47 protein-coding genes (2 of these 47 cut by a window edge) are annotated in these 57,671 nt (G+C 56.6%); 18 read left to right on the top strand and 29 right to left on the bottom strand.

Annotated features, from left to right (window positions below; all coding sequences use genetic code 11):
* Window positions 1-223 carry the 5' portion of an exodeoxyribonuclease VII large subunit gene (gene xseA / locus ACZRJQ_RS06950; RefSeq protein WP_463977631.1) on the bottom strand. 1,157 nt of this gene lie to the left of the window's left edge, so only the first 223 of its 1,380 coding nucleotides appear in the window; it begins with the start codon at window positions 221-223; its stop codon lies beyond the left edge, outside the window.
* A gap of 80 nt (window positions 224-303) precedes the next feature.
* Between xseA and ACZRJQ_RS06945 the strand changes: the two genes are divergently transcribed.
* The 6 genes from ACZRJQ_RS06945 (at window position 304) to tadA (ending at window position 7,233) form a co-directional block, all read left to right on the top strand.
* Window positions 304-1,071, top strand: coding sequence for a sulfite exporter TauE/SafE family protein (locus tag ACZRJQ_RS06945; RefSeq protein WP_463977630.1), 768 nt, complete (start codon window positions 304-306; stop codon window positions 1,069-1,071).
* A 114-nt stretch (window positions 1,072-1,185) separates the two neighbouring features.
* On the top strand, window positions 1,186-1,734 hold the full coding sequence (locus tag ACZRJQ_RS06940) for a sugar ABC transporter ATPase (protein ID WP_463977629.1): 549 nt from the start codon (window positions 1,186-1,188) through the stop codon (window positions 1,732-1,734).
* A gap of 273 nt (window positions 1,735-2,007) precedes the next feature.
* Window positions 2,008-3,477 (top strand): IMP dehydrogenase, encoded by a 1,470-nt coding sequence (gene guaB, locus ACZRJQ_RS06935; protein ID WP_463977628.1) that lies wholly within the window; start codon window positions 2,008-2,010, stop codon window positions 3,475-3,477.
* 102 nt (window positions 3,478-3,579) lie between these two features.
* Window positions 3,580-5,157, top strand: coding sequence for a glutamine-hydrolyzing GMP synthase (gene guaA / locus ACZRJQ_RS06930; protein ID WP_463977627.1), 1,578 nt, complete (start codon window positions 3,580-3,582; stop codon window positions 5,155-5,157).
* A gap of 208 nt (window positions 5,158-5,365) precedes the next feature.
* Window positions 5,366-6,742, top strand: a complete 1,377-nt coding sequence (locus ACZRJQ_RS06925; protein WP_463977626.1) for a multicopper oxidase family protein — start codon at window positions 5,366-5,368, stop codon at window positions 6,740-6,742.
* Complete coding sequence (tadA, locus tag ACZRJQ_RS06920) at window positions 6,742-7,233, top strand: tRNA adenosine(34) deaminase TadA (protein WP_463977625.1); 492 nt, start codon at window positions 6,742-6,744, stop codon at window positions 7,231-7,233. Before ACZRJQ_RS06925 ends, tadA begins: the two co-directional genes overlap by 1 nt.
* Window positions 7,234-7,313: 80 nt before the next feature.
* Here the strand turns inward: tadA and cmoB are convergent, their stop codons facing one another.
* From cmoB to lon, 6 genes are all read right to left on the bottom strand, one after another.
* Window positions 7,314-8,270: a tRNA 5-methoxyuridine(34)/uridine 5-oxyacetic acid(34) synthase CmoB gene (cmoB, locus tag ACZRJQ_RS06915; RefSeq protein WP_463977624.1), complete on the bottom strand. Its 957-nt coding sequence runs from the start codon at window positions 8,268-8,270 to the stop codon at window positions 7,314-7,316.
* The gene (cmoA, locus tag ACZRJQ_RS06910) at window positions 8,267-9,010 is read right to left on the bottom strand and encodes a carboxy-S-adenosyl-L-methionine synthase CmoA (protein ID WP_463977623.1); all 744 of its coding nucleotides are present in this window, start codon (window positions 9,008-9,010) and stop codon (window positions 8,267-8,269) included. The genes cmoB and cmoA overlap by 4 nt, the downstream gene beginning before the upstream one ends.
* Before the next feature lie 84 nt (window positions 9,011-9,094).
* Window positions 9,095-9,730 (bottom strand): lysoplasmalogenase, encoded by a 636-nt coding sequence (locus ACZRJQ_RS06905; RefSeq protein WP_463977622.1) that lies wholly within the window; start codon window positions 9,728-9,730, stop codon window positions 9,095-9,097.
* Window position 9,731: 1 nt separating this feature from the next.
* On the bottom strand, window positions 9,732-10,124 hold the full coding sequence (locus tag ACZRJQ_RS06900; protein WP_463977621.1) for a protease inhibitor I42 family protein: 393 nt from the start codon (window positions 10,122-10,124) through the stop codon (window positions 9,732-9,734).
* Window positions 10,125-10,212: 88 nt separating this feature from the next.
* Window positions 10,213-10,719 (bottom strand): hypothetical protein, encoded by a 507-nt coding sequence (locus ACZRJQ_RS06895; RefSeq protein WP_463977620.1) that lies wholly within the window; start codon window positions 10,717-10,719, stop codon window positions 10,213-10,215.
* 290 nt (window positions 10,720-11,009) lie between these two features.
* Window positions 11,010-13,439 (bottom strand): endopeptidase La, encoded by a 2,430-nt coding sequence (gene lon / locus ACZRJQ_RS06890; RefSeq protein WP_463977619.1) that lies wholly within the window; start codon window positions 13,437-13,439, stop codon window positions 11,010-11,012.
* A 375-nt stretch (window positions 13,440-13,814) separates the two neighbouring features.
* On the opposite strand from lon, the gene ACZRJQ_RS06885 reads away from it, so the two are divergent.
* From ACZRJQ_RS06885 to ACZRJQ_RS06870, 4 genes are all read left to right on the top strand, one after another.
* Window positions 13,815-16,157 carry a putative bifunctional diguanylate cyclase/phosphodiesterase gene (locus ACZRJQ_RS06885; protein WP_463977618.1) on the top strand — a complete coding sequence of 781 codons (2,343 nt, stop codon included), beginning with the start codon at window positions 13,815-13,817 and terminating at the stop codon, window positions 16,155-16,157.
* Window positions 16,158-16,299: 142 nt separating this feature from the next.
* Window positions 16,300-18,336, top strand: coding sequence for a type VI secretion system Vgr family protein (locus ACZRJQ_RS06880; protein ID WP_463977617.1), 2,037 nt, complete (start codon window positions 16,300-16,302; stop codon window positions 18,334-18,336).
* Window positions 18,333-21,653, top strand: coding sequence for a toxin VasX (locus ACZRJQ_RS06875; protein WP_463977616.1), 3,321 nt, complete (start codon window positions 18,333-18,335; stop codon window positions 21,651-21,653). Before ACZRJQ_RS06880 ends, ACZRJQ_RS06875 begins: the two co-directional genes overlap by 4 nt.
* Window positions 21,650-22,585: a hypothetical protein gene (locus tag ACZRJQ_RS06870; RefSeq protein WP_463977615.1), complete on the top strand. Its 936-nt coding sequence runs from the start codon at window positions 21,650-21,652 to the stop codon at window positions 22,583-22,585. The genes ACZRJQ_RS06875 and ACZRJQ_RS06870 overlap by 4 nt, the downstream gene beginning before the upstream one ends.
* A 65-nt stretch (window positions 22,586-22,650) precedes the next feature.
* On the opposite strand, the gene ACZRJQ_RS06865 is transcribed toward ACZRJQ_RS06870, so the two are convergent.
* The 3 genes from ACZRJQ_RS06865 to ACZRJQ_RS06855 all read right to left on the bottom strand — a co-directional run bounded on the left by ACZRJQ_RS06865 (window position 22,651) and on the right by ACZRJQ_RS06855 (window position 29,032).
* Window positions 22,651-25,068 carry a glucose/quinate/shikimate family membrane-bound PQQ-dependent dehydrogenase gene (locus ACZRJQ_RS06865; RefSeq protein ID WP_463977614.1) on the bottom strand — a complete coding sequence of 806 codons (2,418 nt, stop codon included), beginning with the start codon at window positions 25,066-25,068 and terminating at the stop codon, window positions 22,651-22,653.
* Window positions 25,069-25,187: 119 nt separating this feature from the next.
* The gene (locus ACZRJQ_RS06860) at window positions 25,188-26,525 is read right to left on the bottom strand and encodes a carbohydrate porin (RefSeq protein ID WP_463977682.1); all 1,338 of its coding nucleotides are present in this window, start codon (window positions 26,523-26,525) and stop codon (window positions 25,188-25,190) included.
* A gap of 470 nt (window positions 26,526-26,995) precedes the next feature.
* On the bottom strand, window positions 26,996-29,032 hold the full coding sequence (locus ACZRJQ_RS06855) for a TonB-dependent receptor (RefSeq protein WP_463977613.1): 2,037 nt from the start codon (window positions 29,030-29,032) through the stop codon (window positions 26,996-26,998).
* A gap of 217 nt (window positions 29,033-29,249) precedes the next feature.
* Between ACZRJQ_RS06855 and ACZRJQ_RS06850 the strand changes: the two genes are divergently transcribed.
* A complete protein-coding gene (locus ACZRJQ_RS06850) occupies window positions 29,250-29,480 on the top strand; it encodes a VF530 family protein (protein WP_463977612.1) in 231 nt (76 codons plus the stop codon).
* A gap of 7 nt (window positions 29,481-29,487) precedes the next feature.
* Window positions 29,488-30,138 carry a Pr6Pr family membrane protein gene (locus tag ACZRJQ_RS06845; RefSeq protein ID WP_463977611.1) on the top strand — a complete coding sequence of 217 codons (651 nt, stop codon included), beginning with the start codon at window positions 29,488-29,490 and terminating at the stop codon, window positions 30,136-30,138.
* Between the two features lie 53 nt (window positions 30,139-30,191).
* Here ACZRJQ_RS06845 and ACZRJQ_RS06840 read toward each other — a convergent pair whose 3' ends face one another.
* The 3 genes from ACZRJQ_RS06840 to ACZRJQ_RS06830 all read right to left on the bottom strand — a co-directional run bounded on the left by ACZRJQ_RS06840 (window position 30,192) and on the right by ACZRJQ_RS06830 (window position 34,834).
* The gene (locus ACZRJQ_RS06840) at window positions 30,192-30,977 is read right to left on the bottom strand and encodes a siderophore-interacting protein (RefSeq protein WP_463977610.1); all 786 of its coding nucleotides are present in this window, start codon (window positions 30,975-30,977) and stop codon (window positions 30,192-30,194) included.
* Entirely contained in the window at window positions 30,974-31,549 is a 576-nt protein-coding gene (locus ACZRJQ_RS06835; protein WP_463977609.1) for a PadR family transcriptional regulator, read from the bottom strand. Before ACZRJQ_RS06835 ends, ACZRJQ_RS06840 begins: the two co-directional genes overlap by 4 nt.
* 180 nt (window positions 31,550-31,729) lie before the next feature.
* Window positions 31,730-34,834 carry a transglycosylase domain-containing protein gene (locus tag ACZRJQ_RS06830; protein WP_463977608.1) on the bottom strand — a complete coding sequence of 1,035 codons (3,105 nt, stop codon included), beginning with the start codon at window positions 34,832-34,834 and terminating at the stop codon, window positions 31,730-31,732.
* 367 nt (window positions 34,835-35,201) lie between these two features.
* Between ACZRJQ_RS06830 and ACZRJQ_RS06825 the strand changes: the two genes are divergently transcribed.
* On the top strand, window positions 35,202-36,620 hold the full coding sequence (locus ACZRJQ_RS06825; protein WP_463977607.1) for an amino acid permease: 1,419 nt from the start codon (window positions 35,202-35,204) through the stop codon (window positions 36,618-36,620).
* 65 nt (window positions 36,621-36,685) lie between these two features.
* Here the strand turns inward: ACZRJQ_RS06825 and ACZRJQ_RS06820 are convergent, their stop codons facing one another.
* The 3 genes from ACZRJQ_RS06820 to ACZRJQ_RS06810 all read right to left on the bottom strand — a co-directional run bounded on the left by ACZRJQ_RS06820 (window position 36,686) and on the right by ACZRJQ_RS06810 (window position 39,909).
* Window positions 36,686-37,816 (bottom strand): OpgC family protein, encoded by a 1,131-nt coding sequence (locus ACZRJQ_RS06820; protein WP_463977606.1) that lies wholly within the window; start codon window positions 37,814-37,816, stop codon window positions 36,686-36,688.
* 166 nt (window positions 37,817-37,982) lie between these two features.
* Entirely contained in the window at window positions 37,983-38,267 is a 285-nt protein-coding gene (locus ACZRJQ_RS06815; protein ID WP_463977605.1) for a putative quinol monooxygenase, read from the bottom strand.
* 22 nt (window positions 38,268-38,289) lie between these two features.
* Window positions 38,290-39,909 (bottom strand): FMN-binding glutamate synthase family protein, encoded by a 1,620-nt coding sequence (locus tag ACZRJQ_RS06810; RefSeq protein WP_463977604.1) that lies wholly within the window; start codon window positions 39,907-39,909, stop codon window positions 38,290-38,292.
* Between the two features lie 554 nt (window positions 39,910-40,463).
* Here ACZRJQ_RS06810 and ACZRJQ_RS06805 point away from each other — a divergent pair.
* The 3 genes from ACZRJQ_RS06805 to ACZRJQ_RS06795 are packed head-to-tail and all read left to right on the top strand — an operon-like array spanning window position 40,464 to window position 42,089.
* The gene (locus ACZRJQ_RS06805) at window positions 40,464-40,904 is read left to right on the top strand and encodes an NUDIX hydrolase (protein WP_463977603.1); all 441 of its coding nucleotides are present in this window, start codon (window positions 40,464-40,466) and stop codon (window positions 40,902-40,904) included.
* Window positions 40,905-40,928: 24 nt separating this feature from the next.
* A complete protein-coding gene (locus ACZRJQ_RS06800; RefSeq protein ID WP_463977602.1) occupies window positions 40,929-41,567 on the top strand; it encodes a LysE family translocator in 639 nt (212 codons plus the stop codon).
* Window positions 41,568-41,579: 12 nt separating this feature from the next.
* Window positions 41,580-42,089 (top strand): GNAT family N-acetyltransferase, encoded by a 510-nt coding sequence (locus tag ACZRJQ_RS06795; protein ID WP_463977601.1) that lies wholly within the window; start codon window positions 41,580-41,582, stop codon window positions 42,087-42,089.
* Between the two features lie 87 nt (window positions 42,090-42,176).
* Here ACZRJQ_RS06795 and metR read toward each other — a convergent pair whose 3' ends face one another.
* Window positions 42,177-43,094, bottom strand: a complete 918-nt coding sequence (gene metR, locus ACZRJQ_RS06790; protein WP_463977600.1) for a transcriptional regulator MetR — start codon at window positions 43,092-43,094, stop codon at window positions 42,177-42,179.
* 106 nt (window positions 43,095-43,200) lie between these two features.
* Here metR and metE point away from each other — a divergent pair, with 106 nt between their 5' ends.
* Window positions 43,201-45,513, top strand: a complete 2,313-nt coding sequence (metE, locus tag ACZRJQ_RS06785) for a 5-methyltetrahydropteroyltriglutamate--homocysteine S-methyltransferase (RefSeq protein ID WP_463977599.1) — start codon at window positions 43,201-43,203, stop codon at window positions 45,511-45,513.
* Window positions 45,514-45,792: 279 nt separating this feature from the next.
* Here the strand turns inward: metE and ACZRJQ_RS06780 are convergent, their stop codons facing one another.
* The 6 genes from ACZRJQ_RS06780 to ACZRJQ_RS06755 are packed head-to-tail and all read right to left on the bottom strand — an operon-like array spanning window position 45,793 to window position 53,028.
* Window positions 45,793-47,184 (bottom strand): sigma-54-dependent transcriptional regulator, encoded by a 1,392-nt coding sequence (locus tag ACZRJQ_RS06780; protein ID WP_463977598.1) that lies wholly within the window; start codon window positions 47,182-47,184, stop codon window positions 45,793-45,795.
* Window positions 47,181-48,938, bottom strand: coding sequence for a sensor histidine kinase (locus ACZRJQ_RS06775; RefSeq protein ID WP_463977597.1), 1,758 nt, complete (start codon window positions 48,936-48,938; stop codon window positions 47,181-47,183). The genes ACZRJQ_RS06780 and ACZRJQ_RS06775 overlap by 4 nt, the downstream gene beginning before the upstream one ends.
* Window positions 48,938-50,062, bottom strand: coding sequence for a GNAT family N-acetyltransferase (locus tag ACZRJQ_RS06770; protein WP_463977596.1), 1,125 nt, complete (start codon window positions 50,060-50,062; stop codon window positions 48,938-48,940). The genes ACZRJQ_RS06775 and ACZRJQ_RS06770 overlap by 1 nt, the downstream gene beginning before the upstream one ends.
* Before the next feature lie 20 nt (window positions 50,063-50,082).
* Window positions 50,083-50,949 (bottom strand): alpha/beta hydrolase, encoded by an 867-nt coding sequence (locus ACZRJQ_RS06765; RefSeq protein WP_463977595.1) that lies wholly within the window; start codon window positions 50,947-50,949, stop codon window positions 50,083-50,085.
* A complete protein-coding gene (locus ACZRJQ_RS06760; protein ID WP_463977594.1) occupies window positions 50,946-52,340 on the bottom strand; it encodes an aspartate aminotransferase family protein in 1,395 nt (464 codons plus the stop codon). The genes ACZRJQ_RS06765 and ACZRJQ_RS06760 overlap by 4 nt, the downstream gene beginning before the upstream one ends.
* Complete coding sequence (locus tag ACZRJQ_RS06755) at window positions 52,333-53,028, bottom strand: MtnX-like HAD-IB family phosphatase (RefSeq protein WP_463977593.1); 696 nt, start codon at window positions 53,026-53,028, stop codon at window positions 52,333-52,335. Before ACZRJQ_RS06755 ends, ACZRJQ_RS06760 begins: the two co-directional genes overlap by 8 nt.
* Before the next feature lie 294 nt (window positions 53,029-53,322).
* On the opposite strand from ACZRJQ_RS06755, the gene ACZRJQ_RS06750 reads away from it, so the two are divergent.
* Window positions 53,323-54,018 carry a MipA/OmpV family protein gene (locus tag ACZRJQ_RS06750; RefSeq protein WP_463977681.1) on the top strand — a complete coding sequence of 232 codons (696 nt, stop codon included), beginning with the start codon at window positions 53,323-53,325 and terminating at the stop codon, window positions 54,016-54,018.
* 4 nt (window positions 54,019-54,022) lie between these two features.
* On the opposite strand, the gene ACZRJQ_RS06745 is transcribed toward ACZRJQ_RS06750, so the two are convergent.
* The 6 genes from ACZRJQ_RS06745 to aauS form a co-directional block, all read right to left on the bottom strand.
* Window positions 54,023-54,424 (bottom strand): DMT family transporter, encoded by a 402-nt coding sequence (locus ACZRJQ_RS06745; RefSeq protein ID WP_463977680.1) that lies wholly within the window; start codon window positions 54,422-54,424, stop codon window positions 54,023-54,025.
* Between the two features lie 20 nt (window positions 54,425-54,444).
* Entirely contained in the window at window positions 54,445-54,819 is a 375-nt protein-coding gene (locus ACZRJQ_RS06740) for a DMT family transporter (RefSeq protein WP_463977592.1), read from the bottom strand.
* Entirely contained in the window at window positions 54,816-55,736 is a 921-nt protein-coding gene (locus tag ACZRJQ_RS06735) for an arginase family protein (protein ID WP_463977591.1), read from the bottom strand. The genes ACZRJQ_RS06740 and ACZRJQ_RS06735 overlap by 4 nt, the downstream gene beginning before the upstream one ends.
* Window positions 55,737-55,835: 99 nt before the next feature.
* On the bottom strand, window positions 55,836-56,162 hold the full coding sequence (locus ACZRJQ_RS06730; protein WP_463977679.1) for a GlpM family protein: 327 nt from the start codon (window positions 56,160-56,162) through the stop codon (window positions 55,836-55,838).
* A gap of 20 nt (window positions 56,163-56,182) precedes the next feature.
* Window positions 56,183-57,508 carry a two-component response regulator AauR gene (gene aauR / locus ACZRJQ_RS06725; protein ID WP_463977590.1) on the bottom strand — a complete coding sequence of 442 codons (1,326 nt, stop codon included), beginning with the start codon at window positions 57,506-57,508 and terminating at the stop codon, window positions 56,183-56,185.
* Window positions 57,505-57,671, bottom strand: the final stretch of a protein-coding gene (gene aauS / locus ACZRJQ_RS06720) for a two-component sensor histidine kinase AauS (RefSeq protein ID WP_463977589.1). 1,738 nt of this gene lie beyond the right edge of the window; 167 of the gene's 1,905 nt are visible here — the last part of the coding sequence; its start codon lies off the right edge, out of view; it ends in the stop codon at window positions 57,505-57,507. Before aauS ends, aauR begins: the two co-directional genes overlap by 4 nt.

Genomic DNA, 57,671 nt, shown 5'->3' with positions numbered 1-57,671 from the left:
GTGCTGCGTTGTTGCGAAACAGTGCACAACGTACTTGGGCGCCGCTGTCCTTGAGCGTGAAGTAGATGTGGCCTGACGCCGGGCGCGCGAGGTTAGAGATTTCGCCTTCTACCCAGATGTTGCTGAACACGTCTTCGAGCAACACCCGCGCACGGCCGTTGAGCTGGCTGACGGTCAGGACTTCTCGGTCGAGGTTGAGTCTTGCAAAGGGGTCTTTAATCATGCGGGCCATCATAAGGTTGGATTGTCTTAACTGCACCTTTCTGATTAAAGTCCGGGCTCGAAAAATAAGGATGTATGGCCATGGATGTGTCTGCGTTGATCAGTGCGCTGCCTTTTGCGGGCGGTGAATGGCTGTTGATGACCTTGGGCATCGCCCTGGCTTATATCGTTTTTGGAGTCGCAGGTTTTGGCACGGCGCTGGTGGCCGGGCCGATCTTGATCTTGTCCTTGCCGTTGTCAAAAATCATCCCGTTGCTGGTGCTGCTCGATTTTGTCGCCGCTTTTGGTAACTGGCTGCCCGCTCGGCGGGATGTAGCACGCCCCGAATTGTTGCGATTGCTACCGTGCATGGCGCTGGGGTGCATCATCGGCGTGGTGTTTTTGCTGAATTTGAAGTCCGATTTGTTGTTACTGCTGATGGGGGTTTTCATCAGTGCGTATGCGATTTACAGCTTGGCCGTGAAGGTCAGGCCAGCACAGGTGGCGGCAGGCTGGGCAGTGCCGACGGGCATGGTCGGCGGTTTATTTGGAGCCTTGTTTGGCAGTGGCGGTTTTCTTTATGCGCTTTACCTCAATGCGCGGTTGCCCAAAGACGCCGCACGCGCCACGCAAAGTGCCTTGATCAGCTGTAGCACCGTGGTGCGATTGAGTTTGTTCGTGATTGCAGGCGTGTACGCCGATGGTGCGCTGCTGTTGTTGGCCGTTTGTCTGTTACCGGCGATGGCTATTGGCTTGTGGATTGGGCGCCAGTTAACCCGCAAATTATCCCGCGAAGCCTTTGTACGGCTGGTGACGTGGTTGGTACTGGCCAGCGGGATTGCACTGATTGCGCGTTACTTGAGTGCTTGACCTCTGGGGGTGAGCCTTTAAGCTGCGCAGCCTTAGAGCCGTTGTAGCAGCTGCCGAAGGCTGCGTCCGATTGCAATGCAATCGTAAATTCTCAGAGCACGTTGACCCTCGCCCATGAATTCGCAAAGCATCATCGTTCCTAAAATCTCTACCTTGCCGGTTCACGAGCCTCGGGCCAGAGCCATCGTGCGCTGGCTGGTGCGCAAGAACATCATCGAAGAAGAGCTGAGCACCTGTGGCAGAGCGGGCAACGGCATGGCTTATGCGATAGCGCCGGGTGCCGCCAGCGTTGTACTGCACCCTGAGGCGCTGCCCTTTGGGCACGCGATCAATGGGTTGGAGATCGTGACCAAGCGTTGTATCTACACCCCCGCCAAGGGCTTTCTTGAAGAGGCGGGCTGTGCCGAGTGTCGCAAGGAAGTCGGTGAAGCCCTGTTCGAAAGCCTTGAAGACTGGATGCCGGGCCGCACGGACAACTTCACTTGCCCGCTTTGCGGCCATGAAGACGACATCAACGGCTTCCTGTTTTTACAGCCGTGTGCGTTTTCTAACCTGGGTTTTATTTTCAACAACTGGGCTGAAGCCGGTTTCAAACAAAGCTTCCTTGATGAGTTCGCCGACTGGCTCGACCAGCCGGTGGCGTGGGTTAAGGTCGAGTTGTAAGGGAGGCACAGCCCCGCCCGTCGGAGCTGGTGAAGGTTGCGATTGGGCGCGTAGCGCCCGTGCACCTGATTTACGACTGCTGCGCAGCCAATCGCAGCCAATCGCAGCCAATCGCAGCCTGCGTGTCTTGTCAGTGCCTAAAGATATTTTCTGCCTTCAAAGTCAGCATTTCATTGGCCTTTAGCGCAAAACTCTCTAAAGGTTTCCGTTGAGACACTCGGGTGTTTTAAGTACAATGGCGCGCTTCCATTTTCCCGCTCGGGAGCCCCAGCGATGCTGCGTATCAGCCAAGAAGCACTCACATTCGATGACATCCTTCTCGTCCCCGGTTATTCCGAGGTTCTCCCGAACGAAGTCAGCCTTAAGACTCGTTTGACCCGTGGCATTGAACTGAATATTCCGCTGGTTTCCGCCGCAATGGACACCGTGACTGAAGCCCGTTTGGCAATTGCCATGGCTCAGGAAGGCGGCATTGGCATCATCCACAAAAACATGACCATCGAGCAGCAAGCTTACGAAGTGCGCAAAGTTAAGCGTTTCGAAGCCGGTGTGGTTAAAGAACCCATCACTATCGAAGCCGATGCAACGGTTCGTCAGCTGCTTGAACTGACTCATCAACACAACATCTCCGGCGTTCCGGTACTGCACAATGGCGACTTGGTCGGCATCGTGACATCCCGTGACGTGCGCTTTGAAAACCGTCTGGAAGCTACCGTTCGTGACGTGATGACGCCTAAAGAGCGTTTGGTCACGGTCAAGGAAGGCGCCGACAAGGAAGAAGCCCGCGAGTTGTTGCACAAGCACCGCATTGAGCGCGTGCTGATCGTTGACGACAACTTTGCCCTCAAAGGCATGATGACTGTTAACGACATCGAAAAAGCCAAGGCTTACCCGCTGGCCAGCAAGGACGATCAAGGTCGTCTGCGCGTAGGCGCTGCGGTAGGTACTGGCAAAGACACCGCCGATCGCGTTGCAGCCCTTGTGGCCGCAGGCGTTGATGTGGTGGTTGTCGACACCGCTCACGGTCACTCCAAAGGTGTGATCGACCGCGTGCGTTGGGTTAAGCAAAACTTCCCTGATGTTCAAGTCATTGGTGGCAACATCGCCACTGGCGCCGCCGCATTGGCGCTGGCTGAAGCAGGTGCTGACGCCGTTAAAGTCGGTATCGGCCCAGGCTCGATCTGCACTACGCGTATTGTCGCGGGTGTTGGCGTGCCGCAAATCAGCGCGATTGCCAATGTAGCCGCTGCCCTAGAAGGCACAGGCGTTCCATTGATCGCTGACGGCGGCATCCGTTTCTCGGGTGACCTGTCCAAGGCCATCGTGGCCGGTGCTTCCTGCGTGATGATGGGTTCGATGTTTGCCGGTACTGAAGAAGCGCCGGGCGAGATCGAACTGTATCAGGGCCGTTCGTACAAGGCTTATCGCGGCATGGGTTCGCTGGGTGCGATGTCGCAATCTCAGGGTTCGTCCGACCGTTACTTCCAGGACTCGTCCGCGGGTGCCGAGAAGCTGGTGCCAGAAGGTATCGAAGGTCGCGTGGCGTACAAAGGTTCGCTAACGGCGATCATTCACCAGTTGATGGGCGGCTTGCGTTCTTCGATGGGCTACACCGGCTGCGCCGATATCGAGCAAATGCGCACCAAGCCTGAGTTTGTACGCATCACTGGCGCTGGTATGGCTGAATCCCACGTTCACGACGTGCAAATTACCAAAGAAGCACCCAACTATCGCGTAGGTTGATAGTGATCGCGCCCAGGCCAAATCTGGGTGCGATACGAATTAAGTAACCGGGGCTGTTTGATTCAGCCCCGTGTCGTTTCTGAAATTTATCGAGATTTTGTCATGGCCCTCGACATTCACGCTCACCGCATCCTGATTCTGGACTTCGGTTCCCAGTACACCCAACTGATCGCTCGTCGCGTTCGTGAAATCGGCGTTTACTGCGAACTGCACCCGTTCGACATGGACGACGCAGCGATCCGCGAATTCGCCCCTAAAGGCATCATCCTGGCAGGCGGCCCGGAATCAGTACACGAAGCTGGCAGCCCACGTGCCCCACAAGCTGTGTTTGACCTTGGCGTGCCGGTTTTCGGTATCTGCTACGGCATGCAGACTATGGCCGAGCAGTTGGGTGGCAAGGTTGAAGGTTCTGAGCTGCGTGAGTTTGGTTATGCCCGCGTAGACGTAGTCGGCAAAAGCCGCCTGCTCGACGGTATCGAAGACCACATCGACGCTGACGGCCTGTTTGGCCTCGATGTGTGGATGAGCCACGGTGACAAAGTCACCAAAATGCCATCCGACTTCCATGTTCTGGCCAGCACACCGAGCTGCCCGATTGCCGGCATGTTCAGCGATGAGCGCGGCTACTACGGCGTGCAGTTCCACCCCGAAGTGACCCACACCAAGCAAGGCGGCCGCATTCTGTCGCGCTTCATTCTCGACATCTGTGGCTGTGAAGCCCTGTGGACACCGTCGAAAATCGCCGAAGATGCAATCGCTAACATCCGCGCTCAGGTCGGCACCGACAACGTATTGCTGGGTTTGTCTGGCGGCGTTGACTCTTCAGTCGTGGCGGCCTTGCTGCACAAGGCTATCGGCGACCAACTGACCTGCGTATTCGTGGACAACGGCCTGTTGCGCTTGCACGAAGGTGAGCAAGTAATGGCCATGTTCGCTGAGAACATGGGCGTTAAAGTGATTCGCGCTAACGCAGCCGATCAGTTCCTGAACAATCTGGCAGGCGAAAGCGACCCAGAGAAGAAGCGCAAGATCATCGGTCGTACCTTCATCGACGTATTCGATGCCGAGTCCTGCAAGCTGGAAAACATCAAGTACCTGGCTCAAGGCACTATCTACCCGGACGTGATTGAGTCGGCTGGCGCTAAAAGCGGCAAGGCTCATGTCATCAAGTCGCACCACAACGTGGGCGGCCTGCCGGACGAAATGAACCTCAAGCTGGTTGAGCCGCTGCGCGAACTGTTCAAGGACGAAGTCCGCCGTTTGGGCCTCGAACTTGGCCTGCCGTACGACATGGTCTACCGTCACCCGTTCCCGGGCCCGGGTCTGGGCGTGCGTATCTTGGGTGAAGTGAAGAAGGAATACGCCGACATTCTGCGTCGTGCTGACCACATTTTCATTGAAGAGCTGCGCAAAGCTGACTGGTACCACAAAGTGAGCCAAGCGTTCGTGGTGTTCCAGCCAGTGAAATCGGTTGGCGTGGTAGGCGACGGTCGTCGTTACGCATGGGTTGTTGCCCTGCGTGCCGTTGAAACCATCGACTTCATGACCGCACGTTGGGCGCACCTGCCTTACGAGCTGCTTGAAACCGTGAGCGGCCGGATCATCAACGAAATCGAAGGCATCTCTCGCGTGACTTATGACGTGTCGAGCAAGCCGCCAGCAACAATTGAGTGGGAATAAGTCAGGCCGGCTAACCGGCTGATTTTTACTCCCTTAAAAGGCGATCAACACATTGTGTTGATCGCCTTTTTTACGTCCGGTTGGCGCTATTTTGCATTGACCTGCGGCGCTTCGCCGCCCCGGCCTTACTGTTTCGCAATTGCAGGTGTATCGTATTCGCCTTTTGCGGGCTCCCGGCCCGCGTTGAATACGAGAGGTAGTTGAGCCCATGTCCTTTACCCGTCGACAAATACTCGGTGGTTTAGCCGGCCTTGTAGTGGTGGGTGTTGGCGCAGGAGGCGCATCGCGCTACTGGCTTGGCAAAATGGCAGACGCTCAGGCGGGCCACGATTACGAGTTGATTGCCGCGCCACTGGACGTTGAACTGGTGCCTGGGCATCAAACCCAAGCGTGGGCCTTTGGTCCGTCCGCGCCGGGCACTGAACTGCGTGTGCGACAGGGCGAATGGCTGCGGGTGCGTTTTATCAACCACTTGCCAGTGCCAACCACAATTCATTGGCATGGCATCCGTTTGCCGCTGGAAATGGACGGCGTGCCTTACGTCTCGCAATTGCCGGTGTTGCCGGGTGAATACTTCGACTACAAATTCCGTGTGCCAGACGCCGGCAGCTTTTGGTATCACCCGCACGTTAACAGCAGCGAAGAGTTAGGCCGTGGCTTGGTCGGCCCGCTGATTGTTGAAGAGCGCGAGCCCACCGGGTTCAAACACGAACGCACCCTGAGCATTAAAAACTGGCACGTTGATGAAGAGGGCGGCTTTATGCCGTTCAGCATTACCCGTGAGGCAGCGCGTGGCGGCACGGCCGGGCGTTTGTCGACCATTAACGGCACGCATGTGCCGACCATTGACTTGCCTGCTGGGCAGGTCACACGGGTGCGCATTCTCAACCTCGACAACACGTTGACCTACCGCCTGAACATCCCCGGCGCTGAATCCAAAATCTATGCGCTGGATGGCAACCCTATCGAGCCAAGGCCGCTGGGCAAGGAATACTGGCTAGGGCCGGGCATGCGTATTTGTCTGGCGCTCAAGGCTCCGGCGGCCGGGCAAGAACTGTCGTTGCGTGATGGCCCAGTGCGTCTGGGTACGCTGCGTTCAGTGGTCAGCCCTGATGATGCGAGCGAGTGGCCGCCAGCTCTGCCCGCCAACCCGATTGCCGAACCCGATGTGGCGAATGCCGAGAAGCTCAACTTCAACTTTGAATGGGTCGGCTCGGTGTCCGAAGACCTGGGCCCGGATCAGCCTCCGAGCTTGTGGCAGATCAACGGCGTTGCCTGGGACATCAAAGACAAAACCTGTGCTGACCGGCCCATTGCCAAACTCAAGCTGGGCCAGAGCTACATCTTCGAATTGAAGAACATGACCCAGTATCAGCACCCGATTCATTTGCATGGCATGAGCTTCAAGGTGCTGGCGTCCAATCGCAAAAAGATCATCCCGTACTTCACCGACACTTACCTGCTGGGTAAAAACGAGCGTGCCCGCGTGGCGCTGGTGGCGGATAATCCCGGCGTGTGGATGTTCCACTGCCATGTGATTGACCACATGGAAACGGGCCTGATGGCCGCTATTGAGGTTTCCTGATGCGACAAGGGCGTCAACCCCAGATCATCGACCGCAGCCGCGATCAAGATTTTATGCGTGAAGCGTTAACGCTGGCGGCCAAGGGCGCGGCGTTGGGCGAAGTGCCCGTGGGGGCGGTACTGGTACAAAACGGTGAAATTATCGGGGGTGGGTTCAATTGCCCCATCAGCGGCAGCGACCCCAGCGCCCATGCCGAGATGGTTGCCATTCGTGCAGCAGCTGCGGCTGCGAGCAACTACCGATTGCCCGGCAGCACGCTATACGTGACGTTAGAGCCCTGCAGTATGTGCGCAGGCTTGATCGTTCACTCACGGGTGGCACGTGTAGTGTTCGGCGCGCTGGAGCCAAAAGCCGGGATTGTGCAAAGTCAGGGGCAATTTTTCACCCAAAGCTTTCTGAACCATCGGGTGTTGTTTGAAGGCGGGGTGTTGGCCGAGGAGTGCGGTGCGATTCTCAGCGAGTTTTTCAAGATGTGCCGGGCTAAAGGCTAAGCCCGCGTAGGCGCTGGCGAAGGCAGCGAGCTTTTCAAAGATCAAACGCTCGTCGCCTTCGCCAGCTTCTACGGGGTGTGTTACTTGCGGGCCACGATCACGGCGCGCATTGGCGCTGGTAAGCCTTCGATGGTTTTGCTGTGATCGTTCGGGTCGAGGTAATCGCTCAGCGACTGAAACTTCATCCACTCTGTAGCGCGCTGTTCCTCAACAGTGGTGGTACTCACGTCCACGCACCGCACGTCGCTGAAACCCGCGCGGCGTAGCCAGCGCTCCAGTGCGGGGATCGACGGCAGGAACCACACGTTGCGCATTTGCGCGTAACGGTCTTCTGGTACTAGCACTTGATTGACGTCGCCTTCGATCACCAAGGTTTCCAAGACCAGTTCGCCACCTTTGACCAAGCAATCCTTGAGCGCCAGCAAATGCTCGATGGGTGAGCGGCGATGGTAAAAAACGCCCATTGAAAAAACGGTGTCGAAGCCTTCAAGGTTGGCGGGCAGGTCTTCAAACGGGAACGGCAGATGCCACACCGCTTCTTGCTGCAAGAAGCGTTGCACGGCCTGGAACTGGCAGAAGAACAGCCAGTTAGGATCAACTCCGATCACGCTGTGGGCGCCCGCGCCCAGCATGCGCCACATGTAGTAACCATTGCCGCACCCCACATCGAGAATGCGCTTGTGTTTAAGGTTGATGTGCGGCGCCACGCGCGACCATTTCCAGTCCGAGTGCCATTCGGTGTCCACATGCACGCCGAATAGATCGAACGGGCCTTTGCGCCACGGTGACAGGCCCATCAAGGCCTGGCGCATTTGCCCACGGGTTTGTTCGTCGCAGTCGGTGTCCAGTGTCAGGCCATTGAGCAGGTCAATGTGGGTGGGCTGCACGTTGGGCAGTGCGTCCAGCGCGCTTTGCCAGCGCTCCAGATCGCCGTGGCCTTTCTCCATTTTGGTGTCGAGTTGCGCTTGCAGGGTGTTGGCCCATTCAGCCAATGGAGAGCCAGCCAAACGTCGGGCGAGGGGAGAGAGATCAATCATGGCAAGGCAATCAACGAGGCAAAGTTAAGACACTGGAACCACGGCACGACTTTCGAGAACCCGGCAGCCAGCAGGCGTTCGCGGTGTTCTTCGAGGCTGTCGGGCTTCATGACGTTTTCGATGGCGCTGCGCTTTTGTGAGATTTCCAGATCGCTGTAGCCGTTGGCGCGCTTGAAAGCGATGTGTAAGTCGGTCAGTAGCGCGTGTTCTTGGGGGTCGTTGAAACGCAATTTTTCCGAGAGGATCAGCGCGCCGCCGGGCAGCAACGACTGATGAATACGCCCCAGCAAGGCCAAGCGCTGTTCAGGGGCGATAAATTGCAGGGTGAAGTTCAGGGCTACGACCGAGGCGGGCTCGAACTCAAGGGCGAGAATGTCGCCTTCAATCACCTCAACCGGCAGCAACTCTTGAAACATGGAGTTCTGGCCATTGAGGTATTCACGGCAGCGCTCAACCATTGCTGCTGAATTGTCCACGGCAATGACCTTGCAGCCTTCGCTGCGCACATGTCGGCGCAAGGCTTGGGTGACGGCGCCCAAAGAGCTGCCCAAGTCATACAACACGCTGTTGGGCTGGGCAAATTGAGCGGCCAGCACGCCGAGGTTTTCGACAATGGTCGGGTAACCGGGCACCGAACGTTTGATCATGTCGGGGAACACGCGCACCACGTCTTCGTTAAAGGCGAAGTCCGGCACCTGGGCCAGGGGCTGGGCGAAAATACGGTCGGGTTCTTTGCTCACGGCGGTTCCGGCGATGGAAATTCTAAAAGGGGGCGCATTTTAGCCAAGTTGGCAGCCGGATGCGCGGTCTGTCTGATAAACCGCTCAGTGCTTACGTTGGCTGAACACCGACGCCGCAATGCCCCATTGCCCCACCCAGTAAAAGAGGATGATCAGATAAGGTGCAGCGCTGAATTTGATCACAAAGCGATCAATGCCAATCAGGCTGTCAGACACAACAAATATCAGTGCGCCTGCAGCCGCCAACATGGCTGATTTTTTGGGAACTTGAGTGCCCAAACGGGCCAAGGCTCGCCACAACATGGCGCTGATGGCCAAAGCGTACACGCACACAGGGATCAACAATTCGCCTAACCCACTGCTGGCCATCACGCCGAGCAAGCTCACTCCGGCGATCAACGCCACTGCCAATGGCAGCAAAGCCAGTCGGCGGCAGTCCACGAGGTACGCTTTGAGGTAAGCCAGATGCGCCACGAGGAACGCGCCAAGGCCAAACACAAATAAATCCTCAGGCCAGGCGAGCAAAATGTCGCCGAGCACTGAAAACATCAAGCCGATGCTGATCCAGCGTCGATAGGGGGCGGGCGGCGCATTCTGCAACCAGCCGAGTAAGGCCAGCACGGGCACCGGTTTGCTCACTAAACACAACAAGGTTGCATCTATGCTCAGGCCAAAAAGGTAGGTCGCTGCACCCAATGCGGCGAGGATCAGCCACGGCATATCAGTTCACCGTGATGGGGCAGTCGAACGTTTGCGCAGGTTCTGCTTCTGGCTCCCAAGGCTGTTGGTAGGTCAGACGCAGGCGACCGTTACCGGCTTCGAACGCCTGAAAGCGCCAAGTTGATTGCCCGCCGCTGCCCAGTAACTCGCCGTTGCTAGCGCTTTTGTAGACTTCAGGGCCGAGGCTGCGCAGCACGCCGCCTGCCGAGTCTTGAATTGCCCAGCGATAGCCCGTGGTGGGGTTGCTTGGCAACGACACAATCAAGTGTTGCCCCACGAGCAGTTGTGCGGGGCAATCGCTTTGTTCTTCAAGGGTGATGGTGTGTTTGGGTTGCTGAGCACAGGCCGCCAGCAGGCTGAGGCTGAGCAGGGGGATAAGGCGGGCGAAGGACATTGAAGGCTCCGGTCAGACAAACGATGGCGCAGCATAACCCATGATTGGCGCTGCGCCACCGGTCTGGAGCCAAGCCTTGAAGGCTGTGTTAGTAACTGAACGCTGCGTGCGGGGGCATTATTTTGAAGTCGCCACAGACTTCAGTGGGCTCGCCCAAGTGGTCAGTGCCGTCCATGGTGAACATGCGCGCGCTGTAGCAGCTTTCAATCACACTCAGGTGCAGGGTGCCAACGTCGGCCTGATTGTAGTGATAGACCTCGCGGCCATTGATCTCAACGCATTCAATGTAAGACATGGCCTTGATGGGGCCTTGGCCGAAGTCATCCTTTTTGAACAGGTAAATCCCGGACTGAATATCGATCGCCAAGGTCAAGCTGATGGCGCGGTAGCCTTTTGAGCCAAACTCATCGACTTCAGCGGTGATGATGATCTTCTTTTGGCTGCTGGCGAAGGTCATTTCTTGTGCGATAAACGGCGCCCGGTCCAGCAGCTCTGCTTTCAGCTCGCCAGTTGTTCTGGGGTTAAACTTGCTATGGCCAATTTCAACAGGCCACAGCACATCCGGGTTTTCAAAGGCTGGGTGCTGGAGAGGCATAGTTTTTCCCTAAGCTAGCGTCGATGGAGATGGCTCTATTAGCGTCGGGAAACGGGCGTGTGTCTACTGACAGAAATTACAGGTGGCATGTAAAAAATGGGCCAATTGGGCATGCCATTTATTTGAGGGGGTCTGTAGGCGCGAACGTGTTCGCAAATGACTTCAACGGTAACGCCTGATTGCTGGATGAGCGCGATTACCTTGAGGCCTTCGCGAGCACGCTCGCTACAGTGATTTCACTATCAGGCGCCGTTGGGTGCTTTTGAGCATCCAACGGGCCTTGCTAGCGGTTAAAACAACACTTTAGCCACATCGGTGAAGCGCTTGGCAAAATGCACGGTGATGCCTTCTTTCAAGTAATCAGGCAGCTCTTCAAAGTTGCCCCGATTGGCCTCAGGCAGGATCAGCTCGTGAATTTTCTGGCGTCGTGCGGCGATGACTTTTTCACGTACGCCACCAATCGGTAGCACATGCCCGGTCAAAGTCAGTTCGCCAGTCATGGCAATGCCTTTTTTCGGTGCTTGATTACGCGCCAGTGACAGCAGCGCACTGGCCATGGTCACGCCCGCACTTGGGCCATCTTTGGGGGTTGCGCCTTCCGGTACGTGAACGTGCACAAAAGCTTCGTCAAAGAAACGCGGATCGCCCCCAAACTGTTTGAGGTTGGCGCTGACGTAGCTGTAGGCGATTTCAGCAGACTCCTTCATGACTTCGCCCAGTTGGCCGGTCAATTTGAAACCGCGATTGAGCGTGTGAATGCGCGTGGCCTCAATCGGCAGGGTGGCGCCGCCCATGCTGGTCCAGGCCAGCCCGGTAATGACCCCGGTGCCACTGATGACTTGCTCATTACGAAAAACCGGCATGCCCAGTGAGGCTTCAAGGTCTTTGGGGCCGATTTTGATTGCCGAGTTGGGCGCTTCGATCAACTTGACCACGGCTTTTCGTACCAGCTTGCCCAGTTGTTTTTCCAACTGGCGTACGCCCGCTTCGCGGGCATAACCGTCGATCACAGCCCGTAGCGCACTGTCGCTGATGCTCAGGCTGGTTTTGGCCACACCTGCTTTTTCCAATTGCTTGGGCCACAGGTGGCGCTTGGCAATGGCGACCTTTTCTTCGGTGATGTAACCCGATAGCCGGATCACTTCCATGCGGTCGAGCAACGGGCCGGGGATTGAGTCCAGCGTGTTGGCGGTGCACACGAACAGCACTTTCGACAGATCCAGACGCAAATCCAGATAGTGGTCGAGGAAGTCGACGTTCTGCTCCGGATCGAGGGTTTCCAGCAATGCCGAGGCAGGATCACCCTGGAAGCTCTGACCCATTTTGTCGATTTCGTCGAGCATGATCACCGGGTTCATGACTTCGACATCTTTGAGTGCCTGCACCAGCTTGCCTGGCTGGGCGCCGATGTAGGTGCGACGGTGGCCTTTGATTTCGGCCTCGTCGCGCATGCCGCCAACACTGAAACGATAAAACGGACGCCCCAACGACTCAGCAATGGATTTGCCCACGCTGGTTTTACCCACCCCCGGCGGCCCGACCAGCAGCACAATTGAGCCGGTTACCGAGCCCTTGTAAGCGCCCACGGCGAGGAACTCAAGGATGCGGTTTTTAATGTCATCAAGCCCCGCATGGTGGGTGTCGAGCACCTTGCGCGCGTGTTTGAGGTCGAGTTTGTCCTTGCCCAACACCCCCCACGGCACTGAGGTGGCCCAGTCCAAATAATTGCGGGTCACCGCGTATTCGGGCGAGCCGGTCTCCAGAATCGACAGCTTGTTCACTTCTTCGTCAATGCGCTTACGCGCCTGAGCGGGCAAGGTCTTGCCTTCTAGCCGTTGTTGGAACTGTTCGATATCGGCACTGCGATCATCTTTGGTCAGCCCCAGCTCTTGCTGGATCACCTTGAGCTGTTCCTTGAGGAAGAACTCGCGCTGATGCTCGCCGATCTTGAGATTGACCTCGGCAGAGATCTCTTTTTGCAAGCGCGCCACTTCGACTTCTTTGCGAAGCATCGGCAGGACTTTTTCCATGCGCTTGAGCATGGGTACGCAGTCGAGCACTTGTTGCAGCTCGTTGCCCGTGGCCGAAGTCAGCGCCGCCGCGAAGTCGGTGAGCGGAGAGGGGTCGTTAGGGCTGAAGCGATTGAGGTAGTTTTTCAACTCTTCGCTGTACAGCGGGTTGAGCGGCAGCAGCTCTTTGATTGCATTGATCAGGGCCATGCCATAAGCCTTCACCTCGTCGGTGGGCTCATTGGGTTGCTGCGGGTATTCAACCTCCACCAGATACGGCGGGCGATGGTGTTTGAGCCAAGTACGGATACGCACGCGGCTCAGGCCCTGAGCCACGAACTGTAACTTGCCATTTTCGCGGCTGGCGTGATGCACCTTCACCAGCGTGCCGTATTCCGGGAGGCTGCTGGTATCGAAATGGCGAGGGTCGTCTGGCGGGGTGTCCATGAAAAATAGAGCCAGCGAGTGATGGTCAGATTTGCTGACCAGCTCCAGTGTCTCGGCCCAAGGCTCTTCATTGACGATTACCGGCAGCACTTGAGCCGGGAAAAATGGACGATTGTGAATCGGGATGATGTAAACCTTGTCCGGCAGATTCTGTCCAGGCAGGGCCAATTCAGTTCCTCCTGAGTGCTCGATCGGTTGGTCGTCGGCGTGCTCTACATCGGTGTACTCAGTCGTGTTATCCGGGAATTCTTGCTGGTCGCTCATGGGGCACCTGCGCAATTGGGTATGGCTCTTAGATGGGGCGCGGTGGCAGTGGTTTCAATGGCGAAGGGTTTTTCATCATTAAAGAGCGCTGTAGCGCGTGGCCGTGCGTTGTTTATGTTCAGGGGCAGGTTTGTTGGCAAAAGTCTGACTCAAAAAAGCGAAATAGTTAGGCCTTTGTCGCCAACAACTTGACGGTAGACACCCCGTGTTTATTGAGCGATCTTCTTTCTTGCCGCCGCCAGGGTTGGTGCTAATTAGCCAGGGGCTCGAAGGTCATTTTTTTGACTTTCTTCGTGGTGCATAGGGAGCGTGTATGCCTCAAGCAAGTATCGAAATTGCGTTAATGGCATCCACTCAGTGGCTTGAGGGCGCAGCATGAAGCTGCGCAATAGCTTTCAGGCGCATATCAGTGGGGTGTTGGCGTTACTGCTGCTGGTCGTTATAGGCACGGTATATTTTGCGGTGAACGCGGCCATTTTTACGGCGGCCAGCGAACAAGCCCAAGAGCAATTGAAAACGGGTACGCGCGTCTTCGAGCGTTTGCTCGACTTGCGCGCGCGGAGCATGCAATACGGGCTTAACTGGCTGGCCAATGACTCTGACTTTCATCAGGCGGTGGTGGATGGCAGTGCTCAAAAAATTGAGCAGGCACTGGAAGAGTTCGAACCGAGTATTCGCGGCAGTGAACTGCTGGTGCTCGACCTCAATGGCAAGATCATCACCAGCACGCTCAAAAACCTGCCAGCGGGGCAAGTGTTCCCCTATGCCAAGGCCTTGAGTCAGGCTCGACGTATGTCTGAACTCATGGTGATAGGTGTGCTTGATGCGCGCCCATACCTAATGGTTCAAGGCGTGGTGCTGACGCCCTTGCCTCTGATGCGAGTGGTGTCTGCGTTGCCGATGAGCGATCTGTTTGCCTATGAACTGCGTTCGTTGAGCAACCTTGAAGTGTCCTTTTTGGCGATCAAGCAAGGGCAGGCCGGGCCACTGTCCAGCACTCAGCCCGATGTCATGGATGAGCGGCTTGTCAGGTTTTTAAGTGAGCACAGGGGGGGGCCGGCAACGCATGTGAGTGAGTTTGGTCAACAGCGTTTTTTGGGCCAACAGCTGCAACTGGCCAATTTCAGCGACCCGGCCAATGGCCAAGTTATGGCACTCCTGCAAAGCCCGCTGGATCAATCAATGCGGGCGTTTAACTTTTTGGATCGCAAATTTTTATGGATTTCCCTTGCCGCTCTGGCCGCCTCAGTGGTCGGGGCTTTGTGGCTGGCGCGAGAAGTCTCACGGCCTGTGAGCGTGTTGGCCGAGGCTGCGCAACGCATCGGGCGCGGCGATTACCAAACCCCCGTGACACTCAAACGCAGGGATGAACTGGGCTTTTTGGCCAAGGCAATCAATGCGATGCAAAACGGTATTGCGGTACGTGAGCAGCAACTGGCGCACAACGCTTTGCATGATGCGTTAACCGGCTTACCCAATCGCGCTTTGGCGATGGAGCGTTTAGGCAGTGCAATCAGCGCCAGACGCAGCGTGGTGGTGATTTATCTGGGGATCGAAAACTACCGCATCATCAATGAAGGCTTTGGCCCCGAAGGGGTTGAGCTGATCATGCGTGAGGCCAGTCGTGTGATGTGCGAAACCGTGCAGGAGCGAGACACCGCGGCTCGTATCACAGGTAACGAGTTTGTGCTGTTGCTTGAAAGCACGCAGGTCGATGTGGGCGTCGCGCTGGCAGACCGCTTATACGCTTTGCTAAGCCGCCCGCTCAGCATTGCCGGGCATGAGACGCAGCTCGAGATCTGCATGGGCATCGCCATGTACCCGTTTAACGGGCAAAGCGCCGAAGACCTGATCACTCGGGCGGCCATTGCGCGGCGTGATGCCGCGACATTGCCGGGCTATTTGCAGATCTACCAACAAGACCGTCATTTGGTTTATCAACGGCAAATCCAGTTGATCCGTGACTTGCGGCAGGCAGTCAGGGAAGGCGAGTTGCTTGTGCATTACCAACCCAAGCTCGATATCCGCGGTGGTGGGGTGCACCAAGCCGAAGCCTTGCTGCGCTGGCAGCACCCGGAGTTGGGGATGGTCTCACCAGCGGAGTTCATTCCTTTGGCGGAGCGTACCGGCAGCATGCCCATGCTGAGCGACTGGATTATTGAAGAGGGCATTCGTCAGTTGGCGCAGTGGAATCGGCGAGGCTTGTACGTACAGTTATCGATCAACATTTGCGCCAGCGACCTGATAGGCGAAAGCCTATCGAGCAACCTGCTGGCCTTGCTCAAGCGCTACCACGTGCCAGCCGAGCAACTGATTTTTGAAATCACAGAGAGCGCCGTGATGCGTGACCCCGAGCACTCGTTAAAAGTGCTCGAAGGGCTGCGAGACATCGGCATCAGTTTGTCGATCGATGACTTTGGCACGGGCTATTCATCGTTGGCTTACCTCAAACGGTTACCGGTACAAGAGCTAAAAATTGATCAGTCGTTTGTGCGCCATCTGGATGAAACCAGTGAAGACGCGGTAATCGTGCGTTCGACCATCGAAATGAGCCACAACTTGGGGCTTAAAGTGGTCGCCGAAGGCGTGGAGTATCAGCACACCTTGGAGTTGTTGCAGCGTTGGCATTGCGACACGGCCCAGGGTTATTTGATAAGCCGCCCGCTGGATGCGTTGGCGTTTGAGGCGTGGGTGGCGCGTTTAGGGCAGACGGCCTAAAGGCGAGCTACAAATAAGGCTGTTTCCTGAGTTGCTTGAAGATTGATCCTACAGCGGCTCCGACATTGATCCGTTAGCGTTCACCCCTTTTGCGTTGGGGTGGCTTGCTTACGAGTGGCTCTTCGCGTTCGAGGAGCTTTGGATGTCCACGTTTGCACGTCAAAACCGTTTTAGCTTGAACATTGCGACGCCGCACGCTGCACAGCCGTCTGAGTTTCAAGTGCTGGCATTCAAAGGTGACGAAGCCATTAGCGAGCCTTATGCCTTTGAGGTTGAGCTGGTCAGCGAGCGTATTGATCTGGATTTGCAGGCCTTGTTGCACCAACCCGCCTTTTTGGCCTTTGATACCTCAGGCAATGGCATTCATGGGCAGGTGTATCGCATTGCACTCAGCAGCCCCGGCAAGCGTATGAGCCGCTATCGCCTGACACTGGTGCCGCATTTGGCTTACCTGGCGCATCGGACCAATCAGCGCATTTTTCAGAATGTCAGCGTGCAGCAGATCATTGAGCAACTGCTTGAGGAGCACGGCATTTTCAGCAACGCCTACGCCTTTACGCAGCTCTCGCCTTACAAGGCACGCGAATACTGCGTGCAATACGGCGAGTCAGACCTGCATTTTATTCAGCGCCTGTGCTTTGAAGAGGGCCTGCACTTTCACTTCACGCATTCGGCCCAAGGCCATGTATTGGTGTTTGGCGACAAACAAACGGCGTTCAGTGTCGTACGCGGTTCCACACCTTTTGTTGAAGGCCGGGGTTTGGTTGCAGCACAACCTTCGATCAATGGTTTTAGCGTGCAGCTGCAAACCCGTACCAACAGCACTTTGCACCGCGATTACAATTTTGAAAAAGCCAGCCATATTTTGCAGGTCGATAGCCGCACAGCCTTAAACCAGCGCGCACTTGAAAGCTATACCTACCCCGGTGGCTTCGGTGAGCGCAGGCAAGGTGAACGGCTCAATCAGATTGCGCTTGAACACCATCAAACCCAATCGCGCCAAGCGTCAGGACGCAGCGACCAGTCGGACCTGCGCAGCGGTCACTTTGTTGCAATGGTCGAGCACCCGAACGCGGCGTGGAATGTGCAGTGGCTGCTGACGCACATTCGCCACGAAGGCAAACAGCCGCAGGTGCTTGAGGAGTACGCCGCGCCATCAGAGTTAGAACCTGGCGCTGGCTTCACGCAAGGCTACCGAAACCACTTTTACGCAACCCCCCATGAGGTGACGTGGCGCCCGCAACACGCCTACGACAAACCGCGCATTCTCGGCAGTCAAACAGCCCGAGTGACCGGGCCTGCTGGCGAAGAAGTCCATTGCGATCAATATGGCCGGGTAAAGGTGTTGTTTCACTGGGATCGCCTTGGAGAAAGCAATGACAACAGCAGTTGCTGGCTTCGGGTGTCGTCCAATTGGGCGGGGGATCGTTATGGCAGCGTGACCCTGCCACGGGTTGGCATGGAGGTCTTGGTGACCTTTCTTGAGGGTGACCCAGACCAGCCGCTGATTTACGGTTGCCTGATTAACAGCGTTAATCGCGCGCCCCTTGATTTGCCCGCAGACAAGACTCAAAGCATCTTTCGTAGCCGCAGCACGCCCGGTGGCGCAGGCCACAACGAACTGCGCATTGAAGACCGTAGCGGCAATGAGCAGATCTACCTCCACGCTCAGCGTGACATGCAGCAACACATCCAAAACGACAGCCATTTGCAGGTGGGTGGCACGCGTGAAGAAGTCATCACGGGCAATAGCGTGAAGGTGTTTAACGCCAGCGATCAGCTTACGGTCAGTGGTGATCGTAAAGTGCGAATCAATGCTGAGGACTACCTGAAGGTTGACGACAGCCTGCATACCCAAGCGGGCGAAACCATGACGATTGAGGCCGGCGAGCAAGTCAGCTTCATTGGCGGGGCCGTGTTGGCGGTGGACGGTGGCGCGTTTTTGTCTGCTATGGGGGGATGGCAGCATATCCAGCTGACACCGTTCGGGATTTACTCCAGTACTCCAATTTTGCTGGGAGGCGTGCCAATTCCGGCGCTGCCATCAGGTTTCGGGGACATGCTGGAGCTGGCGCTGGAGCTGGCGCTAGACGCCCAGAAGAACGCATTCGCGGCGGCCGCACATGCAGCTGAAGCGGTGTGCCTTGTGTGTCCACCGCACAAGGGGGGGCAGGCATGAGCACCGATAAACGTCTGGACTATCTGTTCAACCAGTCGCAAGCCTCGCGTGCCGCTAGCGCCGCGCCTCACGTGGACATCAACAGCCTCGTTCAGCAATGCCCGGCTCATCAACCGCACATTTTTGTGGTGCCCGTGCGTTACGCGCTGAGTGAAGAACCCGCCAGCCACCCTGCATTTCAGCCTGGCGCACAGACCAAAAGCCATCCCATGGCAGCGCGCCTTCTGCGCACGGGCTTTGTGTATGTATGGCAGGGTAAAGGCCCTCTTGAGCGTTATGCAGTGGCTGAAAACGGCCTGCTGTGTAAACAGCGTCTGGATGACGATGACACGGTGGTCAGCGTCGGTAACTTGACGGGCATGGCACTGGATAAGCTGCGCGAAGCCTGGATGCTCTATACCGAAATTCCGATAAATGCCAGGTATTGCGAACAACTCAGCGAGCCGCAAGTTCGGGCCAAACGCATGCGCCGCCTCGATTTGCTGAAAGTGGCCAATACCCTGCAGGCCCCTCATTGCACGCCTTTGACTGAAGCCAATCAGGTCATGGGGGAGTTGCTTACCGACACTTATGAGCGAGCGTTAGCGCTGGATTACCTGCATAACGGTGCGGCTTATCAAGAAGGTGAGCGCCAGTTGGGCCAACAGATACTTGCTGATACCCACTCGCCCCCTCTGAACATAAAAATCAAGGCTTATACCGATGCCAGACGCTGGAACAACGAGCGGGCAGCGGTAGCCTCCCGTAACCCTCAGATCAAAGCCGATTCACCCCCTATGGGTGAGTGGAGCGCTGCACCTTGGGCTCCGTTCAGAACCACAGAAGTGATGGAACTCGCCCATAACCAAGCCCAAGGTTTATATACCGTACTTGCCTGCCTGGATGATGACCTTGGCGTATTACGTGATATCAACCACGAACAAGAACGCGTCGAAGCCCGCCATGAACAATGGCAGGCCGATAACAACGTGCGCTTGAGCATCGGTGGGTTTGTACGCAGTTTGATCACAGAGGATGCTGATGATGTGATCGAGGCCATAAGTTATCGCTACCGAGAGCATCAGATCGAACTTACGCGTGAGCAGGCCCAGCAGGTGCTTGATGCGCGCTCGCGTCTGGCGGGCTTGGCCAGAGAACGTTACACCGCCAACATTCGCCGTGGCACGACCCACAGCAACAATGAGGCCGACGTAAGACTCCATGAAATTCACTTGCGTGAACAAGCGGCTGTGGCGCCTCTGCGAGATTTTATCCCGCTTAAGCTGCACGACGACTTGCTTAACGTGGTGCGTGATTACCAAGAAAGCAAAATCAATAACCGCAGAAACACCCACGCCAGCGACAAGGTTGAGCAATACATCGACCTGCCCGCCATGAATCACTGGCTGGACGAAAACGCCCCCGCGCACTTTGCGCAGGTTCAACAGCGTCACACCACCCTCTATGCCGATCGAAGCTTGTACCTGACGCGACATGGTAGTGGCACATGGTGTGTGGATTACCGCGATCCGGATCATCGCCAATGGCTCGACCGCTTGGCGATGGCCTGCCTCAGCGCGCAATGCTTGCGCAAAATGGGGGCCGAGCAATATGCGGACTACGTGCGTAGCGCTGATGACGGGGCATTGCGCCAATTGTTTACAGGTTGGAACCCGACGCTTGAGGGGGCATTAAACAGCACCACGCGTGCGGGGGAGTTGCTGACGGCGCTGGGCCATGAAAACCAAGCCAATGCCATGCTGGCACTGACCAAAGCACTCGGCCCGCTGGGGCTATCTGTTTTGTCGGATTTGAGTGTTATGGCCAGCGATGTTACGGGCCTTTGGAGTGTATTGATCAAGCGATTGGGCGCCTCATTGTTGCTGCTTGGCAGCAAAGCCGGTGAGCCCTTGAAAGGCCCTTGGCTGGCGATCCTGATTGCTGCTCGTGCCGGTAACCACATTGGTTTGCGACAGATTGAGCAAGGCGCCCGGCAGATCTTGCAGCAGTTCGGCCAAGCTGTTGAAGAACTCAATCAGTGGGTCAACTTAACCGGCAAGGCCATAGGCGCTGGGCGGGTGGCAGATATCGTTAACTCACCAGCAGTTAAAAACAGCGGCGGGCTGATAGCGATAACAGCGTTGCTGCTAAATAGCTGGAATGCCAGTAACTACTTGGCGCAAACGGGGGTGCTGGATGAGATGGATCAACAACGTCAATACGATACGGCATCGGCGACCTTGTATGCCGGAGCAGCGCTAGTGGCGGTGGTTGATAGTCAGATGAGCAAGAAGGCTACATTTGCCTTTGGGTTATCTGTAGCTCCAGTGTTGACTCTGTTGGGGGGGATTATTGGAGGGCTCTCATTTTTTGCGGCTGCCACGGAGTTCAAATCCTTAGAAAAGCAAATTGAAAACGCTCAAAGTGCTATAGAACCGTGGCTGCAGATGCGTAGGACTGTAGTCAGAGGGCAAATGGTTACATTCGCGGCTCAAGCTATTAACGGAGCAGTGTTCACTTCTCGAGCACTAACTGGAAATCTAACCGCTGAAATCGCGATATCAAGGTATTTATTTTGGATGGGACCACTTAACTATCTAATCGCTTCGTTGGGTGTTCTTTATCTGATTGCTTGGTATTTACAGCAAACACCCATGCAGAATTTTCTTTATAACTGTTGTTGGAGCAAATCGCGGGCTAGCAATTTAAATCCGATTTCGCTTGATGATCAGCAACTTGAGCTCAACCGTTTATACAAAATTCTTTACACACCCAGAGTCAGTTTTGAGTCGGTGCAGCCACGCACGCTGATGAACTCTTTGCAGTCAGGTGTCATAAACCGAGCCATTAAAACGCTCACCATCGATTTGCCTGGGGCTGAGCCCAGCAACGTATATCTGGAGATTGCCATGGTCGGTGACCCGGTAGACACCTTGGCTATGCGCGAACGCATAAAGAGCGGGGAGGGGAGGTTTTCTGATGGCGAACCCATGCAGGACATCGCCGATTGCTGGATACATTTCAGTCGTTGCGAGTGGATTCCCCATGCACAGGGCCAAGGCTTGCGTATGACTGGGGCCTTTAACGTCGTTCCTGATTTGTTTGGCTCACAACCCAACACGGTGTATTTGCGCCTGCGTTACCGGACACCTCTGATCTCAATGCTTGGTGCCCCCAGTTTTATTGGGGGAGAGCAGGGTGTGGCATTCACATTGAACTCATCTACAGGGGTAATGACTTTACGTGACGAATCTACACCTGAGCTAGACACCGCAAGGCGTTACGCACTCGGGGGTAGTCAATGTTCGATTTATTTGCAACCGGGTGTTGAGCGATGAGTTTACCTTCAGCCGGGACACGTAAAAATGGATTGTTTTCGCAGCAAGATTATTTAGCGCCTTTGCCCATACCAACGGGGGAAATGCCATCTGATGTGCTTAATATCATTTGGCGTAGAAATGATATTTTTTTAGATATAGGCAATTACAGTCCTGGCGCGGCGATACTGGTTTGGTGGCCGATGGTCATGTTGTTCTTCGGTATGGCTTCTTATTTCAAATATTTAGCGCTTGATGTCAGTGATCTTATATTCATGGCGGCAGGCGTGATCACGGGTATTCCCGCACTTATATTGATCTACGGTCTATTCCAACCAACGCCTTTACCCATCCGCTTCAATCGCCAGCGGCGTGAGGTGTGTGTGCCTCGTGAAAATGGCGAATATTGGATTGTGCCTTGGGAGTCAGTAACAGCCGCAGCTTCTCAGCATTCGTCAGTGAGTCAAGCGGGTAAAAATACGGTGGGCATGCTGTTTGTTGGTTTTGATAATCCAGATCCATTGGCTAAAGAAGACAATAAACACTTTTTTTGGGGCTTTAACTGCGGCGGTGGCGAAACTGCAATGGCGCTGTGGGAGTGCATGCGCAGTTATATGGAAGTAGGGCCGGATGCAGTAACGGATAAAAGTGAACGCTTTTATCGCCCTAAAGGGATACTTGCCACTTATGCGAACCTTGTCATTGAAGCCGCCCAGCGAAAAGGGTGGTTTATGGCGCTGCTGTGGGAAGGTTTTTGTGGGTTATTCATCTTCAATATATTGCTGATTGATGTATTGGAACGCATAAAACTAAACCCGCCTCCAGACCTTAACCATCCTGACATCATCGAATGGTCAAAACCCCTGCCCCCGGAACAATGGGCCAAACGCTCGCCTGAGCTTGAGGCCGCTATCGTCAAGCGCGAAGCCGAGCTAGCAGCACGATCAGCCTAATTTCAAGTTCATAAAAAAGGCGGCTATCTCTCGATAGCCGCCTTGCTTACAACGGGCTGTAACGCTTACTCAGCCAGTTTGAACGCCATGACATAGTCACCTTTTTTGGTGCCCAGGCCACCATGACCGCCGGCCATGACCAGCACGTATTGGGTGCCGTCTTTACCGGTGTAGGTCATTGGAGTGGTCTGGCCGCCAGCAGGCAGACGACCTTCCCACAGTACTTTGCCGTTGCTCACGTCGTAAGCACGCAGGTACTGATCGAGAGTGCCGCTCAGGAAGGCAACACCACCGGCAGTGGTGAAGGTCCCGCCCAGGCTTGGAACACCCATCGACAGTGGGATTGGAACCGGCGAGCTGTCACGCACGGTGCCGTTTTTGTGTTTCCAGATCACCTGGTTATTGGTCAGGTCAACTGCTGCAACATAACCCCACGCCGGAGCCTGGCAAGGCAGGCCAACGGGCGACAACAGAGGCTCAAGGATCACGCCGTACGGTGCGCCTTTGTTCGGTTGTACGCCGGAGGTTTCGCCTTTACGTGGGCCCATTGCTGCGGTGTCGGCAGCGGGAACCAGCTTGGACGTGAACGCCATGTAGCTTGGGTTCAGGAAGGCAATCTGACGAACTGGGTCAACCGAGATGCCGCCCCAGTCAAACACGCCGAAGTTGCCTGGATACACAATCGAACCTTGCAGCGATGGCGGGGTGTACATGCCGTCATAACGCAGGGATTTGAAGTTGATCCGGCACAGCATTTGGTCGAACGGGGTGACGCCCCACATGTCACGCTCGGTCAGTACCGGCGGGATCATGTTCAGGTCCGAGCGAGGCTGTGTTGGCGCCGTGTGGTCGCCTTCTACTGCACCGCCTGGCGCCGGGATTTCCTGGATCGGCACGATGTCTTGGCCGTTACGACGGTCAAGAACATAGATGCTGCCTTGCTTGGTGGAAGCCAGCAGAGCCGGTTTCACGCCATCAGCCGTTTTCAGATCCATCAGGGTGGGTTGGCCACCTACGTCCATGTCCCACAGGTCATGGTGAGTAAGCGGACGGTACCAGCGGACTTTACCGGTGTTGATGTCCAGAGCGGTGATGCCAGCAGCATAACGCTCGGAGTCTTCGGTACGGTCGCCGCCATATTGGTCTGGCGTCTGGTTGCCCATCGGCAGGTAAAGCATGCCGAGGTTTTCGTCGACAGCGAACATCGACCACATGTTAGGCGAGTTGCGGGTGTAGGTCTGGCCTTCAGCAATCGGAGTTGTATCTTCCGGGTTACCGCTGTCCCAGTTCCACACCAGCTTGCCGGTACGTACGTCGTACGCACGGATCACGCCAGATGGCTCGTCAGTGGAGATGTTGTCAGTCACGTGGCCGCCAACAACAACCAGATCTTTGGTCACAGCCGGTGGCGAAGTGGAGTAGTAGCCACCTGGAGCGAAGCTACCGATGTTGTGACGCAAATCGACTGCACCATTGACGCCGAAGTCTTCGCACACTTTACCGGTGTCAGCGTTCAGGGCGATCAGGCGGGTGTCGGCAGTCGGCAGGAACAGGCGACGCGGGCACGAGTTGCTCGAAGTGGCGGCAGCAGGCTCGGCAGCGCTTTGCTCGGTGCTGGCTTTGGCGTAGGCATTTTCGTCGTGATAGCTCACGCCGCGGCAGGTCATGTGCGCCCAGCCTTTGAAGTTTTCAGCGTTCTGAGTGCTGATCTTCGGGTCGTAGCGCCAGATTTCCTTGCCGGAATCTGGGTCAAGGGCAATCACTTGGCTGTGCGGGGTGCACACATACAGCATGCCGTTGACTTTCAGCGGGGTGTTCTCAGCAGTTGTTTCGCCAGGATCGCCTTCGCCAGGAATGTCACCGGTGCGGAATGTCCAGGCTGGAACCAGCTTGTGGGCATTTTGCGGGGTGATTTCTTTGAGTGGCGAATAACGGTCGCCATGGGCAGTGCGCCCATAGGACTGCCAGTCACCATCGGGCATCGCCGGGGCAGTGTTGGTCATGCCAGGCACGGCATCACGGTTCAGCTCACCTTTGATTTCGCCAGGGTTAGTGAACTGGCTGGCCAGCGCGGTCACACCGGCCAATACCACAGCAACGCTCAGTGCGCCGGTGGCAAGTGGCGCAGATTGGCCGCGCAACACTGGACGACGAAACCATGGCAGCAGCAAAACGATACCGATGGCGAACCATAGGGCCAGACGTGGCACCAATTGCCACCAATCCAGGCCCACTTCCATCAAGGCCCATACGGTGCTGGCGAACAACACCAGTGCGTACAGCCCCAGCGCCGCGCGACGGCCTGCAATCAGCAGTGCGCCCGACAGACCAAAGCCGATACCGGCCAGCAGGTAATACATCGACCCGCCGAGCGTGACCAGCTTGATACCCCCGACCAACATGGCCAGGCCCATTAGCAGCAGTAAGATACCGAGGAGTGTCGGTAGCAGACGGCTTCGACTCAAAGCACCATCAGTGCTCATAGTGTGGTTCTCCGTTACGTTAGAGGTGTTCCCGCGCAGGTTGGTCAGAAGACGCTCAGCGCGGGTGTGATTCATCTAAATAGGTGTTTTGCGGCTTGCTTCAAGCGCACCGCTTTTCGTCAGAAGGACGATTGAATCTTCAAGCCGCCAATCAGCGCGTCATCTACTTTGTTGACGCCGCCCGGATGACGGATGTATTGCAGGTTCGGTCGAACGGTCAGCCAGTTCGTGATATGCACGCCGTAATACAGTTCGGCGCTGTACTCAGTGTCCTGAGGGGGCAAGAAATCGGGGTTGTCGTAGTCATAAATGGCATGCGCCTGATTGACCGCCTGAGCGTTTTTACGATACGCCGGGTTGACGTGAACCCGGGCCATTGCAAAGCCGATGTCGTCCTTGGCGCGTGCATCAAACACGCCTTTGTAAACGATGCCCGCTTGGACATAGTTGTCGATGGCGTTGGTTTTTTTGTCGTGCAGGGTGGCATTGGCAAACACACTCAACCCCCGTGACTGGTCGCTGGCGCGAGTTGTGAGCTGCTGTTGCACGCCCAGCCACATCCCGTGTTTGCTCGAACTGCTGCGATAGGCTTCGCCGCTCAAAGCTGCTGGCTGGCCATTGGCATCTTTGTAAGCGTCGGTTGCTTTGGCATTACTGTAGTAGTAACCCGCACGATATTCCCCTGGCAGGCCATTAATTTTTGGCGTCCACACCAGTTCAATCGGCAGTACGGCGCCTTGAGTGCCGCTGCCACTTAGCTTGAAGCCATTGCCGCGATCAAGGTTGGAAGGGTTTTGCTCGTAGGCGCCTACTTGTGCGTAAAGCTCAGGCGTCAGGTGGTATTTAACCCGCAGCGCCCATTGGCTGACGGGCCAGTTGTACCAAATGCTGCCGGCCCAGTTACCGACCTGCGAGCCGCAGAACGCCAGGTTTTGGAAGTCGCAAGGGAAGCTGTTGAAGTCTTCACCCTGGCCGAAGCGGCCGAACTTGATGTCGAGTTTCTGATCAAAAAACTTTTGCTGATACCACATTTGCGTCAGGCGGGTTGTCTGACCCCGGCCCCAAACTTCTTGAGCTGACGTGAAGCCGCCCACGCGAGGGTCGTTGATACGGTCATTGCTGATGTTGTTGCCGCTGCGATGAGTCACGGTCAACTGAAACTCAGCATCTTCCCAGCCCAGAATTTTTTGCAGATCAAGGTGCGTTCCCAAACCGAACTGATCGCTGTAACGCGCCGTGCGGTCATGGTCATAGCCGCCGTGCAGGTTTGAACCCACTTCGCCGACGTAATCAAGCGAGAAGCTATAGCCTTGCTTCTCCAGCTCGGTACGCGTGCCACCCCAGTCGCCGAGCATCCATTTCGAATCGCTGTCGAAGGCGGGGGTTGCCTGGGCGCATGTAGCCATACCTAGAACGGTCAGGCCACCAAGCAGGCTCAGGGCTTTTTGCCCGGCCATAGGGAATAGCGCGCTGTGATTGCGCAAAATCAGAAATTTGGACATAGGTCGAGAGTGCAAGTCTTTATAGGTATGGCTGTGGCAGTGGGTAGCGCTGTCTTGAAAAGCAGGGCCCGCACTTATTGATTTTTTGCGAGAAGGAATTAATCGATTCAGCTTCTGGAAGGAATGATAAAGGCCTGAAACGTTTAGAAACAGCACTTTAACTGACAAGCATCATTTCGAATTCGGTAACAGTGTGCTGCGACCGTTCGACTCAGAGGCTTTTTGCCTCACGTTCGCGGCTGTTCGCGGGAAATGGCCGCCAGTGGAAAAAATGCAAATACGCCGATGATTGTCATTTTTTGCTGCCTGTTCAGCTCTGTTAGCAGACAAAAAACCCTTCATCAGCTGCCGCAGGCTGCGATTTTTTGAGGTTAATACCAAGAAATTCAAAAACCGCAGCCTGTGCCAACGCCTATCAGAAGGGGCTAGAAGGTGGTGCGCAAGCCGACTTCAATGCTGCGGCCGGGCGCAGGGGCAATGTCGCGCAGAATCGAGCTGGCATAACGCACGGTCTGATTGGTCAAGTTGTCGCCCTTGACGAAAGCCAGCCATTGGCTGCTGCCCACGTCAAAGTGATAACCCGCGCTGGCGCCTAGAGTGGTGTAGCCATCCGTGCCTGACTCATTTTTGGGTACGCGCCCTTGGTTGCTGGCATGTTCGACATCAACCCGTGCTTGCCAACGATCCAGCTCCCACAACAGGCCGCTGCTCAGGCGCAATGGGGCGATGCGTGGCAAGGCCTCGCCCGTATCGAGGTTGGTGGCGCGGGTGTAATCACCTGACAGTTCCAGCGCGAACTTGCCGTAGGCGCTTTCACCCAGCTTCCAGTGATCTTTGGCTTCAAAGCCCATGAAGCGTGCCTTGACCCCTGAGTAGGTGTACTCCGGAATGCCATCTGCATCAGGCTGACCGTCGTCGTCCAAGGTTCGACCGGTGCCCAGCAAGCCGATGTAATTGGAGAAGTGGCTGTAAAACACGCCGACGCTGCCCTTATGGGTGCCATTGTCAAAGCGCAACGCCAGGTCGCTGGACACGGCTTTTTCTTTCGACAGGTTGGCGTTGCCCACTTCATAGGTGCCGGTGGCCACGTGAGCACCATTGGCATACAGCTCGTAGAACGTTGGGGCGCGTTCGGTGTAGCCCAATGTGGCGGCCAGCGACCAGACGGGCGTGAGCGTGAACACCGCGCCAGACGACAGACTGCCCACGGTGAAACTTTTGGAACTGTCGGCGGCGGCAAAGCGGTCATTGCCCTTGGCATCCGGGTCTATCACCGCGTGCTCTAAGCGTGCGCCCAAGCTGAGCATAAGCCTGTCGGTGGCTTGAAGTTCTTCGAGAATAAACAGCGCGCCGCTGTTGGTATCGCTCTGAGGCACAAATGCCTCTTCACCCAAAGCCGAGAACTCATTGCGATTAATTTGCGCGCCAATCACGCCATTGAGCGGGCCCAGCGGCACATGGCGCGCCTCAATCCGGGCTTCGTAGCCCTTGTTTTTGAAGGTGGTGCCAACTTCGCCCCCCTCAATTTCGCGGTGTTCGTAATCGGTGTACCCAGCGTTGAATTTCAGCGAGCTGAATGGCCCTTGCAGGTTGCGTAACTCAGAGGCAAAAGCGTAGTGGTCTTGCTTCATGCGGATGCGTACGTCTTGTTCGGCAGGGGAGCCGTAATTGGCGTCGTAGCTGCTGTAGGACAAGCCCGCGTAGCCGTCGTCCCACGTGTAAGACCCGCCCACCGCGCCGCCGTCTTGGCGGCCATTGCTGTTACCTAAACGGCCTTTTTTTTCGTCGCCGCTTTCGCTTGCAGGGGCATGGCGGCTGCGGGCGTAACCGGGGATTTTTAGGTCGTTGAACTCACGCGCATTGGCATCCAGATGCAAAGCAAAAGTGCCATCACCGGCTTCCAGCTTGCCTGCGCTGCTGCGTGTGGTATCAGCGCCGCCGTAGCGCAGTTCTCCAGCCCCGTGAATGCCTTCAATGGCTTGGGTCGGGATGCGGTTATCGAAGGTGTTGACTACACCACCAATGGCATTGCCGCCATATAAAAGAGCCGCAGGCCCGCGCACGATTTCGATCCGCTCAACGTTGACGGGGTCCAATGGAACGGCGTGGTCATACGACAGCGATGAAGCATCCAGCGCGCCGACGCCATTGCGTAACACGCGAATGCGGTCGCCATCCAGTCCGCGAATAATGGGGCGGCTGGCGCCTGGCCCAAAGTAAGACGAAGACACGCCGGGCTGCTTGTTAAGCGTTTCTCCAAGGCTGCCCTGTTGTTGCAGCGTGAGGTCATCGCCTTCTAATACGGTGGTCGGTGAGGGCAGTTGATTGCTGCCCAGCGGGTTGCCGGTAATGACTTGGGGTTGCAGATCGAGGGCGTACACCGGGGAAGCAATTAACAGTGCGGTGGCCAGCGGCGTTAGACGAAGGCGTCGCGCGTGTCGGGAAAAAGCGGGGGAGGACATTGCAGGTTCCTTGGCAAAGGTGATGAAAGCCTTGGCGCTGAGCGCTCTTGAGATGGATAACTATAGTTACAATATAACATCTCTTTTGAGGTCGCCAAGCGGAACTTTTTAATCAAGCCTTTTGCCAAGCTAGACTCAGTCTGTGCCAAATGACTTCCCCCTGAGCAGGGGCTCGGCTAAGGTGCGCGGCTTTCCTTCTTCTGCATAAAGGCTCGGCATGACTGAACCCAATAACAACCCTTTGCACGGCGTGACGCTGGAACAGATCCTCAATGCGCTGGTTGCGGACTACGAGTGGGAAGGGCTGGCTGAGCGCATTGATATTCGCTGCTTCAAGAGCGACCCGAGTATCAAGTCGAGCCTGACTTTTTTGCGAAAAACGCCGTGGGCGCGGGAGAAGGTTGAAAAGCTCTACATCAAGCTCGCTCGCACCAAGCGCGAGCTTTGATGGGCCTATGAATAAACGTGCGACAAGGCCAGGTGCAACGCAAAAGCTATGCACGTTGATGGCAATCGTGGGCTGGAGCGGGCTGGTGATTCAGCTCGATTTGGTGCTGCTGGCCCGTTGGACATCGGGCGCCAGCTTGCTGGGTGGGTTGGTCAACTTCTTCAGTTTTTTTACGGTCCTCACCAACACCTTGGTCGCAGTGGTGCTCACCTGCGTGGCAACCCGCCAGCCTTCAAAAGGTCGGACGTTTTTCTTGCAGCCGTGGGTCAACAGCGGCATTGCTGTGAGCATTATCGTGGTGGGCGTGGCGTACAACGTGCTGCTGCGCCAACTGTGGCAACCGCAAGGGCTGCAATGGCTGGCCAATGAATTGCTGCACGATGTGATGCCGGTGCTGTTCACGCTGTATTGGTGGTTTTATGTGCCCAAAGGCTCATTACGAGTGGGGCATATTGGTGTGTGGGTGTTGTATCCCGCGCTTTACTTCGCCTACACATTGCTGCGCGGACATCTGCTCGGCGTGTACCCGTATCCGTTTATTGACGTCGAAAAATTGGGCTACGCGCAGGCGTTTTTCAATGCCTGCGGCGTTTTGGCGGGGTTTGTGCTGGTGGCGTTGATCATCGTGGCGGTGGATCGCTGGCGCAAGCCTCTGTAGTTGCTGCCGACAGCCCATTGCAGCCTGAGGCAGCGACTACAGAGTAGAAAACACTACTCCTCGCTCCCCCCTTCCAGGCGCCAGTACCCTGCGGCCTTTACGAACTCTTCGTTCAGGCCGTGGGTGTTTAGCAGCACTTTGCGCACCTTGCGTGACAGTGCGGTTTCGGTGGCGACCCACGCGTACAGTTCGCCTGATGGCATGCTCAGGCCTTCAACAGTGCTCAGCAGGTCGTATTCAGGCGCATCACGATGTACCCAAATCACTTCGACCGAGGCTGCGCTGCTCAAGGGTTGTTCTTCAAGTGTGTTTTGCACCTCAATCACCACAAGAGCACGGCGATTGGCGGGCATCTCTTCCAGTCGACGGGCGATGGCAGGCAAGGCCGTTTCGTCGCCGATCAGCAGGTAACTGTCGAAAATATCCGGCACCACCATTGAGCCGCGCGGGCCACCGATGTGCAGGTATTGCCCGGGTTTGGCCTGCGCCGCCCAAGTGGCCGCAGGGCCGTCGCCATGTAAAACAAAGTCGATGTCCAGCTCTAACGTGGTCAGGTCATAGCGGCGCGGCGTGTAGTCGCGCATGGCGGGCATGACTTTGTTTTTCAGGCCAGCGCTCAGCTCCAGGTTTTCTAGCGCTGCCAGTTCTTCGGCGGTTTGCGGGAAGAACAATTTCACGTGGTCATCGCTGCCCAAGCTGATGAACCCGGCCAGCTCTGGCCCACCGACAGTGATACGGCGCATGCGTGGTGTGAGGTCTGCCACGCGCAGCACTTCAAGTTTGCGCCGCTTTATTTCGTGGGTGACTCGGTGAATGGTTTGAGGGGCAGCGGTGTTCATTCAGCGTTCTCCTGCACAGGTTGGGCAGTGACTGGGCCATCAACGATGGCTTTGGCGGTGTTGTTAAGCAGATCACGTACACGCAGGATTTCAGCCGGGCTCCAGCGACCGTGGTGCATGTGCAAGGCATGGCGCAAGTTGTGTACGGCCTCGTGGATTTCGGCCGGGCGATCATGGCCGCGCAAGGAGCGTTTGCTGACATCAATGCGCATGCGCACACCATCCAGCGCAATGGCTTGGTTGCTTAATGACTGACGACCTAGGTCGGTCACGTCATAGCGTTTTTTCCCACCTGCGGTATCGCCCTGAATCAGTTCACTTTCCTCAAGAAAGGTCAGCGTGGGGTAGATCACGCCAGGGCTTGGGCTGTAAGCGCCATCGAACATGTTTTCGATTTGGCGAATCAGGTCGTAACCATGACAAGGCTGCTCAGCGATGAGTGCGAGCAGCAGTAATTTCAAGTCGCCGGGGGCGAACACGCGAGGGCTGCGGCCACCGCGTTGGCCGGGGCGTTTTTCAAAACCGTCTTGACCCGCGCTGTGCTCGCGAGGGTGGGCATGATGTTCTCTCATTTGTCTTCGTTCTCTGTATTAGTTCGATACAACTTAAGATATATCTTAAGTAAATCGCAAACACAGCTGACGAACGGTAATGATTCGCAACACCCATACAGCGCCCGCAGGAGCTTGCGCAGGCTACGAGTGTTTGATCTTTTCAACTCGAAGTTCAAAAAATCGTTGCCTGCGTGGGTCTTACAGCGTTTGGGTCAATGCAGGCGCCTGACACCGAGTGTGGGTGCCCGGTTGCAGATAAGGCGTGAGGATAGGGGCCATGCCCTTGAGGACTTGTACTGGTAATGCAGAGGTAAATTTGAAGGCTTCGGCTGAACGGCCGGGCACAAATGCCGTCAAGGTGCCGAAGTGATGGTCACCGATGAAAAACACAAACGTGGCCGTACGGTTGATTGATTTAGAGCTGATGATGCGTCCGCCTGCGCCCATGCTTTCGAGGCGGTTATCACCCGTGCCGGTTTTGCCGCCCATCGCTAGCGCGTCGCCATCATCCAGCTTGAAACTGCCCGATACCCGACGTGCCGTACCGGCATCGACCACCTGTGACAGGGCCTCACGCAGAGCTGTGGCCACTTCGCTGGGCATTACCCGGACGCCCTTGTCCGGGTCGTTGATTAAGCGGGTTTCGTAGGGGGTATCTGCTGCGAAATGCAGGGTATCAATGCGCAACACCGGCAAACGCACGCCATCATTGAGGATGATGCCCATCAGCTCGGAAAGGGCCGCCGGGCGGTCACCCGAGCTGCCCAGCGCAGTGGCCAAGGAAGGCACAAGGTGATCGAACGGGTAACCCACTTTTTGCCAACGCTGATGAATATCGAGAAATGCCTCAATCTCCAGCATGGTGCGAATGCGGCTGTCACGGGCGCTCTTGTGACGGCTTTTGTACAGCCAGCTGTAAACTTCCTGACGCTCAAACTCGCTGGCGGCGACTGCTTGTTTGAAGGTGGACTGCGGGTTATTCAGCAGATACCCCAGTAACCACAGATCCAGCGGGTGGACTTTGGCAATGTAGCCTTGGTCGGGCAGGTCATACGCGCCGGGGCCATAGCTTTGGTACAGCGTGTCGAGGCGCTCATCGGTGACTTTGTCGCGGGGTAAATGTGAGCGAACAAAGCTGTTAAAAGTGGTTTGATCCGCGTGGGGGAACAGATAACGATGCACCGCCGACATTCGGATGGCGGTGGGGTGAATGCTGTCCAAAAAGGTGTCGAGCCGGGCCTTGGAGTCTTTGTCTTTGTATTTTTTCCAGAACTTGAGCATGTACGTGGTGCCTTCACGATCCGCGAAACGGCTCAAGTATTCCTGGCGTCGTGGGTTGATGTCGTCGCTGAGCAATTCAGCATTATTGGTCGGGGCTTGATAAGTGGTGTAGCGCACCACGTCGCGCATCAAACGTACAAACGGCAAGTTGATGGATTCGCGGATGGCATCGCGCAGCGTCGGGTTTCGGCCATTGTCCTGGTTACGAAAGTTATTAAAGTGATGCAGGCCACCCCCCGTGAAAAACTGTTCCCCGGGGCTTGCGGAGTATTTGCGATCAAGGGCTGCGCCGAGCATCTTGCCCAGGTTTCTGTCAGGGGTCTGGATCAAGTAATCCAGCGCCCAACGGCTGAGGCGGTCTTGATCGTTTACTTTGATTTTTTTCAAATTCACGCTGGGCTGCTCGCCGTACAGGTCATGCAGTTCAGCAATGATTTGCAGATAAGTGGTCAAAACACGCAACTTGGCGGTGGAGCCCAGTTCCAGTTTGCTGCCTTCATTAATATCGAAGGGTTGGTCGGTGCTGTCAGTTTGCACGCGTGCCCGAGCACCGTCCGGTGTTAGCTCAAACAAGGTGAAGCTGTAGCGCACTTGTGCGGTGCTGGTGGGCGTCAACAAGCGTTCGCCCAATAACCCCAGTTTTGCGGCGAAGGCCGGGTCGGCCAGCTGGCGCAGGTACTCACTGACTTGGCGCTGCAAATCGCCCTGTAAGGTGCTGGTTGCCGACAAATCGAGGCGATCAAGGTCATACAGTGGGCGATTGAGCATCATCGAAAGCCGGCTGCGCGCTACGCTGATGCCCTTATTGGTCTCGATAGCCTGAATGGTCGGGGCCAAACGCCAGTCACGATAGGTCACGTGGCTGGTCAGTGCCGCTTTCGTCAGTGCAGGGTCAATCACATTGTTCTGCCCCAGCAGCCGTATATGACTGTCGGTGAGTTGCGCCAACTCTTCTCGGCCTTTGGCCAGATAGTGCGAAGGACGGCGCTGGGCAATCATCAATGACAGCATTTCGCGCAGGGCCACACCTCGTTGAGCCAAGCTTTGTGGGTCATTGGCGGTGCTGGCCAAGTGTTGATTGACCTGCGTGAAGTCTGCGCCGAACCACACACGCAACCCCTCCGCCATGCCGTGTACTTCCCCGTGCCCCGGCACCGCGGACAGCGGCACACTGTTGAGATAATCACGCACTACTTTCTGGCGTGCTTGAAGGGTTTGCGGGCCGTCTTGATAGGCACGCACGCTGGCCGAAATCATCTGGCGCAGCTTTTCGCTGCCCGACAGCGTCAGGCCGTCAGGCGAATGGCGGTACTTTTCCAGTTGCGTCGCAAGGGTGCTCCCGCCTGCAGACTGCCCGGGCAGGTGCAATATTTTGGTCACCTGAGAGTAAGCGGCCATCGCAAACCGCGGCCAGTCCACCGCCGGGTTGGCCAAAGGCTCCTTGGTGTCGAGCAGGTCGCGGTCCTCAATAAACAGCAAACTGTGCACCACCACGGGTGGGATATCGGCGAAATTCGCATACAGCTGCTGCGGGTATTTGTACTGATACAGCGCGGCACCCGAGCAGTCGGTGATGGACAGGCCAGCTTGAATTTTTTCTGAATAGGGTACGAAGAAGCCTTTTTTGCTGTAGCTCAATAGCTCGGGTGAAAAGCGGATTTGCTGAGTGATGACGTAGTCGCGTTTTAACAGCCGTGGCACAAAGCTGCCTAATGCGCTGTAGCCCAAACGTTGATCGAAGGGGCCGTTGCCGGGGTACAGCATTGAATCGCTTGGGCCGGCGTGCATCGAATAGCTAAGCGAGGCGGCAAAGCGGCTGAATTCGCGGGCTTGAAGCGCCGAGGTGCGTACCTCTTTGGCGACAGCAAACCCCAACACGATCAGTGCAATCAGCACCAATAGCGAGATCAAACCCCAGACATAGCGCTTGGTTTTTGGTTTTTGTGGTGGGGTCGCCTCAGCAGCCATTGTCGTTGATGGCTCCACAGCTTGACCGGAGTTGGAATGCCATTGTGCGCCCATAGTCAACAGATCCCAGTGCGCATATTCATTGCGCTTGAATAAAGCGTAGACGCTGCTTGGCACACGGGAAAAGTTTGTGAAGCGTTAGCGCACAAGCTTATCCGACCAACGTCCGTCTCGTGTTCCTACGGGTTCGGCCTGTAAATGTAGGAATAGAGCCTTCGAGAAGGGTAAATACGCCCTAGGTAGGGGAATGACTGTGCACCAACGCTGTGCAATACTCGCCGCCGATCTCAGTAGGGCATTTCCCTTATGACCTGTCGACCCACAAGGTCTGAGCCGATCAAAAGGCGAGTCAGGTGGCACACTTGGCTTGATAGAAAACCCGATTGAAGCACATCCAATAACAATACGAGGTTGTACTTTTATGCCAGTCGGCAACCACCAGCCCCACGGTGAAACCGCACAAGGCGGCCCGCTCAAGCGCGAACTGGGCGAACGCCACATTCGTTTGATGGCCCTTGGCGCCTGTATCGGCGTCGGCCTGTTTCTGGGCTCAGCCAAAGCGATCGAAATGGCAGGCCCTGCCATCATGCTGTCTTACATCATCGGTGGCTTGGCCATTTTGGTGATCATGCGCGCGCTCGGCGAAATGGCCGTGCACAACCCGGTAGCTGGCTCCTTCAGCCGCTACGCTCAAGACTACCTCGGCCCCTTGGCGGGCTTTTTGACCGGTTGGAACTATTGGTTCCTGTGGCTGGTGACCTGCGTTGCCGAAATTACCGCGGTGGCGGTGTACATGGGCATCTGGTTCCCCGATGTCCCGCGCTGGATCTGGGCGCTGGCGGCACTGATCAGCATGGGGTCGATCAACCTGATTGCCGTTAAGGCGTTCGGCGAATTCGAGTTCTGGTTTGCCTTGATCAAGATCGTCACCATCATTGCGATGGTGCTCGGCGGCATCGGCATCATTGCTTTCGGTTTTGGGAACGATGGCGTCGCGCTGGGTATTTCTAACCTCTGGACCCACGGCGGCTTTATGCCTAATGGCATCCAGGGCGTGCTGATGTCCCTGCAAATGGTAATGTTTGCCTACTTGGGCGTTGAAATGATCGGCCTGACGGCCGGTGAAGCCAAGAACCCGCAAAAGACCATCCCAAGCGCTATTGGCTCGGTGTTCTGGCGCATTCTGCTGTTCTACGTCGGCGCACTGTTCGTGATTTTGTCGATCTACCCGTGGAATGAAATCGGCACCCAGGGCAGCCCGTTTGTGATGACTTTTGAGCGTCTGGGCATCAAAACAGCTGCTGGCATCATCAACTTTGTAGTGATCACAGCGGCCTTGTCGTCCTGCAACGGCGGTATTTTCAGTACCGGTCGTATGCTGTACAGCTTGGCGCAAAACGGTCAGGCCCCCGCCAACTTTGGTACCACGTCGAAAAACGGCGTGCCGCGTCAAGCATTGCTGCTGTCGATTGCCATGTTACTGATGGGCGTGGTGCTCAACTACTTGGCGCCGGAGAAGGTGTTTGTTTGGGTGACGGCGATTGCCACGTTCGGCGCGATCTGGACTTGGTTGATGATCTTGCTGGCTCAGCTGCGTTTCCGTAAAAACCTGAGCGCAGAAGAAGCGGCCGGCCTCAAGTACCGCATGTGGCTCTACCCTTACAGCTCTTACGCTGCATTGGCATTCTTGCTGCTGGTTGTAGGGCTCATGGCCTACTTTGAAGAAACCCGTGTCGCGCTGTTCGTGGGGCCTGCGTTCCTCGTACTGCTGACCGTGCTGTTCTATGTGTTCAAGCTGTCGCCAAAACCTCAGACGCCAGAGGCTTTGACGTCTAATTAAGCGTTAGCGCTATCAGGCCCGTATCGATTGATACGGGCCTGATGCGTTTAACTGCTGCTATCGGCTCAGCGCTGTTGTTGAACCTTGTCAACTGACGGCGGCAGCCCCAAGCGCTTGTTCCAGTCCAACCACGCGGCCAGCAGCGCCATCAAACCGACGCCCAGCATCGCACTTAACACCTGCATTGCCAGCGTGTCATTGCCCAGCGCATTCAACATGTCCGCCAAGGGCGCAAGAATCACCCCCAGGCAAAACACCTCCAGCGAATAACGCCCCATGCGACAGCTTTGCCGGGCCACCCACAGGTTGAGCCAGCCGCTGTGCGGCACCAGTTTGGCCACCACGTAAGCCAGCGCCAAAAAATGCAACAAGCGCACAGGCGACAAATTGGTTTTGCTGATGGGATACAAGTGCTCGCCTAACCACAGCGGCATCACCGCATCGTGTAGGTGCGGCCACTTCCATGAGAGTGCGATTACCCCGGTTATCAGCAGGTAGGTCGCTGCTGCCACAAACAGTGGCTGACGGTATAAAGGGCGCGCGTCTGAAGTGTGCCGGCGTTGGCCGTTAAGCGCCGCAGCCCCCCCGAGAATGAACAAAAACTGCCAGGCCATTGGGTTAAAAAACCACACCCCACCTTCTTGAGAGGCCAGGTTCCAATACGGCGCCAGCAGATACAGCCCCAGCGAGGCGGCCAGCACATAGTAGGTTTTGCGCAACAGCATCGGCAGGGCCAGCGGCAAGCCAAGCAGCAGCAAAATGTACAGCGGCAGCGGGTCCATCAGGTTGGGCTTGAAGCGCAACAGCAGCTCATCTGTCAGGGCTTGCTGAGGGTTACTCAAAAAGTACTGCAAGCCCATTTCCTGCACCAAATCACGGGTTTCGACGTGGCTGTTGGCAAAAAACACGATGCCCATCAGCACCGCCAGCAAAAAGATATGCACCACATACAGCACCCAGGCGCGGCGCAGTATTTTCACGCTGGCGATCAAAAAACCGTCACGTTGGGCGATTTTTCCGTAGGCCAGCACGGCGGCGTAACCGGCTAGAAACACGAAGATTTCTGCCGCATCACTGAAACCGAAATTACGCACGGTCAGCTCGGCCAGTGGGTTATGCGGGATGTGATCCCAAAAGATGAAGATCAGCGCCAGACCCCGGAAAAAGTCGATGCGATGGTCGCGTCCGTTAAGCATGACGGCGAATTCTCAAGCAGAAGTTTAATAAAGACCGTTTAGCGCAGCAGAGATTGCGCGCCGCACATCGGCGGCGCGCAGGGTGAGGGTATTGGCAACTAATTGCAAAGGTTGGCTATTGCAGAATGTCTCGAAGCGCTACGGCGAGTGGTTAAAGCCTGCTTAGTCAAAAAGCGCTCATGAACATGAATGTACATTCGCGTGCCTGACACGCATTGATCTGCGGGACCAGCCGCCTGAAGTGCTCGCTTTGGCAATGAGCATCCAGTGCGGCTTGATTGGGCCACTGCTCAACAAAGATGAAATGCCCAGGGTCTTTATGATTCACGTACAAGTCGTAGGCGATGCAGTCGGGCTCCTGTCGGGTTTTTTCCACCAGTTCGGCGTACCACGGGCGAACAGTCTCCAAGTGCTCTGGCTTGATGAAGTCTTCGGCAATCACTTTCAACACGTTGCGCAGTCCTTGTCAGGTGTCAGGCTACGGCGATCTCATTGGGCTCAAAACTATCGGCCCGGGCCATTTGCCACATGCGTGAATAAAACTCGCCATTGACCTCGCCGGTGAGCAACTCGCCGGGCTTGAGGAAAACATGCAGCTGCGAGAAAAGCTTAATTTCGGTGGCCGACATGCGTCGCACCAAATGCTTGGCCTTCAGTTGTGCCGGGTGCTCCAGCCCTGCGGCAGCCAGCATTTCGGCCAACGCTTTAAGGGTATTGCGATGGAACTGAAAGACTCGCTGAGCTTTGTCGGGCACGACCAGCGCTCGCTGGCGCAAAGGGTCTTGGGTGGCCACACCCGTGGGGCATTTGTTGGTGTGGCAGCTTTGCGACTGAATGCAGCCGATGGCGAACATAAAGCCTCGGGCTGAGTTTGCCCAGTCCGCGCCAATGGCCAGCACGCTGGCAATATCGAACGCGCTGACAATCTTGCCGCTGGCACCCAGTTTGATTTTGTCCCGTAGGTTCAGGCCCACCAACGTGTTGTGTACGAATAGCAGGCCTTCACGCATTGGTGCGCCAATGTGGTCTGTGAACTCAACGGGGGCAGCGCCCGTGCCGCCTTCCTTGCCATCAATCACGATGAAGTCCGGCAGGATGCCCGTTGAGAGCATGGCTTTGGCGATCCCCATGAACTCCCACGGGTGGCCCAGGCAGAACTTAAAGCCCACGGGTTTGCCGCCCGACAGCTCGCGCAGTTGAGCGATGAACTGCATCAGTTCAATAGGCGTTGAAAATGCGCTGTGACGTGAAGGTGAAATACAGTCTTCGCCCATCATTACACCGCGTGTTTCGGCGATTTCTTTGGTCACTTTGTCTTTAGGCAAGATGCCGCCGTGGCCGGGTTTGGCCCCCTGACTCATCTTGATTTCAATCATGCGCACTTGCGGGTTTTGCGCTTGCGCAGCAAAACGTTGCGGGTCAAAACGACCATCGGCTGTGCGGCAGCCGAAGTAACCGCTGCCCAATTCCCACGTCAGATCGCCACCGTTCTCACGGTGATAAGCGCTGATGCTGCCTTCGCCTGTGTCGTGGGCAAAGTTACCAAGCTTGGCACCTTTGTTGAGCGCACGAATGGCGTTGGCGCTTAGCGAACCAAAACTCATGGCCGAGATATTAAAGATCGACGCCGAGTAGGGCTGAGTACACTGCGGGCCGCCCACGACCACTCGAAAGCTGCTGGGGTCGGTCAATGGGGCGGGGCGCATGGAGTGGCCGATAAATTCGAAGCCGGGCTGGTACACGTCAATCAGCGTGCCGAAGGGTTTGTCCGCGCTTTCATTCTTGGCCCGCGAATACACCAGCGAGCGTTGTGAGCGTGAGAACGGCAGCGCGTCACTGTCGGACTCCAGCAGGTATTGGCGTAGTTCCGGGCGAATGGCTTCAACCAAGTAACGAATATTGCCCAGAATCGGATAGTTACGGCGTACAGCGTGTGGGCCTTGCAGCAGGTCGAAAATCCCCAGCAGGCTTAAAGCCAGTGTCACCGCCGTAAAAGGCCATAACCATTCGTGGTGCATGAAGGGCAAGCTGGCAAGCGTGAAAATGACGCAAAAAGCAAAGAACGCATAACGGCTTAGCAGTGAAAAGCTCATACGGTTTCCTGTTTCAGGCTTATCTGTTCAGTCAGGCACAGCGCCTAATGGGGCGAGAACAGCAAGAACGGGGCAGTGAGGCCCCCGGCGGTAAACGGTTGGGGTCAGGACCCTCTCTTGAATGCGGAGGTTTCCTGGGAGGAGGCATTTGTTTTGTATCAAGCAACCCCTCCTTTGTAACAGCAGATTAGCCATTGAACGGGATTTCGCTTGCGACAGCATCCCGACGAAAGTCGTGGACAAAGCCTACTCAGCTTCGCGGCGATGGCAAGTGTTATCCGGCCTGCCTGCACTGTGCCTGGCCCAAAAAAACAGACAGCACAGCACGGCATGGGCCGAAGGCCGAGTGGCGGGCTTTACTCGTCGTGTGTGTGAAGGGCGTAAGTGAGGGCGGATTCAAGTAGGCCGCTCAGCGGATGGGGCGGCCCAGGCACCTTCTTTAATAACCTTTTCAGTCGCTTTCTCAAGCACGAAAAATACCATCCAAACCTTTGCGCTAACGCGAAGCCATGTGATCCTGCGCACTTCTACCCAAGAGTTGGTTGCTTCCCGTGATGTCTTCAGAAAAAACCTGCGCAGCAACGCCAAAAATAATCCGCATTGCCGCGGCTTTGCTGATTGGCCCGGATGGGCGAACGTTGCTGGTACGCAAGCGCGGCACTCAAGCATTCATGCAGCCTGGCGGCAAAATAGAACCCCATGAGCAACCATTAACGGCACTGGCCCGTGAACTGGAAGAAGAACTCGCATTAAAGATTGACCCGGCCAGCGCAGCCTACATGGGGCACTTTTCGGCTCCTGCGGTTAATGAGCCGGGGTTTGAGGTTCAGGCGCAGCTGTTTTTGCTGCACATCGAGCACTCCGTTGCCCCGGCCGCAGAGATTGAAGAAGTGCAATGGATAGACCCGCACACCGATGGTGGCCTGCTATTGGCGCCATTGACACGCGACCTGATCTTGCCGTTTTATCGCACGAGTTTGCTGACCTCTGCCTGACGCTTCCCGACAAGGACTGCCCGCATGATCCCGATGCCCGATCTGCTGATTTTTGCTGCTGCGTGCTTGCTGATGGTTTTGACGCCGGGGCCAAACATGATCTACCTGATCTCGCGCTCAATTTGCCAGGGTCGCAAGGCAGGGGTTACTTCATTGATCGGCGTGGTGGCGGGCTTCTTTGTGCATATGTTTGCCGCTGCAGTGGGGTTAACCGCTGTGTTTTTAGCCGTGCCGATGGCCTATGAAGCATTGAAATGGGCTGGCGCGTTGTACCTGTTGTGGATGGCTTGGCAAGCCCTTAAGCCTGGCGCACGCTCACCTTTCGAAGCTCAGGACTTGACCCCGGACTCATCGTCAAAACTGGTGTTGATGGGCTTTATGACCAGCGTGCTTAACCCCAAGGTGGCAGTGTTTTATCTGTCTGTGTTCCCGCAGTTCATCAGCCCCGAACATGGCTCGATGTTTACCCAAAGCATGACGTTGGGCCTGACCCAAATCAGTGTCAGCTTTACCGTTAACCTGCTGATCGCGTTGTTTGCTTCAGGCATTGCGTTTTGGTTTGTACGCAACCCTTTGTGGCTGGCGGTGCAGCGTTATGTGATGGGGTTTGTGCTAGCGGGTTTGGCCGTAAAGTTGATGCTGGAACAACGTAAAACCGTATGACCTGGACCTGTAATGGCTATAGAACTGCTTAACCCTTCACACGCCAAGGCGTACCGGCACTTAATGCTGCAAGCCTATTCGTTGCACCCGGAGGCTTTTGTTACCAGCATCGCGCAACGTGAGAAATTACCGTTGAGCTGGTGGGAAGGGCAATTGGATGACGAATTGAGCACCCTGTTCGGGGCATTTGTGGATCACCAACTGGCCGGCATTGTGGGGTTGGCCTTTGACCCTTGGGAAGATGCCCAAAACAAAGCCACGCTGTTTGGCTTATATGTGCTCCAAGCCATGCGCGGGCAAGGGCTGGGCGATCAACTGGTGCAAGCTGTGTTGTCGCTGGCCGAAGAAGAACCCGAGATTAAAGTGGTCGAACTGACCGTGAGCGCCAACAGCAACGCCGCGCTGGCGCTGTATCGGCGCTGCGGGTTTGAGCAGTCGGGGTTGGAAGACTGTGCGATCCGTGTCGGCGAGGCGTATTACGACCGGGTACACATGCGCCGGTTGGTGTCACCTGACGAATGACTTGTTTTGCGTAGGAGCTGCCGCAGGCTGCGATCTGTTGATCTGGATACAAGATCGCAGCCTGCGGCAGCTCCTACGTAGGCGTTTTTAACGCACGGCACTTACCCCGTCGAGGGTGGAGAACGAGGTGTCTTTGGCGGTGAGCAAAAAGTCCCGCATATAAGGTGCGTCAAGCATATCGGCGCGAATCCCAGCGTAGAGCGTCGCGAACAAGCCTTTCTCCCCCAGACGCTTGGCTTTCACATAACCCCGCGAGCTGTATTCATGCAGCGCCCAATGCGGCATCCCACAAACACCTCGGCCACTGGCCACGAGCTGCATCATCATGACCGTCAGCTCGGAGGTTCTCACTTGCGCAGGCTCAATGTCGGCAGGCTCCAGAAAGCGCGTAAAAATATCCAGACGATCGCGCTCCACCGGGTAGGTAATCAGTGTTTCGGTGCTCAGATCCTCGGGCACGATGTAGGGCTTGTGGGCCAAAGGATGTTGATTAGCCACCGCCAGCATGGCTTCGTAGGTAAACAGTGGCACATAGGTTAGCCCCGCGATCTCTTGCGGGTCAGAAGTAACCACCAAGTCCAGATCGCCACGAGCCAGTGCAGGCAAAGGGGCGAACGCAAAACCTGAGGCCAGATCCAGCTCGACTTCAGGCCAGGCATCGCGGAACTGGTCAATGGTGGGCATCAGCCATTGGAAACAGCTGTGGCATTCAATCGCCATGTGCAAACGCCCGGCAGTGCCGCCGACCAATCGCGTGATATCCCGTTCGGCGCCGCGCAGCAGCGGCAACATGGCGTCGGCCAGTTGCAGCAGGCGCAAGCCCGCGCTGGTGAAGCGTACCGGTTTGGTTTTGCGCACAAACAAGGGCATGCCCATGCGCTCTTCGAGCTCTTTGAATTGATGAGACAAGGCTGATTGTGTCAGGTGTAAGCGTTCAGCGGCTTCAACCAGGCTGTCGGATTCGCGCAAGGCGTGCAGCGTTTTGAGGTGGCGAATTTCCAGCACAAGGGCTCCATGAATAAATTTGATGATGAACACGAAAACGTTGAGTTTGTCTCATGTTGCGGTGTCTGTCGATAATTGCGCCATTACTTACATGGAGGAATGCCTAATGGCTCTGGCTCACAATCTTGGTTTCCCACGTATCGGCGCAGACCGCGAACTTAAAAAAGCCCTCGAAGCGTACTGGAAAGGCGATATCGATCAAGCCGCTCTGAAGCGCGTGGGCCGTGAGTTGCGAGCCAAACACTGGCAGTTGCAGAAAGACGCTGGCATTGATTTGTTGCCGGTCGGCGATTTTGCCTGGTACGACCAAGTGCTGACTCACTCCCTGACCTTTGGGGCGATCCCGGAGCGTTTTGCCAGCACGCTTGACGCTCAAGGCCGCCCGACACTGGACACCCTGTTTGGCATGGCTCGTGGCGCAACCCAAACCTGTTGCGGCGGCGAGCACACCAAGGGCCAGTACGCCCAAGAGCTGACCAAGTGGTTTGATACCAACTACCACTATCTGGTGCCAGAGTTCAGCCTTGATCAGCGTTTTGAGCTGAGCTGGAACGAGCTGTTTGAAGAAACCGACGAAGCGCTGGCGCTGGGCCACAAGGTCAAGCCTGTCATCATCGGCCCCCTGACTTACCTGTGGCTGGGCAAGGCCAAAGGTAACGCGTTCAACAAACTCGACCTGCTGGAAAACCTGCTGCCGGTGTACGGCGAAATGCTCACTCGTCTGGCTGAAAAAGGCGTGGAGTGGGTGCAAATTGACGAGCCAATTTTGTCGCTGGATCTGCCACAAGAATGGAAAAACGCCTTCGAACGTGCGTATCACATTCTTCAATATTCGCCGTTGAAAAAGCTGGTCGCCACCTACTTCAGCGGTCTGGAAGACAACCTTGGGCTGGCGGTTAGCCTGCCGGTCGAGGGGCTGCACGTTGACTTGGTGCGCGCACCAGACCAGTTGCATGCCATTTTGGATCGCCTGCCGACCTATAAAGTGTTGTCGCTGGGCTTGGTGAACGGTCGCAACGTATGGCGTTGCGATCTGGAAAACGCGCTGGCGCAACTGCAAGAAGCCCAAGAACGCTTTGGTGACAACCTATGGGTTGCGGGTTCCTGCTCGCTGTTGCACAGCCCGGTGGATCTGGATCGTGAAACCAAGTTGGACGCCGAGCTTAAAAGCTGGCTGGCCTTCGCCAAACAAAAGTGCGGCGAAATTGCGCTGTTGCGCGATGCGCTGAACATTCCTCAAGACGCCAAGGTGCAGCAAGCACTGGCCCAAAGCCGTGCCGTGCAAGCCAGCCGTGCCAACTCGCCACGTATTCACAAGCCCGCGGTGCAGGCCCGAATTGAGGCGATCACCGCTGCTGACAGCCAGCGTCAATCACCCTTTGCGACCCGAATTGAAGTGCAGCGGGCTCGCCTGAATCTGCCAGCATTCCCGACCACCACCATTGGCTCGTTCCCACAAACTACGGCGATTCGTTTAGCGCGCCAGTCCTTCAAACAGGGCAAATTGTCGGCCAGCGAATACACCGATGCCATGCACAGCGAAATTCGTAACGCCGTACAAACCCAAGAGCGATTGGGGCTGGACGTGCTGGTGCATGGCGAGGCTGAGCGTAACGACATGGTCGAATACTTTGCCGAACAGTTGGACGGCTATGTCTTCACCCAATACGGATGGGTACAGAGCTACGGTTCGCGTTGTGTGAAACCGGCGATCATTTTCGGTGACCTGAGCCGTCCAAAAGCCATGACCGTGGAGTGGATCCAATACGCCCAAGGTCTGACCGACAAAGTAATGAAAGGCATGCTGACAGGCCCGGTGACCATGCTGATGTGGTCGTTCCCCCGCGAAGACGTGTCGCGCAAAGTACAAGCCCAGCAACTGGCGCTGGCGATTCGTGATGAAGTGGTCGATCTGGAAAAGGCCGGAATCAAGATCGTGCAGATTGACGAAGCCGCCTTCCGCGAAGGTTTGCCGTTGCGTCGGGCGCAGTGGCAAGACTATTTGGACTGGGCAGTGGAAGCGTTCCGTCTGTGCGCCTCGGGCGTGACCGATGAAACCCAGATCCACACCCACATGTGCTACAGCGAATTCAACGATGTGATCAAGTCGATTGCTGAAATGGATGCGGACGTCATCACCATTGAAACCTCACGTTCGGACATGGAGTTGCTGGACGCGTTTGAAGCCTTCGATTACCCGAACGACATTGGCCCGGGCGTGTACGACATCCACTCGCCCCGGGTGCCCGACACAGCCGAAATGGTCAAATTGCTGAGCAAGGCCGCGCAGCGCATTCCTGCTGAACGCTTGTGGGTCAACCCGGATTGCGGCCTCAAAACCCGCGCCTGGGCCGAGACCGAAGCCGCGCTGATCAACATGGTCGCCGCTGCCCGTCAACTGCGTGCTGAGGTGGCTTAACAAAGTCAAAAGATCGCAGCCTGCGGCAGCTCCCACGAGTTCGGCCAGCATTGCGTAGGAGCTGCCGAAGGCTGCGATTTTCTAACGGATCAAAAGATCGCAGCCTGCGGCAGCTCCCACGAGTTCGGCGAGCATTGCGTAGGAGCGCCGAAGGCTGCGATTTTCTAGCGGATCAAGAGAACGCAGCCTGCGGCAGCTCCCACGAGTTCGGCGAGCATTGCGTAGGAGCTGCCGAAGGCTGCGATCTTTTAACGGATCAAAAGATCGAAGGCTGCGGGTTTAGCGGACGATTTTGTCGACATGGATGTCGAGCTTTTTCAGGCGATACCAGAAGCTGCGCTCTGAGATACCAATCAACTGCGCGGCAGCAGCCTGAACGCCGTGGGCTTGTTGCAAGGCGGCCAGAATGTAGGCTTTTTCGACCTCTGCCAGCGCGGCTTCCAAGTCGGGCGGCACACTGGGGCCGGGGCTTAGCAAGGTGTTGGTCGGGCTCGCTTGGGCCGTGAACAGGTACGGCGGCAAGTCGCTGTCTTCAATGGTGTGACTGTTGGCCACAATGGTGGCGCGCTCAACACAGTTTTGCAGTTCACGAATATTCCCCGGCCAGTTGTACTGAACCATCGCCTGTAAGGCGCTGGGGCTAAAACCGGTAATCCGTTTGCCTGCCGTCGCCCCCAGGCTGTGTGCAAAGTGCCGTGCCAGCGGTGCGATGTCTTCCACGCGTTCGCGCAAGGGGGGCAGCGGGATTGGAAACACGTTCAAGCGGTAGTACAAATCTTCGCGAAACTCTTTGTCGGCCACGGCTTGCAGCAGGTTTTTGTTGGTGGCAGCGATCACCCGCACATCCACCTTGCGCTCACGAGGGTCACCCACGGGCTCAATGACGCGTTCTTGCAGCGCACGCAAAATCTTGGCTTGTAACGCCAGCGGCATATCGCCCACTTCATCCAAAAACAACGTGCCCTTGTCAGCCTGCATAAAACGCCCGACGCGGTCTGCAACTGCGCCGGTAAATGCGCCTTTGCGATGGCCAAACATCTCGCTTTCAAGCAGCCCTTCGGGAATTGCCGCGCAGTTGACCGCAACAAAGGGCTTGTCGGCACGGCTGCCATGTTTATGGATGGCGCGGGCGACCATTTCTTTGCCCGTGCCGCTTTCACCGGTCAGCAAAATAGTGGCGTTACTGTCACGCACCGAATCAATGGCGTGCAGCACACGACGAAAGCTGGGGCTGTCCCCGATCAGGTTTTCGATGTGTTGGTGTTCGTCGAGTTCGGCGCGCATACGGGCGTTGTCGCGCAAAATATCGCGAAATTGCAGGGCTTTGCTGACCGTAATGTCCAACTCGTCAATGTCGAAGGGCTTGGCGATGTAGTCGTAGGCACCATTGCGCATGGACTGTACGGCGTTTTTTACCGTGCTGTAGGCGGTCATGACTATCACAGGCAACTGCGGGTAGCGTGCTTTGACCTCGGCCAGTAACTGTGGGCCGTCCATGCCCGGCATACGCCAGTCACTGATGATCAGGTCAATGTCTTCCTGTTCCAGAATGGCCAGCGCTTGCAGGCCATTGCCCGCCGTAAAAACGTGCACCTCGTTTTGGCTGAGCGCAGAGCTAAGCAGGTCGCAGAGCTTGGGTTCGTCGTCCACCACCAGCACGTTATGACTCATGACGCTTCCCCTCCGTGGGCCGGAATGTACAGGTTGAAGGTGGTGCCAGCGTCTTTCTCGCTGACACACTCAATGCGAGCGTCGTGGTTTTCCAGAATCGAAAAGACCTTGGCCAAGCCCAAACCGGTGCCGGAGGCCTTGGTGGTCACAAAGGGCGTGAAGATACGCTCAATCATGTCAGGCGCTATGCCTTGGCCTGTGTCGATGATGCTGAGTACGGTGTCGCCGTTTTCATCGTGGGCAATACGTAATGTCAGTTGCCCGCCGTCGGGCATGGCATCAATGGCATTGAGGATCAAGTTCAAGCAGGCCTGTTTCAACTGCCCTGCATCGGCGTACAGCGTGGCCCCCGGAGCCTGATCGTCGATATGAGCCTGGATGTTATGGCTTTCGAGTTCGGGTTTGCAAAAGCCCAAAATGTCTTCGACCAAAGGCCGTGCGGCTTGGGTTGCACGCACGGGTGCACTGGGTTTGGCGAAGTCGAGAAATTCGGTGATCAGGTCGTTAATTCTCGACACTTCGCTGACCACGTATTCCAAATGGCGCTTGTCGGTGGCGTCCAGATCGGCACGCCGGTGCAGCAACTGCGTGGCTGTTTTGATAATCCCCAGAGGGTTGCGGATCTCGTGGGCCAATCCCATCGCCACCTCGCCCAGCGCATGTAGGCGGTCGCGACGGCGCAACTGGGCTTCAAGATGATGCAACTGGGCCAAGCGCACGGTCATGTGGTTGAAGGTGCTGCTCAGTTCGGCCAGTTCGTCATGCCCCGATACCAGCACTCGTTGGGTGTAATCCCCCGCGGTGACGGCGCGTACGCCTTCAGACAACCCGCGTAAAGGGCGGGTCAGACGTTCAGACACCAGCCAGCCCACGGTCAGGGAAAGCACCGAGCTAAGCAGGAATATCAGCACAAACAGGTTGGTCTGGTTTACCAGCCCAACAAGGCTGGTGTGGCGCAGCAAGCCGCTATAAATCACGCCTTGCAGCTCGCCCGTGTCGTTGAGAATGGGCCAGTACAAACCGCTGTAGCGGCTGGTGAACTGTTCGCTGGGCTCTTTGGTGTCGCGCAGGGTTTGTTCAATGGCATGGGGCACGGTGGGCTGGCGGTCTTCAAAGCGCTGGCTGGAGAAGATTTCGGCAAAACCTGTGGGGTTGGACAAGTAGAGGCGCAAGTCCAGCGAATGCACGTCGGCCACGCTGGTCAGGAAGCTGCTGTCCATGTAAGTGGCTACCAGCAGCTGATAATCAACGCCGTCCTGAGATGTCGCAAAGGTCGAGACCACTGTGCCTGTGGGTACGCCGCCCACGTTGAGGGTTTGCAGCACGGCATTGGGCGCCAGATTCACCTGATCAACGATGTTGTCACTGGCTGTGCTGAACACCACTTTGTGGTCGCTGTTACGAATCAGGGCCACCACGTCGATGCCCATCGCGTCGGCAATGTCGGCGGTCAGTGTGTCGTGGCGTATGGCTTTGCTTGAGGTCGGCGGGTGGGTGTATTGCAGGAACAGTTTGGCGACTCGGGCGTTGTCTTGCAGGATCTCGCTGATCTCGTCTTTGACGATCTTGGTCGACTCCTGCAACCACACGCGCACGTTGCTATCAAAAATCTGCGACAGCGTGGTTGCGGCCAGTTCGGCGGCAATCATGGTGGGGATGACGCTGACCAGCCAGAACGCCAGCACCAGCTTGCGTTGCACCGTCCAGCGCGACACTTTGAATGGTTTGGGCGGTACGTCAGGAATGATCGGCATTAATGCTCGCTTATCGCAGCCGCCATCGCGGGGTCATGGCGGTCGGGGCGGATGAAGAGTTTGACCAGTTTGAGCACCGAATTAACGAGCCCGTTGCGATGGCGAAAGAACAACGTATTGCCCTCAAACGTACAGCCCAGTCGGATTTTACTGGCGTACCCGGCTTGACCGCATTCATACAGCGCAATCGCGTGGTCGATACAGTACTCGACATTCACCAGCCAACTGCGCACATACAAGCTGTAGTCGCGAGTGAGTTCAAGGTCGTGGCCAAAAAATTTATCGACCAAGCGATGTTCATCAATCAGCACCAGATTGAACGCCACCAACTGATCGCCCACCCAATACAGCACGCACTTGGCTCGCTGATCCAGGTGTTGGAGGATACCCGTGAAATAAGCAGGCGGTAAGCGTTCCAATTGCAGGTCACTGCGTGCCAACGTCGCTTCGTACAAACTCATGACCTGTGGCAGAACATCGTCGATGGTGCTGCGCCATTCCACCCTGGGGCTGGGGGCACGCCATTTGCGGCGCATGTCTTTGCGCGTGGACTTGCCCAGTGAACCGAGATAGTCATCCACGCCAGCAAACGGTAAGGGCAACATCGCGCTGGGCAAACCGGGCATGGACTGAAAGCCTGCGGCCTTGCAGCCCAATGCCCAATCATCATCGTTGCTGGGCACATCTTTCACGGCTATCAGGCCGATGCCCAATTGCTGCGCGTCACGTTGTGCCAAATCCAACAGGCGGGCGAGTATGGCCGGGCGCTGTGAGGGCTGAATGTGGCCCGCGGTGCCCGCGCAGCAGTGTTCGGTTACGGGGGAGCCAATGGCGTAGAGCTTTAATTGCATCAGCCCCGGCAGCACACGGCTAATACGTTCGGTGAAACGCTTGGCGAGGCCTTGAACCGTAGTGTCCAAGCGATAACAGGTGGTAAACGCGGTGGCGGCTGCGATCAAGTGAGGGCCTTCAAATAGCGTCAGATAACGCCACTCGAAGCCCTCGATGCCGGAGTGTTCTACCGCTGTGAGGTAGTCCCAATCTTCAAGCGCATCGGGAAAACAGCCATTCCACGCATCACGTGGAATGGCCTGGATGGATGAAAAGGCTTGGGCAGTAATCACGTGGCGTCCTTGTTCTTGGTTCAGGCCTGCTGCAAATACGCCTCAGGGGCCTGCAATTCAGAGGTGTGGTGCGTGATGAATTGGGCGCTAAGTTCAATCACGCGGCGGTATTGCAGGTCGACGGTGATCATGTGATAGCAGTTGTCGAGCAACACTTTGGTCACCGGGCCACCCAGATGGCGCTCTACATAATCAGCGTTCCAGCGGCTGGTGATGTCGTCTTCAACGGAGTGCAGCACTAGCGCGGGCGTGGTGATCGACGGCATGCGTTTTCTCACCACGGCGTTCATCCGGTGCAGCTCGCGCACCGTGACGCCTTGCATGGTCAGCAGCCCGGCATTACTGCTTTCGCCAGCCTTCATCTGCCGTTCGACAATCGCTCGCAAGCGCTCATTTTTAATGCCGTAGGGTGGTTTCTCTTCAAAGCTGCACAGGTGTACGCCGAAGGGGATTTTCATCAGCACAGGGGTGAGAAACGCCAGTTTGTTGATGCTCCAACCGTCGTAACGCAGGGTGGTGGAATACATCAGCAAACCAGCAACTTGCCCCGGATGTTCGGCGGCCACGTACATGGACATGACCGCGCCCATCGACAAGCCGCCGACGAACACTTGCTCATGGCGTTGGCGGATGCCCGCGAAGGTTTTGCGCACGCCTTCGTACCAGTCTTGCCAGCCGGTGGCTTGCAGGTCGCTGTTGTCCCCGCAGTGCCCGGCCAAGGTTGGCACGTACACCGTGCACGTTCCGTCCTTGGCCAAGCCCTGGGCCACCCGACGCAATTCCGTCGGGGTGCCGGTCAGGCCGTGGATCAACAACACCGCGACCTCACCTGTGCCGAGAACGAAACCGGCGTCGCCTTCGCCCAGATCGATCTCTACTGTGCTCACCGTTTCATGGCCCGATGCAGCAGGCGGTCGAGCAGGGCGATACCCAGATCGATTTCGGCGTAGCTGATTTCCAGCGACGGGGCCAAGGTGATGACGTTTTTGTAGTAGCCGCCCACGTCCAGAATCAGCCCCAAGCGCTTACCGTCGATTTCGATGTCGCCCTTCATGCCTTCTTCAACCATGTAGTCCAGGGTTGCCTTGTCTGGCGTAAAGCCATCCGGGCCGCAGATTTCGCAGCGCAGCGCTAAGCCCAAGCCGTCCACATCGCCGATGATCGGGTAGCGCTTTTGCAGGTCTTGCAGGCCGGCCAAGAAGTATTTGCCCTTGGCTATGACCATCGCGCCGTAATCGACTTCGCTGGTCATTTTGAACATTTCCAGACCCACAGCCGTACCCAACGGGTTGGAGGCAAAAGTGGAATGGGTCGAACCCGGCGGGAACACCGTAGGGTTGATCAGCTCTTCGCGAGCCCATAAACCGCCCAGTGGGTTGAGGCCGTTGGTCAGGGCTTTACCAAACACGATCACGTCGGGTTTGACGTCAAAGTGTTCAATCGACCACAGCTTGCCGGTGCGCCAGAAACCCATCTGAATTTCGTCGACCACCATCAAAATGCCGTGTTGATCCAGCACTTGCTTGAGTTCGCTGTAGAAGTTCATGGGCGGAATGACATAACCGCCGGTGCCTTGAATGGGCTCAACGTAAAACGCGGCGTATTCGCTCTGACCGACTTTTGGGTCCCACACACCGTTGTATTCGGTTTCGAACAGGCGCGCGAATTGCTGCACGCAATGGCTGCCGTATTCCTCTTTGGTCATGCCTTTAGGGCCGCGGAAGTGGTACGGAAACGGGATGAAGTTGGCGCGTTCGCCAAAGTGGCCGTAACGACGACGATAGCGATAGCTCGATGTGATCGCCGAGGCGCCCAGCGTGCGGCCGTGGTAGCCGCCCTCGAAGGCAAACATCAGGCTTTTGCCGTTGGTGGCGTTACGCACCACTTTCAGTGAGTCCTCAATGGACTGCGAGCCGCCGACGTTGAAGTGCACGCGCCCATCAAGGCCGAACTTGTTTTTTGCATCGACGGCGATGCACTCCGACAGCTCGATTTTGCCTTTGTGCAGGTATTGGCTGGCAATCTGCGGCAGGGTGTCGATCTGCTGTTTGAGCGCGTTATTCAGGCGTGGGTTGGCGTAACCAAAATTCACCGCCGAGTACCACATTTGCAGGTCGAGGTAGGCCTGATCTTCGGTGTCCCACACGTAGGAGCCTTCGCAGCGGCTGAAAATACGCGGTGGTTCGATGTAGTGAACGGTGTCGCCGTACGAGCAGTATTTGGCTTCTTTATCCAGAAGCATCTGGTCTTCAGGCGTAGCGATTCGGATATCAGACATGGTTGAAGAGTTCCTGCTGTTCACGAGAATAGTGGGGCGCGTTGGCGGCATTGCTTGGCAATTGGGCAAGCAAGGCGGGGAGTTCAGCGAAGTTGTCGAAGCGTGCGTAAGGGATGCCGTTACGCTCGCAGTACTCGGCGAGGCGATCTTTGGCAAATACGAAGTCAGCACTGGAGGCCACGCACATGTCGGACTGGCCGTCACCAATCACCAGAACGCGCTTGGCGTTGGGGGTGGATTTGCATTTGCAGTTGCCCGAAGCGGCGCGACAGGCATCGCTGGAATACGGGAAGTCGATGCGCCAGCTGTTTTGATCGACCTGACGCAAGCGATTGGCCAAGATCGGCAGCAGGCGTACGTAGTTGCGCGCCAGAATCCGGGCGATGCCTTGTTCGATGCCGTCGCTGACCACTTCAATGGAGGCGCCAAGGCTAATGACGTGATCGACGAAATCTGGAAAATCGGGGTCGATTTCTACGGAATCGAAATAGCCCAGCAACTCGGCGGGGGAGGCTTTGACCAGCGACAGCTGGCGGCTCAAGCATTCACGCGAGCCGATCTCACCTTGCAGCCATTGATCTTCGATCACTTCCCAGCTTGGGTCGGCGAAGCGTTGAAGAATATTGTCGATGACGTCGGTACGGGTGATGGTCCCGTCGAAGTCACACACGATATGCCATTGCATCATCTGCATTGTCCTGTTGAGGAGGTGCGCACTGTGCGCTTGCAACAGGACAGAGCATGGACTGTGCCAACTCACCAAAGCCCAGCGGGCCGGGGCTTTGCGCCTTCTGGGCAGCAGAGGGGCGTGCGCAAGCTACAATTTTTGTAGCTTGCTACAAACAACATCAGTGCTTGCGCGCGGCCTGCAAAAAAGGGATTGATGCGCGCAAACACCTCCAAGGAAACGCCCATGTCTGCCCGTCGCCACGCTTTTTGGATACTCGTTTTATTCAGTTTTGGCGGCGTTTGCCCGTGGTCGATGGCTGCTGAAGGCCCAACCGGCGAGGTGGGCTTCGGGCTGGGTTATCAGCCTTACGATCCGAGTGGTAGCCGTTATGAAACAACCCCGTTGCCCTATTTCGATGTGGACTGGGGCGATGTAAGCCTTAACACCGACGATGGCCTGATCTGGAGCGCGCTCAACACAGGGGATTGGACGGCGGGCCCGTTTATTGACTACTTGCCGGGGCGCAACGCGAATGGCTCGTTGCGCGGCTTGCGTGATGTGTCTGATAGGGCTCAGTTAGGCGGTTTTGTGCAGTACAGCCCGGCTGAGTTTTGGCGTTTGTATGCGCAGCTGGGGCAAGCGGTGGGTGGCGCGGGCGGTGTGCTGGGACAAGTGGGTGGCGAGCTGGGTTATCCGTTGGGGCGGGGGATTATCGGCAGCAGCCAGTTGGCGGCGCACTTCGTAGATGGTCGTCAGGCATCGACCTTTTTTGGCGTCAGTGCCGCTGAGTCTCAGGCGTCGGGCATCTCGCGCTACAACGCCAGCGGCGGTCTGCAGAACCTGACACTGACCCAAAACGTTGAGTTTGCGTTGGCCGAACACTGGTCAGTGGTGGCCAGCGCCAGTTGGATTCACTTGCTGGGTTCGGCAGCAGACAGCAGCATCGTCAAGGAACTGGGCGATGTGAATCAGGGCAGTGTGCAGACGGCCGTGAGTTATAAGTTTTGAGCGACTACGCCGCTGGCTCACCATCCGCCAGCAGCGCTATGCCTGCAATAATCACCGCCACACCTGCCCAATGCAGTGCGCTGATGTGTTCGCCCAGCCCCAGCCATGAGCCCAGCAGCACGCCCACAAATACCAGCGAACTCAGCGGAAATGCCAGCGACAGGCTGCTGCGGCGCAAGATCAGCATCCACACAAAAAATGCGCCGATGTAGCAGGCGATTGCCATCCACACGCCGGGGTTAAGCAACACCGCTTGTAACCATTGCAGGCTGAAGTCCATTTGCCCCAATTGATCACCGCCCACCTTGGTAGCAATTTGCCCTGCGCTTTCCAGCGCGATCAACAACGCCCACAGCACCATCGTGCCCATTCGGCCGTGCAGCCAACCGCTTTGGGTCAGTTTCATCGTGTCCATCTCCAATCTCCTTAAACCCCGGCGATGCAGACCAGCATCACGCCGAGAGTGATGACCAGCGTGCCCATCCAGCGCCGACGGCTGACGTGCTCGCCCAAAAACACCTTGCCCGCGAATACCACGCCGCAATACGCCAGTGCGGCAGCCGGGAACAGCAAGCTGAGCGGGGCGCGGGACAGGGCTTCGAGCCAAACAAAAAACTCGATGACATAGGCGCCGATACCAGCCCAGAGCATGGGCGCGTTAAACACTTGGCCCCAAAACGCATTCAGGCGAAAGCCGCCTTCAAGTTCGGGTAAACGGTCCAGGCCGATCTTGAAACACAGCTGGCCGATGACATCGAGCACGATAGAAAACGCCACCAGTGCAATCACAATCAGGGTCACGGAAACAGTTCCTCAAACAGCGAAATCAGGGCTTGGTTGGTGGTTGAATTGCGCAGCAAGTCGGCCTCGCTCCAGCGCTCGGGGGGTGGTTGGTCGGACTTGGCCTCCCAGCGTTTAAGCAGGTTGCTGTGGCGAGGCTTGGCAAATTCGCCACACACATCAATCCCCAATACCCGTTTGCGGGTGGCCAAGGCCCCAATGGCGTGCAGCAAGTGGCTCAGGCGCATGCCGCCTTGATCCCAATTGGTGGCGGCGTCTTCGCTGGCCAGCACGTCTTTGTCCACCGTGATCCATACCGCTTCAGTGGGCAGGCTCTGGATAAGGTTTTCGACGAAGGTGGGCCAGTCTTGATCGGCTAAGTTGCGCCAATGCAATTGGTTCTCGTGTTGCTCATGGCCTGCGCCATCTCCGACTCGGCCCCAGACTCTTGACGGGGCATGCTGCCAAGGGAACAACTGAAGATCGCCCCGACGCAAGGCCGCTACATTGCCGCCTTTGAGCTGCGGGTTTTGCAGGTCGTCACTGCACGGGCCCAGAGTCACGATGCGTTTGATGTTAGGCAGTTTCAGCGCGCGATTGACCCACGATCCGCAATGGCGACGGGGTGCAAAGCGCACCCAGTCGGGATGGTTGTCGAAGTGAATCAGGCTTGTCGGTTCGGGCAAGTCACAGAGAAAAGCCGGGGTCAAATGGTGATAGTCGCCGGAACCGACAAAGAAAATTTCGGGGCCATGCGCTAAATGTTTTGGGCGCTGTTGCAGGCGTTGGACAAAGCGTTGGTAGTTGCGCTCGGATGCCCATAAACGAAGCTTTGGGCCTAACTCCAGCAAGTCCATACGCGTTGCGCGCCCCTCGCCAAGGCGCTGCACAATTGGAGCCTGAGCGGTCAGGCTGTGGTCGAGATCGAGAATATTCAACCTGTGATTTACCCCATTCAATCGCCGCCGAGCCAAGCAGGGCGTGCTTTAGGGGGTAAATGCAAAGGTTGGGCCAACGAGCTTTTTGTGTAGGTGCGCTCAGTGCAAGCGCACCCACACACTGACCAGCACGGTCGCGGCCATCAGCCAGGCCACCGCCGCCAGCGCCAATGAGGCCTCAAGGCGCATGCGATCAACCAGCACGTACAGCGCTGCGAGGTACACAAAGTACGGAATGATCGACCACATGCCGAACACAATGGTTGTTTTCAGATCGTCCACCGAACGCCCTTTGCCGACGATGTAATGGGCAATCAGGGCAAAGGTCGGGAACAGCGGCACCAGGCCTGCAATGTAGTAGTTTTTGGTTTTTGCCAGCATCGCTAAAACGATGACCACGGCGGCGCCCAAAGCAGCTTTTAGAATCAGATCCACAGGTTTCTCGCTTAGTGAGCCAAACCGTATTTTTTGACTTTATCGAACAAGGTGGTTTTGGCCATGCCCAATTCCTGGCTGGCTTGCGTCAGGTTGCCGCCACTGCGTTGCAAGGCGTCGCTGAGCAAGTTGCGTTCAAACGCTTCGACAGCCTCTGAAAACCCCAAGCCCTGAGCAACATTGCTGCCGGCTTTTTTAAACGCAGGCAGGCCTAGTGCGAAGCGCTCTGCCACGTTACGCAACTCACGCACGTTGCCCGGCCAGTCATGGCTCATCAGGCTCGACAGGGTTTGGTTGTCCAGTTCGGGTGGCGTTCGGTCGAAGCGCAGGGAAGACTGCTGCAAAAAGTACTCGAACAGTTGCAGGATGTCTTCGCGGCGCTCGCGCAAAGGCGGCAACTCAAGCGTAACCACGTTGAGGCGGTAATACAGGTCGCTACGAAACTGGCTGGCCTTGCTCAACTGATCGAGGTCCGATTTAGTGGCTGCAATCACCCGGCAATCCACTTCGATGCTTTGGTTGGAGCCCAAGCGCTCCAGGGTTCGCTCCTGCAAAACGCGCAGCAACTTGATTTGCAGGTTGAGCGGCATGCTTTCAACTTCATCGAGAAACAGGGTGCCGCCGTCCGCATGCTCAATCTTGCCGATACGGCGTTTGCCCGCGCCGGTAAAGGCGTTGGCTTCGTGGCCGAAAATTTCACTCTCAAACAGGTTTTCGGGCAATCCGCCGCAGTTCAGGGCCACGAACTGTTGAGGGTGGCGACGGCTGAAGTCATGCAGGCAGCGGGCAACCAATTCTTTGCCGGTGCCTGTTTCGCCTTCGATCAGCACGTTGGCTGACGTATCGGCGACGTTCGCGATCAGTTCGCGCAATTGCTGCATGGCGGGGGAGCGCCCGATGATCCGCCCTTCAAGGGATTCACGCTCCGCCAACTGGCGGCGCAGCGACCACACTTCACGGGCCAGGCCACGTTGCTCCAGCGCTCGACGGGCTGCATCGACCAATCGTTCAGGGGAGAACGGTTTTTCCATAAAGTCATAGGCGCCATCGCGCATGGCTCCCACGGCCATTGAAATATCGCCATGCCCGGTAATCAGCACCACGGGCAGGCTGTGATCTCGGGCTTTGAGGCGTTTGAGCAGTTCCAGGCCGTCTATGCCGGGCAGGCGTATGTCACTGATGACAATGCCGGGGAAGTTGTCGCCAACCAAGGCCAGTGCCTGTTCGGCACTGCTCACGCCTTGGCTTTGAATATCTTCTAGCGCCAGCGCTTGCTGGCAGCCAAGAAGTACATGGGGATCGTCTTCAACAATCAGGACGGTCAACTCGTTGTTCATTTCGGCTCGGCCTTAGCAGGTTGCACCAGCGGTAATAAGAGGACAAACGCCGCACCACCATGCGTCGGGAACTCAACGCTCAGGCTGCCGCCAGTGGCGGCAGCGAGGCTGGCAGAGAGCGTCAGCCCCAGGCCCAGGCCTTGTTCGCCGGGTTTGGTGGTGT

The organism is Pseudomonas sp. E315 (assembly GCF_055406205.1).
Note: the sequence above shows the minus strand (reverse complement) of the source record. Positions and strands in the feature narration are given on the sequence as shown.

Excerpts from the sequence above, each read along its gene's own strand:
- ACZRJQ_RS06945 (WP_463977630.1), top strand. The coding sequence starts at position 304 with ATGGATGTGTCTGCGTTGATCAGTGCGCTGCCTTTTGCGGGCGGTGAA.
- ACZRJQ_RS06940 (WP_463977629.1), top strand. The coding sequence starts at position 1,186 with ATGAATTCGCAAAGCATCATCGTTCCTAAAATCTCTACCTTGCCGGTT.
- guaB (WP_463977628.1), top strand. The coding sequence starts at position 2,008 with ATGCTGCGTATCAGCCAAGAAGCACTCACATTCGATGACATCCTTCTC.
- guaA (WP_463977627.1), top strand. The coding sequence starts at position 3,580 with ATGGCCCTCGACATTCACGCTCACCGCATCCTGATTCTGGACTTCGGT.
- ACZRJQ_RS06925 (WP_463977626.1), top strand. The coding sequence starts at position 5,366 with ATGTCCTTTACCCGTCGACAAATACTCGGTGGTTTAGCCGGCCTTGTA.
- tadA (WP_463977625.1), top strand. The coding sequence starts at position 6,742 with ATGCGACAAGGGCGTCAACCCCAGATCATCGACCGCAGCCGCGATCAA.
- cmoB (WP_463977624.1), bottom strand. The coding sequence starts at position 8,270 with ATGATTGATCTCTCTCCCCTCGCCCGACGTTTGGCTGGCTCTCCATTG.
- ACZRJQ_RS06905 (WP_463977622.1), bottom strand. The coding sequence starts at position 9,730 with ATGCCGTGGCTGATCCTCGCCGCATTGGGTGCAGCGACCTACCTTTTT.
- ACZRJQ_RS06900 (WP_463977621.1), bottom strand. The coding sequence starts at position 10,124 with ATGTCCTTCGCCCGCCTTATCCCCCTGCTCAGCCTCAGCCTGCTGGCG.
- ACZRJQ_RS06895 (WP_463977620.1), bottom strand. The coding sequence starts at position 10,719 with ATGCCTCTCCAGCACCCAGCCTTTGAAAACCCGGATGTGCTGTGGCCT.
- lon (WP_463977619.1), bottom strand. The coding sequence starts at position 13,439 with ATGAGCGACCAGCAAGAATTCCCGGATAACACGACTGAGTACACCGAT.
- ACZRJQ_RS06885 (WP_463977618.1), top strand. The coding sequence starts at position 13,815 with ATGAAGCTGCGCAATAGCTTTCAGGCGCATATCAGTGGGGTGTTGGCG.
- ACZRJQ_RS06880 (WP_463977617.1), top strand. The coding sequence starts at position 16,300 with ATGTCCACGTTTGCACGTCAAAACCGTTTTAGCTTGAACATTGCGACG.
- ACZRJQ_RS06875 (WP_463977616.1), top strand. The coding sequence starts at position 18,333 with ATGAGCACCGATAAACGTCTGGACTATCTGTTCAACCAGTCGCAAGCC.
- ACZRJQ_RS06870 (WP_463977615.1), top strand. The coding sequence starts at position 21,650 with ATGAGTTTACCTTCAGCCGGGACACGTAAAAATGGATTGTTTTCGCAG.
- ACZRJQ_RS06865 (WP_463977614.1), bottom strand. The coding sequence starts at position 25,068 with ATGAGCACTGATGGTGCTTTGAGTCGAAGCCGTCTGCTACCGACACTC.
- ACZRJQ_RS06860 (WP_463977682.1), bottom strand. The coding sequence starts at position 26,525 with ATGGCCGGGCAAAAAGCCCTGAGCCTGCTTGGTGGCCTGACCGTTCTA.
- ACZRJQ_RS06855 (WP_463977613.1), bottom strand. The coding sequence starts at position 29,032 with ATGTCCTCCCCCGCTTTTTCCCGACACGCGCGACGCCTTCGTCTAACG.
- ACZRJQ_RS06850 (WP_463977612.1), top strand. The coding sequence starts at position 29,250 with ATGACTGAACCCAATAACAACCCTTTGCACGGCGTGACGCTGGAACAG.
- ACZRJQ_RS06845 (WP_463977611.1), top strand. The coding sequence starts at position 29,488 with ATGAATAAACGTGCGACAAGGCCAGGTGCAACGCAAAAGCTATGCACG.
- ACZRJQ_RS06840 (WP_463977610.1), bottom strand. The coding sequence starts at position 30,977 with ATGAACACCGCTGCCCCTCAAACCATTCACCGAGTCACCCACGAAATA.
- ACZRJQ_RS06835 (WP_463977609.1), bottom strand. The coding sequence starts at position 31,549 with ATGAGAGAACATCATGCCCACCCTCGCGAGCACAGCGCGGGTCAAGAC.
- ACZRJQ_RS06830 (WP_463977608.1), bottom strand. The coding sequence starts at position 34,834 with ATGGGCGCACAATGGCATTCCAACTCCGGTCAAGCTGTGGAGCCATCA.
- ACZRJQ_RS06825 (WP_463977607.1), top strand. The coding sequence starts at position 35,202 with ATGCCAGTCGGCAACCACCAGCCCCACGGTGAAACCGCACAAGGCGGC.
- ACZRJQ_RS06820 (WP_463977606.1), bottom strand. The coding sequence starts at position 37,816 with ATGCTTAACGGACGCGACCATCGCATCGACTTTTTCCGGGGTCTGGCG.
- ACZRJQ_RS06810 (WP_463977604.1), bottom strand. The coding sequence starts at position 39,909 with ATGAGCTTTTCACTGCTAAGCCGTTATGCGTTCTTTGCTTTTTGCGTC.
- ACZRJQ_RS06805 (WP_463977603.1), top strand. The coding sequence starts at position 40,464 with ATGTCTTCAGAAAAAACCTGCGCAGCAACGCCAAAAATAATCCGCATT.
- ACZRJQ_RS06800 (WP_463977602.1), top strand. The coding sequence starts at position 40,929 with ATGATCCCGATGCCCGATCTGCTGATTTTTGCTGCTGCGTGCTTGCTG.
- ACZRJQ_RS06795 (WP_463977601.1), top strand. The coding sequence starts at position 41,580 with ATGGCTATAGAACTGCTTAACCCTTCACACGCCAAGGCGTACCGGCAC.
- metE (WP_463977599.1), top strand. The coding sequence starts at position 43,201 with ATGGCTCTGGCTCACAATCTTGGTTTCCCACGTATCGGCGCAGACCGC.
- ACZRJQ_RS06780 (WP_463977598.1), bottom strand. The coding sequence starts at position 47,184 with ATGAGTCATAACGTGCTGGTGGTGGACGACGAACCCAAGCTCTGCGAC.
- ACZRJQ_RS06775 (WP_463977597.1), bottom strand. The coding sequence starts at position 48,938 with ATGCCGATCATTCCTGACGTACCGCCCAAACCATTCAAAGTGTCGCGC.
- ACZRJQ_RS06760 (WP_463977594.1), bottom strand. The coding sequence starts at position 52,340 with ATGTCTGATATCCGAATCGCTACGCCTGAAGACCAGATGCTTCTGGAT.
- ACZRJQ_RS06755 (WP_463977593.1), bottom strand. The coding sequence starts at position 53,028 with ATGATGCAATGGCATATCGTGTGTGACTTCGACGGGACCATCACCCGT.
- ACZRJQ_RS06750 (WP_463977681.1), top strand. The coding sequence starts at position 53,323 with ATGGCTGCTGAAGGCCCAACCGGCGAGGTGGGCTTCGGGCTGGGTTAT.
- ACZRJQ_RS06745 (WP_463977680.1), bottom strand. The coding sequence starts at position 54,424 with ATGAAACTGACCCAAAGCGGTTGGCTGCACGGCCGAATGGGCACGATG.
- aauR (WP_463977590.1), bottom strand. The coding sequence starts at position 57,508 with ATGAACAACGAGTTGACCGTCCTGATTGTTGAAGACGATCCCCATGTA.